The 57,671-nt window shown below is 73.2% G+C and carries 41 protein-coding genes and 1 tRNA gene (1 of these 42 only partly in view); 19 read left to right on the top strand and 23 right to left on the bottom strand.

All coding sequences use genetic code 11. The annotated features are described in order from the left end of the window. Window positions 1-30: 30 nt before the first annotated feature. The 4 genes from AB0917_RS00430 to AB0917_RS00415 form a co-directional block, all read right to left on the bottom strand. The gene (locus AB0917_RS00430; RefSeq protein ID WP_366817196.1) at window positions 31-942 is read right to left on the bottom strand and encodes a LysR family transcriptional regulator; all 912 of its coding nucleotides are present in this window, start codon (window positions 940-942) and stop codon (window positions 31-33) included. A gap of 134 nt (window positions 943-1,076) precedes the next feature. Further along, on the bottom strand, window positions 1,077-1,307 hold the full coding sequence (locus AB0917_RS00425) for a hypothetical protein (protein ID WP_366817195.1): 231 nt from the start codon (window positions 1,305-1,307) through the stop codon (window positions 1,077-1,079). Between the two features lie 20 nt (window positions 1,308-1,327). Further along, complete coding sequence (gene malQ / locus AB0917_RS00420) at window positions 1,328-3,466, bottom strand: 4-alpha-glucanotransferase (RefSeq protein ID WP_366817194.1); 2,139 nt, start codon at window positions 3,464-3,466, stop codon at window positions 1,328-1,330. Continuing rightward, window positions 3,467-3,778 (bottom strand): hypothetical protein, encoded by a 312-nt coding sequence (locus AB0917_RS00415; RefSeq protein WP_366817193.1) that lies wholly within the window; start codon window positions 3,776-3,778, stop codon window positions 3,467-3,469. Window positions 3,779-4,104: 326 nt separating this feature from the next. Between AB0917_RS00415 and AB0917_RS00410 the strand changes: the two genes are divergently transcribed. Continuing rightward, window positions 4,105-7,086, top strand: coding sequence for a beta-N-acetylglucosaminidase domain-containing protein (locus tag AB0917_RS00410; RefSeq protein WP_366817192.1), 2,982 nt, complete (start codon window positions 4,105-4,107; stop codon window positions 7,084-7,086). Window positions 7,087-7,246: 160 nt separating this feature from the next. On the opposite strand, the gene AB0917_RS00405 is transcribed toward AB0917_RS00410, so the two are convergent. Then, complete coding sequence (locus AB0917_RS00405) at window positions 7,247-7,783, bottom strand: HNH endonuclease (RefSeq protein WP_366817191.1); 537 nt, start codon at window positions 7,781-7,783, stop codon at window positions 7,247-7,249. Between the two features lie 318 nt (window positions 7,784-8,101). On the opposite strand from AB0917_RS00405, the gene AB0917_RS00400 reads away from it, so the two are divergent. From AB0917_RS00400 to AB0917_RS00335, 14 genes are all read left to right on the top strand, one after another. Continuing rightward, entirely contained in the window at window positions 8,102-9,166 is a 1,065-nt protein-coding gene (locus tag AB0917_RS00400; RefSeq protein WP_366817190.1) for a mechanosensitive ion channel family protein, read from the top strand. 211 nt (window positions 9,167-9,377) lie between these two features. Then, window positions 9,378-10,601 carry an ROK family transcriptional regulator gene (locus AB0917_RS00395; protein WP_366817189.1) on the top strand — a complete coding sequence of 408 codons (1,224 nt, stop codon included), beginning with the start codon at window positions 9,378-9,380 and terminating at the stop codon, window positions 10,599-10,601. A 78-nt stretch (window positions 10,602-10,679) separates the two neighbouring features. Further along, entirely contained in the window at window positions 10,680-12,011 is a 1,332-nt protein-coding gene (locus tag AB0917_RS00390) for an ABC transporter substrate-binding protein (protein WP_366817188.1), read from the top strand. A 7-nt stretch (window positions 12,012-12,018) separates the two neighbouring features. Beyond that, window positions 12,019-12,960 carry a sugar ABC transporter permease gene (locus AB0917_RS00385; RefSeq protein WP_366817187.1) on the top strand — a complete coding sequence of 314 codons (942 nt, stop codon included), beginning with the start codon at window positions 12,019-12,021 and terminating at the stop codon, window positions 12,958-12,960. A gap of 3 nt (window positions 12,961-12,963) precedes the next feature. Next, window positions 12,964-13,857: a carbohydrate ABC transporter permease gene (locus tag AB0917_RS00380; protein ID WP_366817186.1), complete on the top strand. Its 894-nt coding sequence runs from the start codon at window positions 12,964-12,966 to the stop codon at window positions 13,855-13,857. A gap of 2 nt (window positions 13,858-13,859) precedes the next feature. Further along, the gene (locus AB0917_RS00375; protein WP_366817185.1) at window positions 13,860-15,125 is read left to right on the top strand and encodes a 6-phospho-beta-glucosidase; all 1,266 of its coding nucleotides are present in this window, start codon (window positions 13,860-13,862) and stop codon (window positions 15,123-15,125) included. After that, window positions 15,116-16,090, top strand: coding sequence for a BadF/BadG/BcrA/BcrD ATPase family protein (locus tag AB0917_RS00370; protein WP_366817184.1), 975 nt, complete (start codon window positions 15,116-15,118; stop codon window positions 16,088-16,090). The genes AB0917_RS00375 and AB0917_RS00370 overlap by 10 nt, the downstream gene beginning before the upstream one ends. 399 nt (window positions 16,091-16,489) lie before the next feature. Next, a complete protein-coding gene (locus AB0917_RS00365) occupies window positions 16,490-17,878 on the top strand; it encodes a hypothetical protein (protein WP_366817183.1) in 1,389 nt (462 codons plus the stop codon). An 11-nt stretch (window positions 17,879-17,889) separates the two neighbouring features. Continuing rightward, the gene (locus AB0917_RS00360) at window positions 17,890-18,939 is read left to right on the top strand and encodes a glutamate ABC transporter substrate-binding protein (protein WP_366817182.1); all 1,050 of its coding nucleotides are present in this window, start codon (window positions 17,890-17,892) and stop codon (window positions 18,937-18,939) included. Between the two features lie 127 nt (window positions 18,940-19,066). Further along, window positions 19,067-20,446: a hypothetical protein gene (locus tag AB0917_RS00355; protein WP_366817181.1), complete on the top strand. Its 1,380-nt coding sequence runs from the start codon at window positions 19,067-19,069 to the stop codon at window positions 20,444-20,446. After that, entirely contained in the window at window positions 20,443-23,475 is a 3,033-nt protein-coding gene (locus tag AB0917_RS00350; protein WP_366817180.1) for a tetratricopeptide repeat protein, read from the top strand. The genes AB0917_RS00355 and AB0917_RS00350 overlap by 4 nt, the downstream gene beginning before the upstream one ends. Before the next feature lie 2 nt (window positions 23,476-23,477). Continuing rightward, window positions 23,478-25,031, top strand: a complete 1,554-nt coding sequence (locus AB0917_RS00345; protein WP_366817179.1) for a PP2C family serine/threonine-protein phosphatase — start codon at window positions 23,478-23,480, stop codon at window positions 25,029-25,031. 85 nt (window positions 25,032-25,116) lie between these two features. Continuing rightward, the gene (locus AB0917_RS00340) at window positions 25,117-26,478 is read left to right on the top strand and encodes a VWA domain-containing protein (RefSeq protein ID WP_366817178.1); all 1,362 of its coding nucleotides are present in this window, start codon (window positions 25,117-25,119) and stop codon (window positions 26,476-26,478) included. Window positions 26,479-26,557: 79 nt separating this feature from the next. Next, window positions 26,558-28,051: an FHA domain-containing protein gene (locus tag AB0917_RS00335; RefSeq protein WP_366817177.1), complete on the top strand. Its 1,494-nt coding sequence runs from the start codon at window positions 26,558-26,560 to the stop codon at window positions 28,049-28,051. A gap of 93 nt (window positions 28,052-28,144) precedes the next feature. Here AB0917_RS00335 and AB0917_RS00330 read toward each other — a convergent pair whose 3' ends face one another. Further along, window positions 28,145-29,137: a methyltransferase domain-containing protein gene (locus tag AB0917_RS00330; RefSeq protein ID WP_366817176.1), complete on the bottom strand. Its 993-nt coding sequence runs from the start codon at window positions 29,135-29,137 to the stop codon at window positions 28,145-28,147. Window positions 29,138-29,318: 181 nt separating this feature from the next. Here AB0917_RS00330 and AB0917_RS00325 point away from each other — a divergent pair, with 181 nt between their 5' ends. Next, window positions 29,319-29,723 carry a globin gene (locus tag AB0917_RS00325; protein WP_366387874.1) on the top strand — a complete coding sequence of 135 codons (405 nt, stop codon included), beginning with the start codon at window positions 29,319-29,321 and terminating at the stop codon, window positions 29,721-29,723. 48 nt (window positions 29,724-29,771) lie between these two features. Here the strand turns inward: AB0917_RS00325 and AB0917_RS00320 are convergent, their stop codons facing one another. The 7 genes from AB0917_RS00320 to AB0917_RS00290 all read right to left on the bottom strand — a co-directional run bounded on the left by AB0917_RS00320 (window position 29,772) and on the right by AB0917_RS00290 (window position 38,859). After that, complete coding sequence (locus AB0917_RS00320) at window positions 29,772-30,473, bottom strand: hypothetical protein (RefSeq protein ID WP_366817175.1); 702 nt, start codon at window positions 30,471-30,473, stop codon at window positions 29,772-29,774. Next, entirely contained in the window at window positions 30,470-30,892 is a 423-nt protein-coding gene (locus AB0917_RS00315; protein WP_366817174.1) for a thioesterase family protein, read from the bottom strand. The genes AB0917_RS00320 and AB0917_RS00315 overlap by 4 nt, the downstream gene beginning before the upstream one ends. A 5-nt stretch (window positions 30,893-30,897) precedes the next feature. Continuing rightward, window positions 30,898-32,562 (bottom strand): energy-dependent translational throttle protein EttA, encoded by a 1,665-nt coding sequence (gene ettA, locus AB0917_RS00310; RefSeq protein ID WP_366817173.1) that lies wholly within the window; start codon window positions 32,560-32,562, stop codon window positions 30,898-30,900. Between the two features lie 113 nt (window positions 32,563-32,675). Further along, entirely contained in the window at window positions 32,676-34,091 is a 1,416-nt protein-coding gene (locus tag AB0917_RS00305; protein WP_366817172.1) for a Cys-Gln thioester bond-forming surface protein, read from the bottom strand. Window positions 34,092-34,450: 359 nt separating this feature from the next. Beyond that, complete coding sequence (locus tag AB0917_RS00300; protein WP_366817170.1) at window positions 34,451-34,960, bottom strand: single-stranded DNA-binding protein; 510 nt, start codon at window positions 34,958-34,960, stop codon at window positions 34,451-34,453. A gap of 102 nt (window positions 34,961-35,062) precedes the next feature. Beyond that, entirely contained in the window at window positions 35,063-37,222 is a 2,160-nt protein-coding gene (locus AB0917_RS00295; protein WP_366817169.1) for a GTPase, read from the bottom strand. Further along, window positions 37,219-38,859: an ATP-binding protein gene (locus AB0917_RS00290; protein WP_366817168.1), complete on the bottom strand. Its 1,641-nt coding sequence runs from the start codon at window positions 38,857-38,859 to the stop codon at window positions 37,219-37,221. Before AB0917_RS00290 ends, AB0917_RS00295 begins: the two co-directional genes overlap by 4 nt. 307 nt (window positions 38,860-39,166) lie before the next feature. On the opposite strand from AB0917_RS00290, the gene AB0917_RS00285 reads away from it, so the two are divergent. The 3 genes from AB0917_RS00285 (at window position 39,167) to AB0917_RS00275 (ending at window position 42,961) form a co-directional block, all read left to right on the top strand. Further along, a tRNA-Arg gene (locus tag AB0917_RS00285) sits at window positions 39,167-39,239 on the top strand. A 204-nt stretch (window positions 39,240-39,443) separates the two neighbouring features. Continuing rightward, complete coding sequence (locus AB0917_RS00280) at window positions 39,444-41,525, top strand: TerD family protein (protein ID WP_366817167.1); 2,082 nt, start codon at window positions 39,444-39,446, stop codon at window positions 41,523-41,525. Between the two features lie 563 nt (window positions 41,526-42,088). Continuing rightward, complete coding sequence (locus AB0917_RS00275) at window positions 42,089-42,961, top strand: peptidoglycan-binding protein (RefSeq protein ID WP_366817165.1); 873 nt, start codon at window positions 42,089-42,091, stop codon at window positions 42,959-42,961. A gap of 18 nt (window positions 42,962-42,979) precedes the next feature. On the opposite strand, the gene AB0917_RS00270 is transcribed toward AB0917_RS00275, so the two are convergent. The 10 genes from AB0917_RS00270 to AB0917_RS00225 form a co-directional block, all read right to left on the bottom strand. Beyond that, on the bottom strand, window positions 42,980-43,447 hold the full coding sequence (locus AB0917_RS00270; RefSeq protein ID WP_366817164.1) for an anthrone oxygenase family protein: 468 nt from the start codon (window positions 43,445-43,447) through the stop codon (window positions 42,980-42,982). 282 nt (window positions 43,448-43,729) lie between these two features. Continuing rightward, window positions 43,730-45,400 (bottom strand): von Willebrand factor type A domain-containing protein, encoded by a 1,671-nt coding sequence (locus tag AB0917_RS00265; protein WP_366817270.1) that lies wholly within the window; start codon window positions 45,398-45,400, stop codon window positions 43,730-43,732. Window positions 45,401-45,679: 279 nt separating this feature from the next. Beyond that, window positions 45,680-46,606: an ABC transporter permease gene (locus AB0917_RS00260; protein WP_366817163.1), complete on the bottom strand. Its 927-nt coding sequence runs from the start codon at window positions 46,604-46,606 to the stop codon at window positions 45,680-45,682. Then, window positions 46,603-49,380: an alpha/beta fold hydrolase gene (locus AB0917_RS00255; RefSeq protein ID WP_366817162.1), complete on the bottom strand. Its 2,778-nt coding sequence runs from the start codon at window positions 49,378-49,380 to the stop codon at window positions 46,603-46,605. The genes AB0917_RS00260 and AB0917_RS00255 overlap by 4 nt, the downstream gene beginning before the upstream one ends. A 362-nt stretch (window positions 49,381-49,742) precedes the next feature. Beyond that, a complete protein-coding gene (locus AB0917_RS00250) occupies window positions 49,743-50,354 on the bottom strand; it encodes a DUF4291 domain-containing protein (RefSeq protein ID WP_366817161.1) in 612 nt (203 codons plus the stop codon). A 130-nt stretch (window positions 50,355-50,484) separates the two neighbouring features. After that, window positions 50,485-51,987, bottom strand: a complete 1,503-nt coding sequence (locus tag AB0917_RS00245) for a CoA-acylating methylmalonate-semialdehyde dehydrogenase (protein WP_366817160.1) — start codon at window positions 51,985-51,987, stop codon at window positions 50,485-50,487. A gap of 53 nt (window positions 51,988-52,040) precedes the next feature. Further along, window positions 52,041-54,083, bottom strand: coding sequence for a thiamine pyrophosphate-dependent enzyme (locus AB0917_RS00240; RefSeq protein WP_366817269.1), 2,043 nt, complete (start codon window positions 54,081-54,083; stop codon window positions 52,041-52,043). 287 nt (window positions 54,084-54,370) lie between these two features. Then, window positions 54,371-55,471, bottom strand: a complete 1,101-nt coding sequence (gene iolB, locus AB0917_RS00235) for a 5-deoxy-glucuronate isomerase (protein WP_366817159.1) — start codon at window positions 55,469-55,471, stop codon at window positions 54,371-54,373. A 116-nt stretch (window positions 55,472-55,587) separates the two neighbouring features. After that, complete coding sequence (locus AB0917_RS00230) at window positions 55,588-56,406, bottom strand: deoxyribose-phosphate aldolase (protein WP_366817267.1); 819 nt, start codon at window positions 56,404-56,406, stop codon at window positions 55,588-55,590. 167 nt (window positions 56,407-56,573) lie between these two features. Next, window positions 56,574-57,671, bottom strand: the 3' portion of a protein-coding gene (locus tag AB0917_RS00225) for a 5-dehydro-2-deoxygluconokinase (protein WP_366817158.1). 84 nt of this gene lie beyond the right edge of the window; the window shows 1,098 of its 1,182 coding nt (coding positions 85-1,182); the start codon falls outside the window, past its right edge — the gene reads right to left on this strand; it ends in the stop codon at window positions 56,574-56,576.

The raw sequence follows: 57,671 nt of genomic DNA, 5'->3' as shown, positions 1-57,671 counted from the left end.
CAGCTGAAGAGTGCCGCACCGACCCACTCTTCAGCCGGATGACTCCGCGACCCGGGTGAGCGCCGACAGCACCCGGGCCACCGCCGGGCCCCTCTCCGCCCCGTGCCGGACCGCCGCCACCACATGGCGGCGCGGCTGGTCCACGTCCAGGACCCGCATCGCCACGCCCTTTGGCCGCTGCTCCCTGGAGGCCATCCGGGGGACGAGGGCGACGCCCATGCCCGCCTCCACCAGGGCGAGGATCGCGGTCCAGCCGGCGGCGCTGTGGGCCTGCTCGGGGACGAAGCCCGCCGCCTCGCAGGCGGCCGTGGTGATCTCGGACCAGGGGCCCGAGCCGCCGAAGATCCAGCGGTCGGCGGCCAGGTCGGCGAGGCGCAGCGCGGGTGCGTCGGCCAGCGGGTGGCCGGCCGGGAGCGCCACGTCCAGCGGGTCGGCGAGCAGCGGGAAGAGGGTGAAGCGGGGATCGCGGGCGGTCGGGGCGTGGGCGGCCAGCGACAGGGCCAGGTCCACCTCGCCCGCGGTGAGCAGCTCGTACGCCTGGGCCGCCTCGGCCTCCCGTACGCGTACGTCGGGCCCCGGGCGCTCCTCGGCGCGCAGCAGCCGCACGGCGGGGACGACGAGGGCGGGCACGGCGGTGGAGAAGGCGCCGACCCGCACCTCACCGGCCTCGCCGCGCAGATAGCCGGTCAGTTCGGCGTCCGCCCGCTCCAGCTGGGCGAAGACCGCCTCGGCGTGGCGCAGGACGAGGTGGGCGGCGTCGGTGAGGCGGACCCGGCGGCCCTGCGGCTCCAGGAGCTCCACGCCGAGCTGCCTGGCCAGGTTGGTGAGCTGCTGGGAGACGGCCGAGGGGGTCATCGAGAGCGCCTCGGCGGTCGCGGTCACCGTGGAACGGTCCCGCAGGGTGCGCAGGATGCGGAGCTTCTTGACGTCCCACTCGGTCATGGCCGCAACCTACCGGCCGCGCGCGGCCGGACCCACGCGGTGCCCTCCGGCCGGTCCCGTACGTCCGGCGCCGGACGTGCGGATGCGCCGCGCGGTAGCTCCTACCGGCGGCGCACCCCGCGTACGTGTGCGGGTCAGACCTGCTTCTTGGACTTGTCCAGGACCATGACCAGGGCCGTGATCGCCAGGAAGATGGCGATGGGCGCGATGACGTAGAGACCGATGGTCTCCATCGCGCTGAGGCCCGGACCCGGGTCGTCACCGTCGTCGCGCGTGAGCGCGAGTGCCGGGGCCGACATGAGCAGCATCATCAGCGTCGTCCCGGCCGCAACGACGCCGGCGCGCATAGTGTTCTTCTTGTCCACGGTGCCAACGTAGCGAACGCCTAGGCGGGACGCTCGCCCGGGGGTGCCGTACGGGCCCTTCCGGGCCGCAGGACCTCCATCAGGCCGTGCAGCCGGGGCGAGGCGGCGATCTCCTCCAGGGTGACGGGGTGGCCCTCCGGATCGGCGATGGGCAGCCGCCAGTTGGGGTACTGGTCCCAGGTGCCGGGGAGGTTCTGCGGGCGGCGGTCGCCCACCGTGTCGGGGAGCCAGACGCCGACCATCCGGGCGGGGGTGGCCCCGAGGAAGCGGTGGACGGCGCGGACGGCCGCCTCCTCGTTGCCGTCGCCCTCGGGGAGCATCCGCAGCCGGGCGAGGAGGGCCAGCCACTCCGCCGTGCCGGTGACGTCCTCGGTGAGCTCCTCCTCCAGGGGGCGGGTGAGCAGGCCGAGGCGGTGGCGGAGCGTCACATGGTCGCCGGTCAGCCGGGCGGCGGTGGAGGGCAGATCGTGGGTGGTGGCGGTGGCGAGGCAGTCGCGGCGCCACTTCCCGGGGGCCAGCGGGCGGCCGTCGCCGTCCCAGTCGCGCTCGAACCAGAGCACGGAGGTACCGAGCACCCCGCGCCGGGCGAGCGCCTCGCGGACTCCGGGTTCGACCGTGCCGAGATCCTCGCCGACGACGACGGAACCGGCCCGGTGGGCCTCCAGGACGAGGACGGCGAGCATCGCCTCGGCGTCGTACGAGACGTAGGTGCCGTCGGTGGGCGGGCGGCCCTGGGGCACCCACCAGAGCCGGAAGAGGCCCATGACGTGGTCGATGCGCAGGGCGCCCGCGTGGGCCAGCAGGCCACGCAGCAGGCCCCGGAAGGCGGCGTGACCGGTGGCGGCCAGCACGTCGGGACGCCAGGGCGGCAGGCCCCAGTCCTGGCCGCGCGCGTTGAAGGCGTCCGGGGGCGCGCCGACGGACATGCCGTGGGCGAAGGCGTCCTGCTGGGCCCAGGTGTCGGCCCCCGCGGGGTGCACGCCGACGGCCAGGTCGTGGACGATCCCGATCTCCATCCCGGCGTCCTCGGCGGCCCGCTGGGCGTCGGCGAGCTGGGTGGCGGTGAGCCAGGCGAGACGGCAGTGCAGGTCCACCCGGCCCAGCAGCTCGGAGCGGGCGCGGGCGGTCGCCGGGGAGCGGGGGTCGCGCAGGGGCTCGGGCCAGCCATGCCAGTCCGGCCCGTGCACCTCGGCGAGCGCGCACCACAGGGCGTGGTCCTCCAGGGCCGCCCCCTGTTCGGCGAGGTAGTCGCAGTAGGCGGCGCGGCGGCCGGGGGTGAGCTCCACCTCGGCGATGAGCTCCAGCGCCTGCCGCTTGAGCTCCCAGACGGCGTCCCGGTCGATCAGGGCGCCCTTGTTGAGCACGGTGTCGCTGAGGGCGGCGGCGTCCTGGCGGAGGTCGTCCAGGACGGCCCGGTCGCGGACCTGCCCGTACTCCGGGATCGACTCGACGTGCAGGTGCACGGGGTCGGGGAAGCGGCGCGAGGAGGGGCGGTAGGGGGAGGGGTCGGTGGGGTGGCCGGGGACCGCCGCGTGCAACGGGTTGACCTGGACGAACCCGGAGCCGAGGGTGCGCCCGGCCCAGGCGGCGAGGTCGGCCAGGTCCCCGAGGTCCCCCATGCCCCAGGAGCGGGCGGAGAGCAGGGAGTAGAGCTGGACCAGGAAGCCGTGGGTGCGCTCGGGCGGCTGCGGGACCCGGGGCGGGGCGACGACCAGGGTGGCGGTGGCCTCGTGGTGGTCGGGCGTACGGACGTGGAGGCGGTGGACGCCGAAGGGAGGCTCGGTCCACCCGGCGGGGGCGGGCCGCGGCGTCCCGGGCGGCCCGCCAAAGGCGCGCTCCGGCACCGTCCAGGAGGTGGCGGGGGCCGGTGGTCCGCCGGCCGGCTCCGGCCCGACCGTGACGGTCGAGCCGGGCGGCAGCCCGGTCAGCGCGGGCGGCAGCGGCTCACCGGACCAGACCACCACGGTCGGCGGCAGCAGGCGCGAGCGGGACTCCGCGGCGGCGAGTGACCTCCGTACGTCCTGCGGCGTGCCGGCGTCCACGCCCAGCGCGGCGAGCACGGCGATGACCGTGTCGTCGGGGACGGACACCGTGACATCCGGGGACGGGGAGTAGGAGGTGGCGACACCGTGCAGTGCGGCGAGCCGGGACAAGCCCATTCAGACTCCAGGGAACTCCATGCCCCCTGCGGTGCCGGGTGCGGTCGGCTCGCTGGTCAGAGGGGCGACGGCGGCGAGCGGCGGCTCGCTCGTGAGGGGTGTGGCGTCGGCGAGCGGCGGCTCGCTGGTCAGCGGTGCGGCGTCGGGATACGGGGATTCCCCGAGCAGGAGGGAGATGTCGGCCAGCGGCGGCCCGCTGATCAGGTGGGCGATCTCGGCGAGGGGAAGTCCGCTGGTGAGGGGTGCGGGGTCGGCTTGGGCGGGTACCTGTTTGGAGAGGGCGGAGAGCAGGAGCTGCGCGGAAGCGGGCATGGTTGGCCTCCTGGCCATGGAGAACAGGACACAGCAGGCCTACCCAGGCCTCGCGTGCGCAGACCTGGACGTGACATACGCGTTATGTCCAGGCCGTCCGCACACCTGCGTCATGACAACGAGTCGAACGTGCCGTGGGTCACATTCCGTTCCCCCGTACGGCAGGTATGAACCGTTTTCAGCCACTCCCTCCAGCCACACCGACCCCACCAGGCGCGAAGGTGTCACTATTCCCGGCAAATCCGACAGAACAGCCATGCGCATTGACACCCTTGCGCCCGGGTGGTGGGCTCGGATCCCACCAGGTCCTTTCTAGGGAGCGCGACGTGCGGTTCGGGCGCAGAAAGCAGGCCACGGCCGTGGCCGTCGCAGTGATCGGCGGTCTGCTGGGCTCCACCGCGCCGGCCGTCGCCGCCCCGCTCGACCCCGGCAAACCCCCCGCCACCGCGCCCGACCGCGCCGACAGCGCGCAGCCGCCCTCCGTATGGCCCCGGCCCCAGAGCATCAAGGCCACCGGACCGGCCCTGCCGCTCGGTGCCGAGGCCACCGTCGTCGCCGCGCCGGACGCCGATCCGTACGCCGTGGAGGAGCTCCGCTCCCTGCTGCACGCGGCCGGTGTCACGACCGTGCACGCGAGCCTGCCGGGGCGCGGGCCCCTGATCCGGATCGGCGGGCCGGGCGCCGGAGAGGCGCTGCGGGCGCTGCGCGCACCCGAGCGCGCCGATCTGCCCACCGGCGGCTACCGGATCGCGTCGGGCCGGCTCGCCGGACGCGCCACCGTCGCCCTGGACGGGCTCGGCGAGGACGGCCTGTTCCATGCGGTGCAGACCCTGCGGCAGTTGGTGAGCGGCGGTGCGGTGGCCGGTGTCATGGTGCGGGACTGGCCGGGAACAGCCGTACGCGGCATGGCGGAAGGGTTCTACGGACAGCCCTGGACCCAGGAGGAGCGGCTCGCGCAGCTCGCCTTCATGGGCCGCACCAAGCAGAACCGGTACCTCTACGCGGCGGGCGACGACCCGTTCCGGCTGGCCCGCTGGCGCGAGCCGTACCCGGCCGAGCGGCGGGCCGACTTCCGGGCGCTGGCGCAGAAGGCGCGCGCCGAGCATGTGACGCTCGGCTGGGCCGTCTCCCCGGGCCAGGCGATGTGCATGGCCTCCGACCAGGACGTCCGGGCGCTGACGAAGAAGGTCGACGCGATGTGGGCGCTGGGGGTGCGGGTCTTCCAGCTCCAGTTCCAGGACGTCAGCTACAGCGAGTGGCACTGCGACCTGGACGCCGAGACGTTCGGCAGCGGCCCCAAGGCGGCGGCCCGCGCGCAGGCCCGGGTGGCCGGGGCCCTCGCCCGGCATCTGGAGGAGCGTCACCCGGGCGCCGCCCCGCTGTCGGTGCTGCCGACGGAGTTCTACCAGGACGGGGCGACCGACTACCGCACGGCGCTCGCCGCCGAGCTGGACGACCGGGTGCAGGTGGCCTGGACCGGCGTCGGGGTCGTACCCAAGAAGATCACCGGCGGCCAACTGGCCGGGGCGCGTACCGCGTTCCGCCACCCGCTGGTGACGATGGACAACTACCCGGTCAACGACTACGCCCAGGACCGGATCTTCCTGGGGCCCTACACCGGCCGGGACCCGGCGGTGGCGAGCGGTTCGGCGGCGCTGCTGGCCAACGCGATGGAACAGGCCTCCGCCTCGCGCATCCCGCTGTTCACCGCCGCCGACTTCGCCTGGAACCCGAAGCAGTACCGAGCGGACGAGTCCTGGCAGGCGGCGATCGACGACCTTGCGGGCGGCGACGCGCAGGCCCGGGAGGCGCTGCGGGCGCTGGCGGGCAACAGCGCGGACTCGGTGCTCGGCGCGGAGGAGTCCGCCTATCTGCGGCCCCTGTTCACCGCGTTCTGGCAGTCCCGGGCGGCGGCCGCCCCGGCCCGCGACCGGGCGGCGCGCGAACTGCGGGCCGCCTTCACCGTGATGCGGCAGACCCCCGACCGGCTGGCCACGCCCGCCGACGGGCGGCTGGCCGAAGAGGTGCGGCCGTGGACCGAGCAGCTGGCCCGCTACGGTCACGCCGGTGAGCTGGCCGTGGACCTGCTCCAGGCCCAGGCGGCCGGCGACGGGGCGGGCGCCTGGCGGACGCTGCTGGCGCTGGAGTCGCTGCGCCAGGAGATCGCGGCGGGCCGGGCCACGGTCGGCAAGGGGGTGCTCGACCCCTTCCTGGACCGGGCCGAGAAGGCCGCCGACGGCTGGAACGGTGTGGACCGCAGCAGCGGCCGGGTCACCAAGGACGCGCACAGCTACACGGTCCGGCTGGACCGGGCCCGCCCGGTGGAGGCCGTGACGGCGCTCGCCGAGCCCGGACCCGGCCTGACCGGCGCGGTCGTCGAGGCCCATGTGCCGGGCGACGGCTGGCGGGCGCTGGGGGAGCTGTCCCCGACCGGCTGGACCCAGACCGCGGCGAAGGGGCTGCGCGCCGACGCCGTACGGGTCACGGTGCCCGAGGCCGCACGGACCGCGCCCCCGTCCTACCTGAGCCCCGGTCTGCCGCCGTCCCCGGCGGTCCCGGTGGGCACGCCGCGGCTGCGCGCCCTGGTGCCGTGGTTCGGGGACGAGCCCGCCGCCATGCTCGACCTGGCGCACGGCGAGACGGACGCGGAGATCGGCGGCGAGCCGCAGCGGGTGGCGGCGCGGCTGGCCGGGCGGCGTCCGGCCGAGGTGAAGGGCGCGCTGACCGCGAAGGCCCCCAAGGGCATCGAGGTGCGGGTCCCGAAGCAGACGACCGTGCCGCGCGGGTCGCGTACCGAGGTGCCGGTGGACATCACCGTTCCGGCGGACACCCCGGCGGGTGAGTACGAGGTGCCGCTGACCTTCGGCGGCCAGGAGTCCACCCTGACCGTGCGGGCCTTCCCGCGTACCGGCGGCCCGGACCTGGTGCGTACGGCCACGGCCTCCTCCTCCGCCGACGAGACGCCCGACTTCCCCGCGTCCGCCGCGTCCGACGGCGACCCGGAGACCCGGTGGTCCTCCCCCGCCGAGGACGGCGCGTGGTGGCAGGCCGAGCTCCCGGAGCCGGTGCGGCTGGGGCAGCTGGTGCTGTCCTGGCAGGACGCGTACGCCTCCGGCTACCGCGTCCAGGTCTCCGCCGACGGCCGCACCTGGCGCACCGCGGCGACCGTCCGGGAGGGAAGGGGCGGGCGCGAGTCGGTGCGGATGGACGCGAAGGAGACCCGGTTCATCCGGGTGCAGGGCGACGCGAGGGCGACCGAGTACGGCTACTCGCTCTGGTCGGTGGAGGCGTACGCGGTCGTGGAGTGACCTGCGGCGTACGCCCGCGTGCCGTCGGCGTGCGCGGTCGCGCCGTCGGCGTACGCGGTCGCGGTCGTCGGCGTACGCGGTCGCGGTCGTGGAGTGACCCGTACAGCAGGCCGGGGTCAGCGTCCGTACAGCAGGCCCCGGGGACGACGAAGGCCCGGTCTCAGGCGGAGACGCCGTCGATCCGGGCCATCACGTCGTCCGCGCCGAACGGTTGCAGGTACGGCAGCCAGCGCGGGTCGCGGTGTCCCGTCCCGATGATCCGCCAGGCCAGCCCGGTCGGCGGGGCGGGCGGGTGGCTCAGCCGCCAGCCCAGCTCGGGCAGATGGCGGTCGGCCTTGACGTGGTTGCAGCGGCGGCAGGCCGCCACCACGTTGTCCCACGCGTGCTGTCCACCGCGGCTGCGCGGAATGACGTGGTCGACGCTGGTCGCGGCGGCCCCGCAGTACATGCAGCGCCCCCCGTCCCGGGCGAACAGCGCCCGGCGCGTCAGGGGAACGGGCCCCCGGTAGGGGACCCGGACGAAACGCTTGAGCCGGACCACGCTGGGCGCGGGCACGGCACGGGTGGCACTGTGCAGGAAGGCGCCGGTCTCCTCGAGGCAGATCGCCTTGTTCTCCAGGACGAGGACGAGCGCGCGGCGGAGCGGTACGACGCCGAGCGGCTCGTACGACGCGTTGAGAACCAGGACGTGCGGCACGGTGGATGCCTCCTTGTACGCCGGCGGCGCGTGGCTCGCGCCGGGACGATCCGATCTCAGTCTCTCCTCATGCCTGGTCGAAGCGCCACCACGTAGGGGTAACGGGCCGGGAGGATTTTTCTCACCCTCCGGCGCGACGGGCGCCGGTCCGGCCCCGGAGAGGGCGCCCCACCAGGACGGCCGTGCGCACTGTGCGATCGGCCACAGCACACGTATCCCCCGGTGAGACCTGTCTCTCCCCCGATGACGGCAACGATCCACTCCCCCGGCTTCGTTAGTGTTATCGGTCAGCCCGTCGTCCCTCTGAAGGTCCCCACCGTGTCCCTGTCCGCCCTGTTGGCCGCAGCCCCGTCACCCGAGCCGGTCGGCTCGCTGGAGGAAGCCGCCCAGCAGGCCGGGAACGCCGCGGGGTGGGTCGAGGAGAACTGGTCCACCTGGCTGAGCACCGGTCTGCGGATCATGCTGATCGTGGCGGTGGCGATCACGCTGCGCTATCTGATCCGGCGCGCCCTGACCAACCTGATCGACCGGATGAACCGCAGCGCCCAGGCGGTGGAGGGCACGGCGCTGGGCGGTCTGCTGGTGAACGCGGAGCGCAGACGCCAGCGCTCGGAGGCGATCGGCTCGGTCCTGCGGTCGGTGGCCTCCTTCATGATCCTGGGCACGGCCGCGCTGATGGTCCTGGGCGCCTTCAAGATCAACCTGGCACCCCTCCTCGCCTCCGCCGGTGTCGCCGGTGTGGCGCTCGGCTTCGGCGCCCGCAACCTGGTCACGGACTTCCTCTCCGGCGTCTTCATGATCCTGGAGGACCAGTACGGGGTCGGGGACACGATCGACGCGGGGGTGGCCGCCGGTGAGGTCATCGAGGTGGGCCTGCGGGTCACCAAGCTGCGCGGCGACAACGGCGAGATCTGGTACGTCCGCAACGGCGAGGTGAAGCGGATCGGCAACCTCAGCCAGGGCTGGTCCACCGCCGGGGTCGACGTCACGGTGCGCCCGACGGAGAACCTGGAGCACGTCCGCGCGGCGATCACCACGGCCGCCGAGACGCTGACGAAGGAAGAGCCCTGGTCGGAGCGGCTGTGGGGCCCGGTGGAGGTGCTCGGCCTGGACGCGGTCCTGCTGGACTCGATGACGGTCCGGGTCACCGCGAAGACGATGCCCGGCAAGTCGGCGGGGGTGGAGCGCGAGCTGCGCTGGCGCATCAAGCAGGCGCTGGACGACGCGGGCATCTCGATGATCGGCGCGGTGCCGCAGCAGACGGGCGAGTCCACGGCGGACCCGACGGCGGCGATGGCGGCCCCCTCGGCGTACGCCTCGGCGACCTCCCCGCAGTCGCTGGCCGCGACGCCGATACCGCCGCCGGCGAACCTGAACAAGTAAGCCCGCACCGCGACGCCCCCGGCCGCCCCTGGACCCCAGGGAGACGGCCGGGGGCGTCCGCGTGCGAGGTAACGCTTTGATTGCCGCACGGGCGGTCCCCATTGACGCCCCGGTGACCTGCGTCTTACGGTCCTCCCTGAATAGGAAACTTTCCTAACAGAGTCCGGGCGCGGGTCCGGCGGAGCTCCTCACAGAGGCGGGTGCATCCACGATGGCGGGAATCACTCCGGGCAACCCCGGCACACCGGGCACTCCCCGGGTGTTGCGGGCCATGAACGACCGGGCCGCCCTCGATCTGCTGCTGGAGCACGGGCCCCTCTCCCGGACCCGGATCGGCAAGCTGACCGGCCTGTCCAAGCCGACCGCCTCGCAGCTCCTGGCCCGGCTGGAGGCGGCCGGTCTGGTCGTCGCCACCGGGACCAGCGAGGGGCGGCCGGGCCCCAACGCGCAGCTCTACACGGTGAACGCGCGCGCCGCCCATGTGGCCGGGCTCGACGTGAACAGCCGGCGGATCGTCGCCGCCGTCGCGGACGTGACCGGGGCGAGCGTCGGGCAGTTCGAGCTGGCGACGCCCGGCCGCCGCGCCGACAGCGTGGTGCGCCAGGTCGCCGACGCGCTGGACGGGGCGGTGAAGGAGGCCGGACTCACCCGCGCCGACATCCACCGGATCGTCATCGGCACTCCGGGCGCCTTCGACCCGGGCACCGGGCGGCTGCGGTACGCCTCGCACCTGCCCGGCTGGCACTCCCCCACCCTCCTGGACGAGCTGGCCGCGTTCCTGCCGATGCCGGTGGAGTACGAGAACGACGTCAACCTGGTCGCCGTGGCCGAGCAGCGCCTGGGCGCGGCCCGCGGCCACGAGGACTTCGTGCTGCTGTGGAACGAGGAGGGCCTCGGCGCGGCCCTCGTCATCAACGGGCGCCTGCACCGCGGCTTCACCGGCGGCGCGGGCGAGGTCGGCTTCCTGCCGGTGCCCGGCACCCCCCTCGTACGCCAGGTCGTCAAGGCCAACAGCGGCGGCTTCCAGGAGCTGGCGGGCGCCCAGGCGGTGCCGCGGCTCGCCAAGGCGCTCGGCATCGACGTCCCGCAGCAGCCGCACGCGAAGGCGGCCGCCGCGCTGCTGGAGCGGGCGGCCGCCGCGTACGGGCGGGACGAGGCGCTGACCGAGCTGCTCGGCCAGTACGCCCACCGGCTCGCCACCGGCCTCGCCTCCGTCACCGCCGTCCTGGACCCCGGGCTGATCGTGCTCTCCGGCGGTGCGGTCGCGGCGGGCGGCGAGATCCTGCGCTCCCTCATCCAGTCCGAGCTGGCCGAACTCGCCGCCTCCCGGCCCCGCCTGGTCCTCGGCGAGATCGACCGCACCCCCGTGCTGCGCGGCGCCCTGGAGAGGGCGCTGGCCGACACCCGCGACGAGGTGTTCGACACCTCGCGCTGAACCACCGGTTCCCGTACCGCCCCGTCCTTGCCCTGTCCCTGTCGTCTGCTTCTCTTCCCCGTCCCTGGGAGCTTCGTCATGCGCACAAGCCGTCTCACCACCACCGCTGTCGCCGTCGCCGCGATCTCGGTCCTCGCCACCGCGTGCACCGGCCAGTCCGAGGCCGGAGCCACCGACGACCCGAAGGCGAAGACCACGATCAACTTCTGGCACGGCTGGAGCTCGCCCGCCGAGGTCAAGGCGGTCAAGGACAACATCGCCCGGTTCGAGAAGGCCCACCCGAACATCACGGTGAACATCTCCGGCAACATCAACGACGACAAGCTCAACCAGGCGCTGCGCGCGGGCGGTTCGAACGGCCCCGACGTGGTCTCCTCGTTCACCACCGCCAACGTCGGCAAGTTCTGCTCGTCGGGCGCCTTCGCCGACCTCAAGCCGTTCATCGAGAAGTCGAAGCTCGACCTGGAGAAGACGTTCCCGAAGGTCCTTCTCGACTACACCCAGTTCGAGGGCGTGCGCTGCGCCCTGCCGCTGCTCACGGACGCCTACGGCCTCTACTACAACAAGGACGCCTTCAAGAAGGCCGGGATCACCGCGCCGCCGAAGACCATGTCCGAACTGGCGAGCATCGCGAAGAAGCTGACGGTCGAGAAGGGCGACAGCTACCAGCAGCTCGGCTTCATGCCGAACTTCCACGGTTACGAGACCGTCGCCGACCACTACCTGTCCTCGTGGGACCACACGTACTTCGACGAGGACGGCAAGTCCAACATCGCCAAGGACCCGGCGTTCGCGGAGATGTTCACCTACCAGAAGAAGCTGGTGGACGACCTCGGCGGCTACGCGAAGCTGGAGAAGTACCGGGGCACCTTCGGTGACGAGTGGGGCTCCAAGCACCCCTTCCACACCGGCCAGGTGGCGATGCAGCTGGACGGCGAGTGGCGGCTCGGGATGGCCGAGGACGCCGGGGTCGACTTCGAGATCGGGGTCGCGCCGATGCCCGTCGCCGACGACGAGGCCGACAGCTACGGCAAGGGCTTCCTCTCCGGCACCATCGTGGGCATCGCCCCGGCCAGCAAGAAGCAGAACGCCGCGTGGGAGCTGATCAAGTACATGACCAGCGACACACAGGCGGTGGTCGAGTTCGCCAACGGCATCCGTAACGTGCCCTCCACCTTCGAGGCGCTCAAGTCGCCCGACCTGAAGTTCGACCCGCGCTTCAAGACGTTCCTGGACATCGCCCAGCACCCGAAGTCCAGCACCCCCGACGGGGCCGTCAACGGCTCCACGTACCAGCAGACCCTCCAGGACTTCGGCTACCAGTACGAGAAGGGCGCGGTGAAGGACCTCCAGGCCGGCCTGGAGAAGACCGCGAAGCAGATCGACACCGACATCGCCAAGGCCAAGTAGCCCGACGATGACGACGCACACACTCCGCTCCAAGCGCCGCAGGTCGGTACTGCGGAACGCGGCCTTCATGTCGCCGTGGCTGATCGGGTTCTCGGTCTTCTTCGCGTACCCGATGGTCTCGACGGTCTACTTCTCCTTCACGGAGTACGACGGGTTCGGGGCGCCGGTCTTCAACGGGCTGACGAACTGGACGTACGTCTTCCAGGACTACCCGATGTTCTGGCCGTCGCTGTGGAACACGCTCTGGCTGGTGGTCGTCATGGTCACCTGCCGGGTCGTCTTCGGGCTCGGCGTCGGCCTGCTGATCACCAAGATCAAGACGGGGACGGGCGTCTTCCGGACGCTGTTCTACCTGCCCTACCTGGCCCCGCCCGTCGCCGCGACGCTCGCCTTCGTCTTCCTGCTGAACCCCGGCACCGGGCCGGTCAACGCGATCCTGGGGGACCTGGGGCTGCCGACGCCCGGCTGGTTCAACGACGCCACCTGGTCCAAGCCGGCCCTCACCATGCTCGCGGTCTGGGGCATCGGGGACCTGATGGTCATCTTCATGGCCTCGCTGCTGGACGTGCCGACCGAGCAGTACGAGGCGGCCGAGCTGGACGGCGCCTCCGCCTGGCAGCGGTTCCGCTTCGTGACGCTGCCGAACATCTCGCCGATCGTGCTGTTCGCCGTGGTGACGGGCGTCATCCAGGCGATGCAGTACTACACCCAGCCCCTGGTCGCCGGGAAGGTCGCCTCCGGGGTCATCGGCGGCTCCGGCCAGTCCTTCGAACCCGGCTATCCCGACAAGTCGACACTCACGCTCCCCCAGCTCGTCTACAACCTCGGCTTCCAGCGCTTCGACTACGGCGCCGCCTGTGTCGTCGCCCTCATCCTGTTCGCCCTGGCCATGGCCTTCACCGCGCTGCTCATGCGGGGCCGCAACAATCTGATCCAGGCCGGTGACTGAGCCATGACCCAGCTCCTCGACAAGCCCGCCCCGGCCACCGGCCGGCCGACACCCGCCGCGCGCACCGCACGCCGCAAGGCGCTGCTGCACTGGATAGCCGTCCACTCGCTGGGGATCGCCGCCGCGCTCTTCTTCGTGCTGCCGTTCGTCTTCGTGGTCCTGACCTCGCTGATGAACGACCAGCAGGCGCTGACCCGCGACCTCACCCCCAACACCTGGGAGTGGGGCAACTACAAACAGGTCTTCGAGACGCCGGGCTTCCTCATCTGGTGGCGCAACACCCTTCTGTACGCGGGTGTCGGCACCGTACTCACCGTCGTGTCGTCGATCCCCGTGGCGTACGCGCTGGCGAAGTTCCGCTTCCGGGGCCGCAAGCTGTCCCTGATGCTCGTCATCTCGATGATGATGCTGCCGCCGCAGGTCGTCATCATCCCCATGTACCTGTTCTGGGCGAAGCAGATGGACCTCTCCGGCACCCTGTGGCCGCTGATCATCCCGATGGCCTTCGGAGACGCGTTCTCCATCTTCCTTCTGCGGCAGTTTCTTCTGACCATCCCGAACGAGTACCTGGACGCGGCCAAGGTGGACGGCTGCGGTGAGTTCCGTACGCTGATGAAGGTCGTCCTGCCGATGGCCAAGCCCGGCATCGCGGCCATCGCCCTCTTCCAGTTCTTCGCCGCCTGGAACGACTACTTCGGACCGCAGATCTACGCCTCGGAGAACCCGGCCGCCTGGACGCTCAGTTACGGCCTGGAATCCTTCAAGGGCGCACACCACACCGACTGGAACCTGACCATGGCCGCGACCGTTCTGGTCATGGCCCCTGTGATCGCCGTCTTCTTCTTCGCTCAGAAGGCATTCGTCGAGGGCGTCACACTCACCGGAGTAAAGGGCTGACAATGAAGCTCGCAGTAGTTGGTGGCGGGTCCACCTACACCCCTGAACTGATCGACGGCTTCGCCCGGTTGCGGGACACGCTGCCGGTCGAGGAGCTGGTGCTCGTCGACCCGGCGGCCGACCGGCTCGAACTGGTCGGCGGCCTGGCCCGGCGGATCTTCGCCAAGCAGGACCACGCCGGGAAGATCACCACGACCACCGACCTGGACGCGGGCGTGGCCGGCGCCGACGCGGTCCTCCTCCAGCTGCGCGTCGGCGGACAGGCCGCGCGGAACAAGGACGAGACGTGGCCGCTGGAGTGCGGCTGCATCGGCCAGGAGACCACCGGCGCCGGCGGCCTCGCCAAGGCGCTGCGGACCGTCCCGGTCGTCCTGGACATCGCCGAGCGGGTGCGCCGCACCAACCCGGACGCCTGGATCATCGACTTCACCAACCCGGTCGGCATCGTCACCCGGGCCCTGCTCCGGGCCGGGCACAAGGCGGTCGGCCTGTGCAACGTGGCGATCGGCTTCCAGCGCAAGTTCGCCCGGCTGCTGGACGTGAACCCCTCCGAGGTCCACCTGGACCACGTGGGGCTCAACCACCTCACCTGGGAGCTGGGCGTGCGCCTGGGCGGCCCGGACGGCGAGAACGTGCTGCCGAAGCTGCTGGCCGAGCACGGCGCCGCCATCGCCGACGACCTCCACATGGACCGGAAGCTCGTCGACCGGCTCGGCGTCGTCCCCTCGTACTACCTGCGCTACTTCTACGCCCACGACGAGGTCGTACGGGAGCTCGGCACCAAGCCGTCCCGGGCCGCCGAGGTCGCGGCGATGGAGAAGGAGCTGCTGGAGATGTACGGCGACCCCGCGCTGGACACGAAGCCCGAGCTGCTCGCCAAGCGGGGCGGCGCGTTCTACTCGGAGGCGGCCGTGGACCTGGCGGCCTCCCTGCTGGGCGGCGGCGGTTCGCCGGTCCAGGTGGTCAACACGTACAACGACGGGACGCTGCCGTTCCTCCCGGACGACGCGGTCATCGAGGTGCAGGCCCGGGTCGGCCACGACGGGGCGACCCCGCTCGCGGTCCCCGCGCTGGACCCGCTGTACGCCGGTCTGATCGCCAACGTGACGGCGTACGAGGACCTCGCCCTGGAAGCCGCGCTGCGCGGCGGCCGGGACCGGGTCTTCAAGGCGCTGCTCGCCCACCCGCTGATCGGCCAGTACGACCAGGCCGAGCAGCTCACCGACCGGCTGATCGCGCACAACCGGGAGCACCTGGCGTGGGCGTGAACGTCTCGGTCGTCGCCGTCGACGCGGGCAACAGCAAGACCGATGTGGCGTTGATCGGTGAGGACGGAACGGTTCTCGCCACGGGCCGGGGCGGGGGGTTCCAGCCGCCCTACGTCGGGGTGGAGGCGGCGCTCGACGTGCTGGCCGCCGCACTGGAGGAGGCCGTCGCGGCGCTGCCCGGACCCGTCGGCTCCGTCGGCCACGTCTCCGCGTGCCTGGCCAACGCCGACCTGCCGGTCGAGGAGGCCGAGCTGGCCGAGGCCCTCGAGGCCCGTGGCTGGGGCGCGTCGGTCGAGGTGCGCAACGACACCTTCGCGATCCTGCGGGCGGGGGTGGACGAGCCCCGGGGCGTCGCGGTGGTCTGCGGGGCCGGGATCAACTGCGTGGGCATGGTGCCGGACGGGCGGACCGCCCGCTTCCCCGCGATCGGCCGGATATCCGGCGACTGGGGCGGCGGCGGCGGACTCTCGGAGGAGGCGCTGTGGTTCGCCGCGCGCGCCGAGGACGGGCGCGGCGAGCCGACCGAGCTGGTCCGTACGCTGCCGGGGCACTTCGGGCTCGACTCGATGTACGCGCTGATCGAGGCGTTGCACCGGGGCACCATCCCGCCGGCCCGGCGGCACGAGCTGACGCCGGTGCTGTTCGCCACGGGTGCCGCCGGGGACCCGGTGGCGGCCGCGCTGGTGGAGCGGCTGGCCGAGGAGGTGGTGGCGATGGCGTCGGTGGCGCTCACCCGCCTGGGGCTGCTGGAGGAGGAGGCGCCGGTGCTGCTGGGCGGCAGCGTGCTGGCCGCGCGCCATCCGCAGCTGAACGACCGGATCTCCGAACTGCTGGCGGTACGCGCCCCGAAGGCGGTGGTGCGGGTGGTCTCCGAGCCGCCGGTGCTGGGGGCGGCGCTGCTGGGCCTGGACCGTACGGGGGCGGCGCCGGAGGTCCACCGGCGGCTGCGGGAACAGTACGCCTGACCTCCCGGGAGGGCCGGAACGAGGGGCGTCCCGTCGCGTTCGACGCGGTGGGGCGCCCCTCGTTCGGGGGAACGCGGGCGGAGGGGGGAACCGATCGGGCGCCCCGCACGTGTACCTGATGGGGAGTCCGGAACGCGGGGGACGGCTGGACGGTCAGGGAGGCGGCGGAGCAGGCCGGGAGGGGCCCGGCACGGTGCCGGTTCGCTTATCCGGATGTTTCGGGGCACGTTGCGCCGATCGCCTTGATCGGCCGCGCCCGCCCTGGTCGAATGCGTTGACCGGTGCTGGATCCAGGCGTTCGTGATGTGCGTGTCCGTCCCCGCGGCCATACTTCTGGCCGGGTGCCGGCCCCCGATGGGCCGGGGACCGGGCACCGTCAGTGACCGAGGGGGAGGTCGAGTGACACAGCTGCCGCAGGGCGGTCCGCAGACGCGACGCGCGCCCGAGCAGGCGCCCGCGCCCGCCGGCCTGCCCGCTCAGCGACCGAGCACCTGGGCCGTGCAGAGCCGCCGGCTGCGTGCCGCGGCGACGACCGAGCCCGGCCGCCTCCAGATCATCGGGGCCGTGCTGGCGCTGCTGGTCGTGGCGTTCGGGGCGGTGACCGCCCTGGAGATCTCGCACCGGGCCGCCGCCGCCGACGACGTGGTGGGGCGCAGCCAGCCGCTCAGCGCGGACGCGGCGAACATCTACCGCTCCCTCGCCGACGCGGACACGATGGCGGCCAGCGGCTTCCTCGCGGGGGCGCGGGAGCCCAAGGCCGTGCAGGACCAGTACCGCGAGGACATCGCGGAAGCCGCCCGGCTGCTGGTGCGGGCGTCGGCGAACACCGACTCCTCGACCAGCTCCGGTCAGGAGATCACCACCCTCAACGAGCTGCTGCCCGTCTACACCGGCCTGATCGAGCGGGCCCGCGCCAACAACCGGCAGGGGCTGCCGCTGGGCGGCGCCTATCTCCGGTACGCCAACCAGAAGATGAGCAACGAGCTGCTGCCCGCCGCCGAGCGGCTGTACGCGGCGGAGACGGGCCGGCTCGACCGGGACGCCGACGACGCCCGGCAGTGGCCCTTCCTCTCGCTCGCCACGGGGATCGTGGTGCTGGGCGCGCTGGTATGGACGCAGCGCCGCAACTACCGCCGCACCAACCGGGTGTTCAACCACGGCCTGCTGGTGGCCACGGCCGCCGCCTCGGTGGTGCTGCTCTGGCTGGCGGTGGGGCACACGGTGGCCCGCACGGAGCTGCGGTCCGCGATGGTGCACGGCCAGGAGTCGCTCGACGTGCTCAACAACGCGCGGATCAACTCCTTGAAGGCGCGCGCCAACGAGAACCTCACGCTGGTGGCGCGCGGCGCCGTGCTGACCGCCGACGGTTCGGCCGACCAGTACGAGACGGACTACACCACGGGCATGAAGGCCCTCGAAGCACAGCTGAAGAAGGCCGAGCGGCTCGCGGACGACGAGAGTGGGAGCGCTCCGGTCGTCGCGGCCGCCGAGAGCGTCGCGCAGTGGCAGACACGCCACCGCAAGGCACGGGCCACGGACGACCAGGGCGACTACGACGGCGCCCTGAAGCAGATCATCGGGGAGAAGGACTCCACGGGGCAGTCCTTCCAGCAGGTGGACACCGCGTTGCGGAAGGCGCTCGCCCATGAGCAGGGCGAGTTCACCGCGGCCGCGGAGGACGGGCGCGGGGCTCTGCGGGGCCTGCCGACAGGAGCCGCCGCACTGGCGGTGCTGGGAGCGGTCGCCGCGATCCTCGGGGTCAACCGCAGGCTCTCGGAGTACCGGTGAGAGGGGCATCGATGGCCAGGGCGAGAACGTGGGCGCGGCGCCGCGCCCCGCGGGGCGGGCTGCGCGGCTGGGGAGGCGTGACGACGATGGCGGTGGCGTGTGTGGTCACCGCGTCGCTGACCCTGCTGCCGCTCTCCCAGCAGAGCGACAGGAGCGCCGACGCGGAGACGGCGGGCGGCGGGACGGCGACGATCGTGCCGGTGCGGGCCGAGGCGTGCACCGATCCGGAGGCGAGCCTGCCGCCCTCGTCGGCGGACGGGCCGGGCATCGCGAAGATCAAGGCGCGCGGGAAGCTGGTCGCGGGCGTCGACCAGAACAGCTACCGCTGGGGGTACCGCAACCCGCACACGGGTGAGCTCGAAGGGTTCGACATCGACCTCGTGCGGGCGCTGGCCAAGGACATCCTCGGCGACCCGGACGCGGTGATCTTCCGGGCCATCCCCACCAACCAGCGCATCGCCGCCCTGGAGAGGGACCGGGTCGACGTCGTCGTGCGGACGATGACCATCAACTGCAAGCGGCTGGAGCAGGTCTCCTTCTCCACCGCCTACTTCCGGACCGGGCAGCAGATCCTGGCCCCCAAGGTCTCCCCCATCACGGGGTACGACGAGTCGCTGAAGGGCAAGCGGGTCTGCTCCGGCGAGGGCACCACCGCGTACGAGGCGCTGGAGAAGAAGTCGTACGGGGCGATATTCAAGGACGAGTTCGACGGCACCGAGCGGGACCGGGACCAGCTGACCGTCCCCAACCAGCTGGACTGCCTGGTGCGGCTCCAGCTCGGCGAGGTCGACGCCGTCCTCACGGACAACGCCCTCGGCGCGGGGCAGGCCGCGCAGGACCCGGAGGTGGCCCTCAAGGGCGCCGGGCCGTTCACCACCGAGTTCTACGGCGTGGCGGCGAAGAAGGGCGCCGACGATCTGGTGGCCCGGATCAACAAGGTCCTGGTCGACTACCGCGCGGGCGGGAAGGACAGCGCCTGGATGGTGTCGTACCAGAAGTGGCTGGCGGCCGGGCTGCCCGGCATCACGGCGCCACCGGCCCCCAAGTACCGCAGCGGGTGACCCCGGCGCGCCGGGTCGCGCACGCACCGAAGGGGGCGCGTACCGGATCCGGAGTGGACGCGTACGTACCGGAGCAACTGATCCCGTCCGGCCCACCGGCCCGGCGGCGAGAGCGGAGAGGTGATCGATGAGCGTCACGGGATCCTTCCCCAGCTTCGCGGGGAGGCCCGCCGGCCCGGTCATGGACCGGGACGAGGCGGACCGTGCGCTGGCCCGGCTCGGCGCGGAGCACGAGGCCATCGAGACCTCGCTCCTCGCCCTCCAGGACCATGCGGGCCGCCGGCTCCTGGAGGGCGCCGAACTGACCGGTGTCACCCAGGAGCGCTGGGCCACGACCGAGCAGTCGATCACCCTGCTGTGGGGGTATTTCGACGCCTACGCGGGGGCGCTGGAGGAGGCCAGGGACATCCGGGCCCGCCGCCGCCACCCCAGCCGGGAGGACCTGGCCGCCCTGACCGAGCTGCTGCGCGGCGAGTCGGTCACCGTGGCCAACCCCGGTGCGCTGCCGCCCTCTTCGGTGACGGGCCCGGCCCGGCTCTCGGAGCGGTTCTCGCTCCAGGAGCTGGTCGCCCGGATGAACGAGCTGTACGCCAGGTCGCTGGACATGGTCGTCGCCTCGGACTCCGTCTGGTCGGCGCTGCCCGCCCGGATCGACCTGCTCGCCGCCGAGCTGCACCGCACCCGTTCGCTGGCCCACTCGGTCGGCGTGCGGCCCGGTGAGCACCCGGCGGGGGACGACCTGGAGGAGATCACCGAGGAGCTCACCACGCTGCGCGTGCAGGTGATCTCCGACCCGCTGGCGTTCTGGCTGCCGGGCCCCGGCAGCGCCGCGCCCGGCGGCGGCCGCCCGGACACCTCCCGCTACGACCGGGCCGCCCGCGCCCTGGAGGACGTACGGCGCGAGATCGAGGCGGTGCTCGCGGTGCGGCAGGACGCCGAGGCGCGGCTGATGCGGCTGCGGGACGTGCTCTCGCGGGCCGACCGCACGCTGGCCGAGGCGCGGTCGGCGCGCGGCGAGGTGCTGGCGAAGATCGCCGCCTCCGAGGTGCCCGCCGTCAGCGGACCGGCGACCGCCCTCCAGGAGCGGCTGGACATCGCCGCCGAGTACCGCAGGCGTGCCCAGTGGAACCGGCTCTCCCCGCTCCTGGAGTCGCTGGAGCAGGAGGCGGAGGAGGAGCTGCTGCGCGCCCGGGAGTCGCTGACCTCGGTGACGGCGCCGCTGGCGGTCCGCGCCGAGCTGCGCGGCCGGCTCGACGCGTACAAGGCGAAGGTGGCCCGGCACGGTCTCGCGGAGGACCCGCTGCTGATCGAGCGCTATGACGCGGCGCGCCGGATGCTGTGGAGCGCCCCGTGCGATCTGCGGGTGGCCGAGCAGAGCGTCCTGCGCTACCAGCAGGCGGCGGCCGAGCTGCTGACACCGCGCCGGCCCGAGGGGGCCGAGGGCTCCGGCGGGGCGGAGGACCGGCGGGGCCCGGGAGGGCCGGGCGATCAGGGGGAGACACGATGAGTACGCAGTGCCAGCGCCCGGCGTGCGAGGGCGCCTACGAGGACATGGGCGGCGGTGAGCTGTACTGCGACACCTGCGGCCTGGCCCCGGTCGTCTCACCGACGGGCCTGCTCGGTTCGCCGCCCACCGGGATCGCGGGCGGCGGCCGGGCGAGCAGCCGCGACAGCTCCTCGCAGCGCTCCTCCTCCCGCGCCTCCGCGCGCTCCTCGTCGCGTTCGTCGACCTCGCGGCGCTCGGTGTCGGGGCGGCTGTCGCGCTCGCTCTCCGGCTCCTCCAACTCCCGTTCGGTCTCGGTGCGCTCCTCGGGTTCGTCGGCCGCCTCCTCCACCCGGGGCCGGCTGGGCGTCGGCCTGGTGGAGGTCCCGGACGTGCCCCGGCCCGACCCGCGTACGGCGGTGATGGAGAACCCGGAGGTGCCCGAGCGCAAGCGGTTCTGCTCGCGCTCGGACTGCGGGGCCCCGGTGGGGCGTTCGCGCGGGGAGCGGCCGGGCCGCACCGAGGGGTTCTGCACCAAATGCGGCCACCCCTACTCCTTCGTGCCGAAGCTGACCGGCGGCGACATCGTGCACGGCCAGTACGAGGTGGTGGGCTGCCTGGCGCACGGCGGGCTCGGCTGGGTCTACCTCGCGGTGGACCGGGCCGTCTCGGACCGCTGGGTGGTCCTCAAAGGCCTGCTCGACAGCGGCGACCAGGACGCGATGGCGGCGGCCATCTCCGAGCGCCGCTTCCTCGCCGAGATCGAGCACGCCAACATCGTGCGGATCTACAACTTCGTGGAGCACCTGGACCAGCGGACCGGTTCGCTCGACGGGTACATCGTCATGGAGTACGTCGGCGGCAAGGCGCTCAAGGAGATCGCCAACCAGCGCCGCACCCCGGCGGGCAAGCGCGACCCGCTCCCGGTCGAGCAGGCCTGCGCGTACGGGATCGAGGCGCTGGAGGCGCTCGGCCATCTGCACAGCCGCAACCTGCTCTACTGCGACTTCAAGGTCGACAACGCGATCCAGACCGAGGACCAGCTCAAGCTGATCGACATGGGCGCGGTGCGCCGGATGGACGACGACGAGTCCGCCATCTACGGCACCGTCGGCTACCAGGCCCCCGAGGTCGCGGAGGTCGGCCCGTCGGTCGCCTCCGACCTGTACACGGTGGCGCGGACGCTGGCGGTCCTCACCTTCGACTTCCAGGGGTACACGAACACCTTCGTGGACTCGCTGCCGGACCCCGACACCATCGAGGTGTTCCGCACCTACGAGTCCTTCTACCGGCTGCTGGTCCGGGCCACCGACCCGGACCCGGGCCGGCGGTTCGCCTCCGCCCCCGAGATGGCCGAGCAGTTGACCGGGGTGCTGCGCGAGGTGGTGGCGCTCCAGACGGGACGGCCCCGACCGGCGCTGTCGACGCTGTTCGGTACGGAACTGCGCGTGACGGACACGGAGTTGTTCGCCGAGCAGGTGGACGACGTGTCGCGGCTGGGCGCCCGGGAGACCGCTGCCGGACGCGGGGGCCGCTTCGGGCGCCGCAAGGGCGCCGCGGGTCCGCTGCCGGCCGTTCCGTCGCAGGGCGGCGGCGTACCGGTCCAGGGCGGTGCGGTGCCGGGTGGCGGTGGCGGCGTGCCGGTCGCTCCGGGGGCGGTGACGTCGGCGGTGGCCGGGGCGCTGCCGGTGGGCGGGCAGCCGTCCGGCCCGGGGGCGGGCGCGTGGCCCGCCACGGGGGCGGCTCCGCTGACGGCGGCCTCGACCCATGTACGGGGCGGCCCGCCGGGCGGTACGGGCTCCGGTCCGTATCCCGGTCCGCACGGTGGCGACCCGTCGAGTGGTACGGGCTCCGGTCCGTACGCCGGTCCGCAAGGTGGCGACCCGTCGAGTGGTACGGGCTCCGGTCCGTATCCCGGCCCGCAAGGTGGCGGCCCGGCGGCGGGGCACTCGCCGCTCGCGTCCGCTCCCGCGCCCGCGCCCGCGCACACCCAGGCGCACACCCCTGTCCCGGCGCCCCGGGGTGCCTCGCCCGCTCCTGTCGGGCCGGGCTCCCCGACAGGCCCGTACGGCCCCTTCGGGGGGAGCGCGGGAGGCGTCCGGCTCGCCCTGTTCGACGCGCGGGCCACCTCCCTGGCGCTGCCGGTGCCCCGGGTCGACGCGAACGACCCGAACGCCGGTTTCCTCGCCGGGCTGATGGCCTCCGCCCCCGCCGAGCTGATCGCGGCCCTTGGGGCGGTCCCCGCGGCCTCGCTGGAGACCCGGCTGCGGGAGCTGCGGGCCCGGCTGGAGATGCGTGAGCTGGACTCCGCCGCCGCCGCGCTGACCGCCCTGGAGGCCCGGCACCCGGACGACTGGCGGGTCGTCTGGTACCGGGGCATCACCTCGCTGGTGACCGGCGACCACGAGGTGGCGGCGCTCTCCTTCGACGCGGTGTACGACGCGTTCCCCGGGGAGCCCGCGCCCAAGCTGGCGCTGGGGATCTGCGCGGAGGTGCTGGGCCAGCTGGACAACGCCGCCGAGTACTACCGCCTGGTGTGGGCGACCGATCCGAGCTTCGTGAGCGCCGCGTTCGGCCTGGCCCGGGTGCAGATCGCCGCCGGGGACCGGGCGGGGGCGGCGCTCACCCTGGAGTCGGTGCCGGAGGCGTCGATCCACTACACCGCGGCCCGGGTCGCCGCCGTGCGCGCCCGGCTGCGCGAGCGCGACCCCGCCGAGCCCCTGCTCTCCGATCTGACGGCCGCCGCCGTCCAGGTGGCGGCGCTGACCGGGTTCGGTCTGGACCCGGTGCGGCGCGAGCAGTTGACGACGGAGGTACTGGGCAAGGCGCTGGACTGGGTACTCTCCGGTAGTCCCGGTGGACCGCCGCCGGGCGGACCGGCGGCCGGGCCTGCGGGCACCCGGAAGCTGCTCGACGCGGAACTGGACGAGCGGGGCCTGCGGTTGGGCCTGGAACGCTCGTACCGCATGCTCGCCCGGCTCGCGCAGCGGGGCGACGAGAGGATCGAACTGGTGGAGCGGGCCAACCGTTTCCGCCCCCGGACGTGGGTGTGAAGATGTCAGAGAGCCACCAACAGCCCGCCCTGGCGAGGTGCCCCGGCTGCGAGGAGCCGCCGGCGTCCGGCGACCTGTTCTGCGGTGTGTGCGGCTACGACCTCTCGGCCGTGCCGGCCCGCCCCGACGACCGGCCGACGATGGCCATCACCACGCCCCCGCCGGCCTCGCCCGCCTCTGCGGCGCCCCCGGCGGCTCCGCCCGCACCCGCCGCAGCGCCGGTGGACCCGGCCGCGCCCGACGCCCCCGCGCCGCCCGCGGCCGCCGTGCGGTGGCCGGCCGCCTCCGGGGCGGACAGCTCCGGCCTGCCCGCCCCGGAGCACCGGGCGACGGACCTGCCCGGCACGGACTCGGGCGGCACACCGCTGCCGACGACGCCCCCGGCGCACGACGACGAGCAGGTGGCGGCACGCCCCGTACGCCACGACGACCGAGCGGCGACAGCGGACCCGGCCGCTGCTGAGCCCATCGCGCCCGCCCAGCCCGCCACCGAGCACAACGCCGCCGAGCACGCCACCGAGCACAACGCCGAGTCCGCCCAAACCCCCGACAGCTCCGGCGACTTCCCGCTGGCCGCGCCCGACCCCCGTACGGCGGAGCGCACGCCGACTCCGGCCGCCGGCACGAAGGTCTGCGTGGCCTGCCGGTCCGGCCGGGTCGACCTCGACGGGTACTGCGAGAACTGCGGGCACGCCCAGCCCCGCGAGCGCGACCACATGGAGCAGGAGCTCGGCTCGGTGGCCGCCGTCAGCGACCGGGGCCTGCGCCACCACCGTAACGAGGACTTCTTCGCGGTCTCCTCGACCGCGCTGCCGGACGGTTCGCCCGCCGTCGTCGCGATCGTCTGCGACGGCGTCTCCTCGGCGAGCCGGCCCGACGAGGCGTCGGCGGCCGCCTCGGCCGCCGCCAACGAGGCGCTGCTGGAGTCCCTGCCGCGCGGCACGCACCCGCAGCAGGCGATGCACGAGGCGATCGTCGCCGCGTCCGAGGCGGTCAACGCGCTGGTCCTCGATCCGCCCGGCGCCGCCGAGCAGGAGGCCCACCGCCATCAGAACGCCCCGGCCTGCACCCTGGTCGGCGCGATCATGGCGGGCGGTCTGCTGGTCGTCGGCTGGGTCGGCGACAGCCGGGTCTACTGGGTGCCGGACGACCGGACGGGCCCGCCCGCCCGGCTCACCGAGGACGACTCGTGGGCCGCGCAGATGGTGGCGGCCGGCCTGATGAACGAGGCCGAGGCATACGCGGACGAGCGCGCCCACGCCATCACCGGCTGGCTCGGCGCCGACTCCTACGAACTGGAGCCGCACACCGCCTCGTTCAAACCCGACCGCCCCGGTCTGGTGGTGGTCTGCACGGACGGCCTGTGGAACTACGCGGAATCCGCCGAGGAGATGGCCGCCGCCGTGCCTCCGGAGGCCCACCTGCGCCCGCTCCACGGCGCCCAGGTGCTCGTCGGTCACGCACTCGACGGCGGGGGCCACGACAACGTAACAGTGGCTCTGCTGCCGTTCGCCGTGGAGCCGCAAGGGGCAGGATCGGCGAGCGCGACGGAGTGAGCCGTCCAGGCCCTCCCCTCTCCGGGCACCTGCCCCCTTCCGTACGGAGCTTCAAGGAGCCAGTCCGTCTCAAGGAGCCGATCAGATGGCCATTTTCTCCAAGTCGAACGTGCCGCAGTTCTCCGTCGAGGTGTACCAGAACGCCTTCCTGCCGGAGGGCGGCCGCGAGGTGAACGCGATCGTCACCGTCACCTCGACCGGCGGCGGCACCACCGGGGGCGTCCCCCTGCCCGGAACGGCGGCCTCGCCCGGGTACGGGCCGGGGCAGGCGCCGAGCGCGGCGGTGGTGCTGATGGTCGACTGTTCCGGTTCGATGGACTACCCGCCCACGAAGATGCGCAACGCGCGCGACGCGACGGCTGCGGCCATCGACACGTTGCGCGAGGGCACGCGGTTCTCGGTGGTCGCGGGGACGCATGTGGCCAAGGACGTCTACCCCGGCAACGGACAGCTCGCGGTCGCCGACGCGCGGACGAAGGCCCAGGCCAAGGAGGCCCTGCGGAAGCTGAGCGCGGGCGGCGGGACCGCGATCGGCACCTGGCTGCGGCTGGCCGACCGGCTGCTCGGCGCCGCCGACGTCGGCATCCGGCACGGCATCCTGCTGACCGACGGCCGCAACGAGCACGAGGCGCCCGAGGACCTGCGGGCCGCGCTGGACTCCTGCGCGGGACGGTTCACCTGTGACGCCCGGGGCGTCGGCACCGACTGGGAGGTGAAGGAGGTCACCTCCATCGCCTCCTCGCTGCTCGGCACCGCCGACATCGTCGCCGATCCGGCGGGGCTCGCCGCCGACTTCACGCAGATGATGGAGAACGCGATGGGCAAGGAGGTCGCGGACGTGGCGCTGCGGCTCTGGACGCCCGTCGGGGTGGAGATCCGGTTCGTGAAGCAGGTGGCGCCCACGGTCGAGGACCTGACCGGCCGGCGCACCGAGGCGGGCCCGCGCGCCGGGGACTACCCGACCGGCTCCTGGGGCGACGAGTCCCGCGACTACCACGTCTGCGTCGTGGTCCCCGAGGCCGGGATCGGCCAGGAGATGCTGGCGGCCCGGGTCTCGCTGATCCTGCCCGACCCCTCGGGCGCGGGGGCCCCGCAGGTCCTCTCCCAGGGGCTCGTACGGGCGGTGTGGACGGACGACATGGTGGCGTCGACCTCGATCAATCCGCAGGTCGCGCACTACACGGGCCAGGCGGAACTGGCACAAGTCATCCAGCAGGGGCTGGATGCCCGCAAGTCGGGCGACTTCGACGGGGCGACGGCGAAACTGGGCCGCGCGGTGCAGCTGGCGTCGGCGTCCGGGAACCAGGACACTGCGAAACTGCTTTCGAAGGTGGTCGACGTCGTCGACGCGGCGACGGGTACTGTGCGACTGAAAGCGAAGGTCGCGGAGGCGGACGAGATGACCCTCGAAACGCGCTCCACGAAGACTGTTCGCGTCAAGAAGTAACACCACTTGGTGGCCGTACGGTCACGATCGACAGCATGACGGCCCCCGGGGCCGGACGAGGAGAGGGGGAAGCGCCGACATGCCGACCTGCCCGAACGGACACCAGTCGGGTTCCGAGGACTGGTGCGAGGTCTGCGGACACCGCATGACCGGAACGGGCGCCTCCGCCAGCGCCGTACCCCCGCCCCCTCCGCCGCCCCCCGCGCCCGGTTACGGCTACCCGCCGCCCGCCGGCAACGACGGCGGTCCGCCGACGATGCAGGCGGAGCTCTGCCCGCAGTGCCGCACGCCGCGTGAGGCGATGGCGCCGTACTGCGAGGAGTGCCGCTGGAACTTCCTCACCAACACGGCGACCTCGTACACGCCGCTGGCCCCGCAGCACGGGACGCCCGGCGATCCGGGCGGGCCTGGCGGTTCCGGTGGGCCCGGTTCCGGTGGCGCTGGTGGGCCCGGTTCCGGTGGGCCCGGCGGTCCGGGTGGGCCGGGTGGTTCCCCGCCCGGTCTCAACCTGCCGCCCGGCTTCCTGGCCCAGCAGGGTCCCGGCGGAGGCCGACAGGGCCCCGGCGGTCCTGGCGGTCCTGGTGGCCAGGGCGGTCCCGGTGGCCCTGGCGGTCCTGGCGGTCCGTCCCAGCAGCGGGACCCGTTCGAGTTCCAGGGCTCGCGGCCGTCCCAGATGAACCGTCCCGCCGAGCCGCTCGCTCACGAGCCGACCGGTCCCGGCGGCCAGGACGAGCACGGCGGCCCCGGTGGTCAACGCGGCCCCGGTGGTCAGGGCGGTCCTCCGCCGCACGCGTTCCAGCAGGGCCCGCCGCCTCCGCCGGCCTTCCAGCAGCAGGGGCCGCCCGCGCACCAGCAGCAGTCGGCGCCCTCTCCGTTCGAACCGCAGCAGGCCTCGCCCTTCGCCCCGCAGCAGCAGCAGTCGGCGCCGCACGGCGGGGGCGACGACTGGGTCCTCCCGCCGCCCTCCCAGGCGCAGGCACCGCAGCCGCCGCAGGCGTTCCAGCAGCAGGCCCCGTACCAGGGCGGTCAGCAGGGTGGCCGCCCCGACCAGAACCAGGGAAACCCGGGGAACCAGGGGTACGGCCAGGACCAGGGGTACGACCAGGGCGGCCCGCAGCACGGCCAGGTTCCAGGTCAGGGCCCCGGTCAGGGACAGCCTCAGCAGGCCACGTCCTGGACCGCCGTCATCGCGCCGGACCGTGAGTATTTCCTGGCGATGATGCAGCGCAGCGGCCCCGAGGCGACCGGGCTGAACCTGCCCGCGTACTCCCCCGAGCAGCGCCTGCCGCTCACCGGGAGCCAGGTCACCATCGGCCGCCGCCGGCACAGCACGGGCGAGTCCCCGGACATCGACCTGTCGGTGCCGCCGGAGGACCCGGGCGTCTCCCACCAGCACGCGGTGCTGGTGCAGCAGCCCGACGGCGGCTGGTCCGTGGTCGACCAGAAGTCCACGAACGGCACCACGCTCAACGGCGCCGAGGACCCGATCCAGCCGTACGTCCCCGTCCCCCTCCAGGACGGCGACCAGGTGCACGTCGGGGCGTGGACGACGATCACGATCCGCCGGGACTGAGGACCGGGGCGCCGAGGCCGGAGCGGCACCGAGACCGGGGCGGCACCGAGGACAGCGGCCCGGAGCGACGGGCGGTGACGGGCTCTCCGGTTCTCAGCCGCCCAGCGGCCAGGTGTACGGCCCCTCCGGGTCGTCCAGCCAGGCCCACTGCCGGCCCCGCGCGACCGTGACGCCGTACCGCTCCCGCCTCGGGCGCCCCTCCCGCTCCCAGAGGGAGAAGGCCTCGTGCGGATCGAGGCTGCCCGCCGTCAGGGTCAGCAGGAACCGGAAGAGCTCGTCCCCGGTCGCGCGCCGTGGCACTCCGCCGGGGCGCGCGACCGGCTCGGGCCGTGGCGAGGCCCCGCGCAGGGGCACGAAGTACGCCGGGGTGGCCAGGAAACGCCCCTCGGCGCGGGGGCCGTGCGCCGTCGTGCGCACCTCCAGCAGGACGAGCCCGGTGGCGACCGGAGCCAGGACGCACGCCCCCGGACGGCACTGTTCCGGCCAGGCGGGCGGTACGGAGGGCAGCGTGCAGGTCGCGATGATCCGGTCGTACGGGGCTCGCTGCGGGCAGCCTCTGGCCCCGTCGCCGGTGATGACCGTCGGGCGGTATCCGGCGGCGGCGAGATGGCTGCGGGCCGGGTCCGTGATCTCCGGGTCCAGATCGACGCTCGTCACCGCCGGGGCGCCGAGCCGGTGGGAGAGCAGCGCCGCGTTGTAGCCGGGGCCGGTGCCGATCTCCAGGACGGTGTGCCCGTCGTGCACGTCCAGGGCGTCGAGCATCAGGGCCATCAACGAGGGCTGGCTGGAGGACGAGATCAGCTCGCCGTCCCGCATCCGGGTGGCCAGCGCCTCGTCCCCGTACGCTCCGCGCAGCCAGCGCCGGCGCCGTACGGGATCGGGGTCCTCGCCCCAGAGCCGCTCGTAGCCCCGGGGGCCGTGCACGTAGTAGCAGGGCACGAACAGGTGGCGCGGCACCTGTTCGAAGGCGGCCCGCCAGGCGGGGTCGGTGAGCCCGCCCCGCGCGACGATGGTCCGCACCAGCTCCTGGCGCGCCTCGTCGGCCTCGGTGCCGGAAGCGAAGGGGTCCTCCCGCTGTACGCCCATGCCTCCACTGTCCTGCGGCGGGACGGCCGGGGCGAGTCCGCGAAGCGGGCCGGCCCTCGGAGCAGGCGAGTCGGAGCAGGCGAGTCGGGGCGGGGCGGGGCGGACGGGTCGGGCAGGGGCTCTCCCGGTCATTGGTCCTAGGACCCCTGACCTCGGCCGCCGCGTCTGCGACCATGGACGGGTGACAGAGATTCCGCGCGACACGCTTCAGGAGCAGACCTTTTACGAGCAGGTCGGCGGCGAGGAGACCTTCCGACGCCTGGTCCACCGCTTCTACGAGGGGGTCGCCGGCGACGAGCTGCTGCGGCCGATGTACCCGGAGGAGGATCTGGGCCCGGCCGAGGAGCGGTTCGCCCTGTTCCTGATGCAGTACTGGGGCGGCCCGCGCACCTACAGCGACCACCGCGGCCACCCGAGGCTGCGGATGCGGCACGCCCCGTTCCGGGTGGACCGGGCGGCCCATGACGCCTGGCTGGCCCATATGCGGGTCGCGCTGGACGAGCTGGGGCTGGCGCCCGAGCACGAGCGGCAGCTGTGGGACTACCTGACGTACGCGGCGGCGTCCATGGTCAACACCGCCGACTGACCGGCCCCGGCCGCCCCCGAGGGGGTTCGGGGAACCGTCGGGCAGGGCTCAGCGGTGCCCGACGGTCAGGGCCAGTGAGCCCAGCCCGCCGACCGGGTCGCGGCGCAGGGCGACCGAGCCGAACGGGGTCCGCAGCCGCAGCCAGCCGCCCGAGGCGAACAGCGAGACGGGGAAGGCCGGGTCGGCGCGCAGGAAGCCGAGGGACTGGGCGGCGTGGACCGCGCGCAGCGGCAGTTCGGTGGCGCCGACCGGGCGGGACCAGATCTCCCGGCCGATACGGTCGCGTTCGGCGCGGGTGCGCAGCTCCTCGGGCAGCGCCTCGTCCCGCGTACGGAACTCGGCGACGGCCGCGTCCAGATCGGTGCGCAGGGCGTCCGGCCGGGGCAGGCCCGCCTGCTCCTGCCAGGGCCCCCGGGGCGGCAGGACGCCGGTCCAGGGCGGCCCGGTGACGGGGGCGGGCAGCGCACCGCCCCGCTCGCCGGGCCCCTCCCCGGCGATGTCGAGGGACTCCAGCAGCTCGCCGGCCGACACCGTGACGTCGAGCGTCCGGGCGTGGGCCAGGCGGGCCGTACGGATCGCGAGGACCTCGAAGGAGGGCGGGCGGCCGAACACGGCCAGTGCGTCGCCGCCGCCCGCCTGCAACCGGACCGCGGCGGCCCGGTCGTAGTGGAGCAGCCGGCCGAGGAAGGCGGCGAGATCCGCCACCTCCCTCGCGTCGGCGAACCGCAGCGACTGCACAGGCACGGTCATGCCGCGGCGGGCTCCTCTGCCAGGTACTTCTGGAGGAAGAGCTTCTCCTCGGCGGAGATCCGCCGGGGCCGCTCCTCGGCCAGGTCGTACGGGACAACGACGGTCGAGGCCCGTACGTACACCTGCTCGGGGTCCTTGATCTCGTAGGCGATCGTCAGCGACGCGGCGCCTATCTTCGTGACCCACGACTCGACGGTGACCGGCGCGTGCCGGTGCACCAGCGGCCGTACGTAGTCGATCTCGTGCCGGGCCACGACGGACCCGCCCGCGAACGACGGCGAGCCGTCCCCCGGCGCCAGCCGGAACATGAAGTCGATGCGCGCCTCCTCCAGGTAGCGGAGGAAGACCACGTTGTTGACGTGGCCGAAGGCATCCATGTCCGACCAGCGCAGGGGGCAGCTGTAGATGTGACGAGCCAAGACGATCAGCCTCGCGTGAGCTTCTTGTACGTGGCGCGGTGCGGGCGGGCCGCGTCCGCGCCGAGACGCTCGACCTTGTTCTTCTCGTACGACTCGAAGTTGCCCTCGAACCAGTACCACTTGGAGTCACCCTCGTAGGCGAGGATGTGCGTCGCGACGCGGTCCAGGAACCAGCGGTCGTGGGAGATGACCACTGCGGCGCCCGGGAACTCCAGGAGGGCGTTCTCCAGCGAGGAGAGCGTCTCGACGTCGAGGTCGTTGGTGGGCTCGTCGAGGAGCAGCAGGTTGCCGCCCTCCTTGAGCGTCAGCGCCAGGTTGAGGCGGTTGCGCTCACCACCGGAGAGGACACCGGCCGGCTTCTGCTGGTCGGGGCCCTTGAAGCCGAACGCGGAGACGTAGGCGCGCGAGGGCATCTCGACCTGGCCGACGTTGATGTAGTCCAGCTCGTCCGAGACGACGGCCCAGAGGGTCTTCTTCGGGTCGATGTTGGCGCGGGACTGGTCGACGTAGGAGATCTTGACCGTGTCGCCGACCTTGATGGAGCCGCTGTCCGGCTCCTCCAGGCCCTGGATCATCTTGAACAGCGTGGTCTTGCCCGCGCCGTTGGGACCGATGACGCCGACGATGCCGTTACGGGGCAGCGTGAACGACAGGTCGTCGATGAGGACCTTGTCGCCGAAGGCCTTCGAGAGGTTCTCGACCTCGACGACGATGGAACCGAGGCGCGGGCCCGGCGGGATCTGGATCTCCTCGAAGTCCAGCTTCCGCATCTTGTCGGCCTCGGCGGCCATCTCCTCGTACCGCGCGAGGCGGGCCTTGGACTTGGTCTGGCGCCCCTTGGCGTTGGAGCGCACCCACTCCAGCTCTTCCTTGAGCCGCTTCTGGCGCTTCTCGTCCTTGCGGCCCTCGACCTTGAGGCGGGTGGCCTTGCGCTCCAGGTACGTGGAGTAGTTGCCCTCGTAGGGGATCGCGCGGCCTCGGTCGAGCTCGAGGATCCACTCGGCGACGTTGTTCAGGAAGTACCGGTCGTGGGTGACGGCGACGACGGCACCCGGGTACTTCGAGAGGTGCTGCTCCAGCCAGTTCACCGACTCGGCGTCGAGGTGGTTGGTGGGCTCGTCGAGGAGGAGCAGGTCCGGGGCCTCGATGAGGAGCTTGCAGAGCGCCACGCGGCGCTTCTCGCCACCGGAGAGGTTGGTGACCGGCCAGTCGCCGGGCGGGCAGCCCAGGGCGTCCATGGCCTGCTCCAGCTGGGCGTCCAGGTCCCACGCGTTGGCGTGGTCCAGGTCCTCCTGGAGCTTGCCCATCTCGTCCATGAGCGCGTCGGAGTAGTCGGTCGCCATGAGCTCGGCGACCTCGTTGAAGCGCTTGAGCTTGCCCATGGTCTCGGCGGCGCCGTCCTGGACGTTCTCCAGGACGGTCTTGCTCTCGTCGAGCTTCGGCTCCTGCATGAGGATGCCGACGCTGAACCCGGGCGAGAGGAAGGCGTCGCCGTTGGACGGCTGCTCCAGGCCCGCCATGATCTTCAGCACCGTGGACTTGCCGGCGCCGTTGGGGCCCACGACACCGATCTTCGCGCCGGGCAGGAAGTTCAGGTTGACGTCATCGAGAATCACCTTGTCGCCGTGCGCTTTGCGCGTCTTGCGCATGGTGTAGATGTACTCAGCCAAGAGAAACCGTCCGGCAGCAATAGAGGTGTGGGCAGATACACCCCATCTTGCCTGACGTCCACCCCCGGAAGGAAACCACGTCCAGGGGCGGACGGCCGGACGCGGGCTCGTCATCACCCAGCGTGCTGCTGTGCTTCCTTGCGGCGCAGGACGAACAGGGCGCCGCCGCCGATGACGAGGAAGCCGACGGCGAGGGCCGCGATCATCGGGGTGGTGCTGGAGCCGCCGGTCGCGGCGAGGTCGCCCTCCAGGCCCGAGGTGGTGGACCCGGTCGAGGCGGGGACGGACTGCACGGCGCTCCGGGTGCCGATTCCGGTGTCGTCGTCACCCGGCTGGTCCTTCCCGGCCTCGATGACGCTGCCGCTGGTGGCGCAGTCCAGCACGCCGGTGAAGTTCTTCCGGAGACCGCCGGGGCCGGTGATGGTGAAGTCGTACGCCTGGTCCTCGGCGACCGGGATCGTCACCGTCTCGGTGGCTCCGGCGGCGACGGTGTGCTCGTAGCCGCCGAGCTCGAAGGTGAAGGGCTCGTCGCCCTGGTTGGCCGCGGTGATGTCCACGCCGCCCGCCGCGCAGTTCTTCCTGGCGGTGATCGCGGGGGCGGCGCCCGTCTCGGCCCAGGTGGCGGTGGCCCGTGCGGAGACCGTGGACTCGCTGGAACCGGCCAGGATCTGGGTCTGGGTGCGGGTGGTCCCGGCGAAGGCCCTGCCGACCGGCACGGAGGTGGTGGTCTGGACGGACAGCGAGGCGGAGCCGTCGGCGCTGCCCTCCGGCACGTCGAAGTAGAGGCGGGCGCCGTCGACGGCGGAGGTGACGGGCACGCCCTCCTCGTCGGTCACCGTGATGCCGCTCGCCGCCGCGTCCACCGGAGGCGACACGGAGACCTGGCCCGCGTCGGTGCGGACGGTGACCGGGCCCAGCCGGTCCCCCGCGCGGCCGGAGACCGCCGCGGGCTCCAGCGTCAAGGACGCCCGGGGCTCGGCGACGTTGCGCGCGCGCTTGTGCAGCCAGTCGGCGAGCTTCTCGGCCTGCTTGTCCGAGGCGGTGACATCGGCGTCGTCCGAGTACCGCCAGATGGCGACCTGGGTGCCCGCGGCGGCGGTCCGCTCGGTGAGCGGCCCGGTGCCCGCCGCCTCGGCCAGCGCGGCGAGGTCGTCGATCTGCGGGTAGGAGTGCTGGAGGATCCACCGGATCTTCCCGGCGTTCCTGTTGGCGCCGAGGGAGGTCTCGGCCCAGGGGGTCTCCAGGTACTTCGCCTGGTCCTGGGTGGGGTTGTGGAGGTCGATGCAGTACGTCTTGAGCTTGCCGCCGCCGTCCACGGTCATCTCGAAGAGCCCGGCGGGCAGCTCCTGCGTCCGGTCGGGGGCGCCGTTCTCGCCCGGCAGGCGGAGCACGGCGCTGTCGAAGATCTTCAGCCCGTCGAGCACCGCCGCCGCACCGCCCTGGTGCCGGCCCGGGTCGTCGGCGGCCGCCGTGCCCGTCCCGGCGAGGGTGGCCGCCGTGACGAGACCGGAGAGCAGCAGCGCGGTCATCGGCCGGAGGAGGCTTCTGCCGCGCCCGCGCCACCCTCTTCGCCCGGTCCCGCCGGTCGCCCCGGCCCGCGCCGCTGCGCCGGTCTCCCCGGTGCGCGCCGCTCCGCCGGGGGCGGCGTGCACCGCCTTCGCGTCGGACGGCGAAGCGGACACTGAAGACGCAGAAAACACAGAATTCCCCTCCGGGCGAGACCCTCGCGCGTGGTGCGCGTGTGGGGAATGCCTCGCCAGCAGACTCAAGTGACCCATGAGCTCTGGGAATCCTAAGGACCGGGCGAACCACAGTCCCCCGTACCGCCGTCGGCCAACCATTCCGAATCGGAATCGTTATCGGCGGGCCACCCCTCCGACCAGCCCTTTCAGGACACCGCCACCCTTTCCGCGACTCTTTCGCGCACGGTCGTGGACGTGTCCGTACCACCTGTCGGACTGTCGTCCGCACCGCCGAAGGGCGGTCCGGACGACCCTCCGTCACCTCCGTGCCGCGCCAGTGGTGTCAGCGCCGGTTCGGTCCTGACGACCCGGCGGAAGGCGGCGGTCCCCCGGCTCAGGTCGTGGCCCACCGCGACCGCCTCGACGTCCACGAACGCCCGGCGCCCGCCGTCCCGTTCCTCCTCGCGGACCTTCAACCGGCCGTGGACCACGAGGGGTTCGCCGATCGCCACCGAGCCGGCCAGGTTGGCGGCGAGCGTCCGCCAGGCCCAGACCGTGTAGAAGCTGGTGGGCCCGTCCGTCCAGAGCTGCGTCTCGCGGTCCCGGCGCCTCGGGGTCACGGCCAAGCGAAATCGCGCCATTCCCCCGGTGGCGGTCTCACGGAACTCCACCGCCGTGGCGGCGTTTCCCACCAGCGTCACCATCGTCTCGTTCATGTCCAGCCCCCTGCTGCCTCGTTCTGTCGTTCCGTCGTTCCGTCCACCGCTGTACTGACTTCATGGTGGACGCCGGAAGCGAAGAGCGCGGGGGCCTGTGGACTACTGGCCGGTTGTGGAAAACTCCGTCACCGCCACGTACCTCTCGCGTACCTCCCGGTAGCGCACCAGCTCCGCCGCGACCGGGTCCAGGACCCTGGCCCGGCCGCACCCGGCCGCCGCCTCGCGCAGCCGTCGTTCGGCGTCCTGCCCGTAGCGCCGGGCGGGGCCCCTGATCGCCGCCGCGCAGGACCACTCCACCAGCGGCCCGCCGACGACTCCGGCCAGCATGATCAGGGCGGGGGTGACGAGCCCCGGCTCCAGGACGCCGACGATCTGGCCGAGCAGCCACAGGCCGCCGAAGACCTGGAGCAGCGTCATGGACACCTGGGCCAGTACCGCGACGGGCCACCACTTGGGCCGGGGCGGCTTGGCCGGCCGCCCGCCCGGCACCACGCCGAAGGCCGGGCCCCGGCTCCCCGAGCCGCCGACCCGCCCGGCGCTGTCCGAAGCGCCCGAAGCGCCCGAAGCGCCCGAAGCACTCAAGGCACCCGAGGCATGCCCCATGGCTTCACTCGACGCCGCCTCATCTGCGGCCCCATCTGCGGCCCTATCTGCGGCCTTGCCCGAGGCCTTGCCCGAGGCTTTGGGAGAACCGACCCCCGCCGCCGCCTTCGTCGCCAGCTCGTCCAGCGCCTCCGACAGCCCCTTGGCCCCGTTGAACGCCGCCTCGCGCACCGCCTGGGCCCAGGGTGCGGGCAGCCCGTCGGCGGCGGCGTCGGCGACGATCCGGACGGCCTGCTCGACCCGCTGCCGGGCGGTCAGCTCCTCCTCGGGCGGGGCGAGCGCCTGGCCCATCCGGTCCAGGCTCCCCGGCAGCCCCCGGGACTCGTACCAGCGCCACAGCCGCAGCCACGGCGTCCCGCAGGCCCGGCCCGCGTTCCTGCGCCACTCCCGCTCGGCGGCCTGACCGGCGGCGGCCGCCCCGACCGCTTCGGCCAGCCGGTCGGTGAACTCCTCCCGGGCCCGCTCGCCGAGACCGGGCCGCCCCTCCGCCACGTACACGGGGCGCAGCCGCGCCGCAGCCGCGTCCACGTCGGCGGAGAGGCGGCGGGTGGCGGCCGTGCGGTCCTGGACGAACCGGCCGACCATCTCGCGCAGTTCGGGCACCCCGTCGCCGGTCAGCGCGGACAGGGGCATGACGGTGGCGCCGGGTTCGCCGTGCTCGCCCACCGCCATGCCGTCCTCGTCCAGGAGCCGGCGCAGATCGTCGAGCACGAGGTCGGCGGCCTCGCCGGGCAGCCGGTCGATCTGGTTGAGGACGACGAAGGTGACCTCGGCGTGCCCGGCGAGGGGGCGCAGGTAGCGCTCGTGCAGGGCGGCATCGGCGTACTTCTCCGGGTCGACGACCCAGATCACCGCGTCGACCAGCGCCAGCACCCGGTCCACCTGGTGCCGGTGGTCCGTCGCGGCGGAGTCGTGGTCGGGCAGGTCGACCAGGACGAGCCCCTGGAGCGCCTCGTCGAAGGCGGCGGGACCGGGGTGCGGCCTGCGGCGCAGCCGGCCGGGGATCGCGAGGCGGTCGAGCAGGCCAGCGGCCCCGTCGGTCCAGCTGCACGCGATGGGCTGGGAGGTGGTGGGGCGGCGCAGCCCGGTGTCGGAGATCTGCGCCCCGGCCAGGGCGTTGAACAGGGTCGACTTGCCGCTCCCGGTGGCCCCCGCGATGGCGACGACCGTGTGCCGGGAGGAGAGCCGCTGCCGGGCCGCCGCCTCGTCCAGCACGCGTCCCGCCTCGGCCAGGACGTCCCGGTCGAGCCGGGCGCGGGAGAGTCCGACGAGTTCACGCAGGGCGTCCAGCCGGGTCGGCAGGGGGCCGCCGGAGGGCCCGTACGCCTCGACCTGCGGCCGGACGTCGTCCTCGCCGGAAGCGAAGGCGCCGGAGGCCCCGCCCGTACGGAAGCCTGCGGCACGGGAGCCGGGCGCGCCGCAATCGCCACCACCGGCACCACCCGCACCACTCACACCACCCGTACCAGCCGCACCAGCGCCGGCATCGACCGCCACCGCCCGGCGCGCGATGAGCCCGTCGTCCCAGCGCCCGCCCTCACGCTCGTACTCCCCCTCCTTCTCCCGCTCCCTTTCCCTCTCCCTCTCGTCCCCCTTCCGCTCTCCGCCCGTCTCCGTCGTGCCGTTGCCCTGGTCCTCGTCCGTGACGGCAGTCATCGCTGCCACCTCTCCTTCTGCAGTACGGAAAGCGCGGCGATCAGTTCGGCCTGCGGCTCGGGGACGACGTCGAGCGCGTCGAGCGGGGCGAGCCTGCGGTCGCGTTCGCCGCCGAGCACCTGATCCAGATAGGTCGTCAGCAGTTCGCCGCCCTTGTCGCGGAGGCGCAGCGCGCCCTGGGCGCCGATGCGTTCGGCGAGCTGCTCCCCCGCCGTACGGGTCCGCCGCCCGCCGAGCAGCGCCGCCGCGAGCAGGGCCGCGACGGTCTCGGGGTCGGGCGCCACGCTGCGTTCGAGCTGGCGCACCTCCTCCTCCGCCAGCTCCTCCAGGACCCGCCGCCACCGCCGTACGGCGACGGCGATCCGGCCCTCGATGTCCTCCACGGGCCCCCATCTCCCGCCCTCCCGCCCGGCGCCCTCGAACCGGAACGCCCCGGCGGCGGGCTCGCGGCTCCACTGCGTACGGATCTGCTCGTCGGCGGCGGAGACGGCGCACTGGAGCAGCGCGATCAGGCTGTCGACGAGCGCTTCGAGGAGTTCGCCGGGTGCGCTGTAGAGGGGGTAGCCGCGCCACCGGGTCCGCGCGTCCCCGGCGAGGACCGCCCCGCTCTGGAGCCTGCGCCGGATCCGGGCGGCCTCCTTGCCGTACGCGTCCTCGACCACGCCGGTGAGCCGTACGGACGCCGCGTACTGCGCGGCGACGGCCGACGCGAGCTCGGGCATCCGTACGTTCAGCGATTCGATGAGCCCGGAGGCCGTACGCCCCACCGCCTGCTGCCGGGCGGCGGGGTCCTGGGCCCGGTGGGTGAGCCAGGCCCGCAACGGGGCGACGGCGGTCGTGGGGAGCAGCCCGCTGCCGCCGCCCGCGGACTCGGGGAGTTCGGGGATGGTGAAACGGGGTACCTCCCCGAGCCCGGCGCGAGTCAGGAGCGCCGCGTACTGCCGGGAGACCTCGGTGATGACCTGGTGGGGCACCCGGTCCAGGACGGTGACGAGGGCGGCGTCGTACTCCTTCGCGGTACGCAGCAGATACCAGGGCACCGCGTCGGCGTACCGGGAGGCCGTGGTGACCATCACCCAGATGTCGGCGGCGCAGATGAGTTCGGCGGCCAGGACCCGGTTGCGTACGACGAGGGAGTCGATGTCGGGGGCGTCGAGGATGGCGAGCCCGCGGGGCAGGCTGACCGCGGTCTCCACCCGCAGCACGTTCGCGTCGTCCGCGCCGGGCCCGAGGTCGTCGAGCCCGTCGGGGTCCCGGGCCTGACCCGGCGGCAGCCAGACGCGGGTCAGCTGGGGCAGCACCCGTACGCCGGCGAACCAGTGGTGGTCGTCGGGGTGACAGACCAGCACCGGTGTGCGCGTGGTGGGCCGCAGGACCCCTGCCTCGCTGACCCGGCACCCCACGAGCGAGTTGACCAGCGTGGACTTCCCGGCCCCGGTGGACCCGCCGATCACGGCGAGCAGTGGAGCCTCGGGATCCTTGAGCCGCGGCAGGAGGTAGTCGTCGAGCTGTGCGAGGAGTTCGACCCTCGTCTGCCAGGCGCGTTCGGTCCCCGGCAGCGGGAGTGGAAGACGCACGGCGGCGACACGGTCGCGCAGGGCGGAAAGTGCGTCGATGAGCTGAGGCCGTACGTCCATGGTCACCACATGCGAAGAATGCCCAATTTTAGCGCCTTTTTGAAGCGTATAGCCCCCTCTGCGCGGCGGTTCCACCCTCTGAGCAGAGTCCGGACAGAGGGGACGAGTGGGGCGCAGGCATAACGAGTGCACAACACCCGGGCCACAGGGCGTGAAAAGCGGTGCGGGATCCGTACTCACCTGCGATTATCGGTTCGCTTCACCGAACCTCCACATCGTGCCACGCAGGTGAAGCAACCGGGTCCAGGCGATCGGAGCCCTATCCTTGTCCCGGCACGGCCACGGAACCACCCGATCAGGGCTCCCGGCCCCCGTAGCTCAGTGGATAGAGCAGGCGCCTTCTAAGCGCTTGGCCGCAGGTTCGAGTCCTGCCGGGGGCGCACCGACCGCACGACCGTGAGGCCCTCCGCACCGGAGGGCCTTTTCGCTGGTCGGCGCAGGTTAGCGGGGCGGGGGTAGTGGCGGCGTAAGACGGCGCGGGAGAGGGTTCCGCACACCGCCCGGCGCCCTGGATCTCCTCGCATATCCAGGAAAATGGCCATTCCGGTTGAGGAGTGGGCACATGCCGGATCATCCTTGCGGGCATGAACCTGCGCTCCTCCCTCGACGTGTCCGGCCTGCGCGACTACGCCTTCGACTGGGCGCTGGTGGACGTGGAGACGTCCGGGCTCGTCGCTCGGCGGGACCGCGTGCTGTCGGTGGCGGTGGTGACCATCGGTCCGGACGGGGAGCAGACCGGGGAGTTCTCGACCCTGCTGAATCCGGGGTGCGATCCGGGGCCGGTGCACGTGCACGGCCTGACCGCCGAGCGGCTGCTGGGCGCGCCGACCTTCGAGCAGGTGGCGGGGCAAATAGGGGCGCTGTTGCAGGACCGGGTTCTGGTGGCCCACAACGCCCAGTTCGACTACGACTTCCTGGCGCACGAGTTCGCGCGGGCCCGCCTGTACCTGCCGGTCTCCCAGCGGCTGTGCACCCTCGCCCTGAACCGGCAGGTGGACCCGCCCGCTCCGGACATGAAGCTGGGGACGCTCGCCGCCCACTACGGCGTACCGCAGCTGCGGGCACACGACGCCCTGGACGACACCCGTGTGCTGGCCGGCATCCTCCGTGCGACGCTGCGGGAAGCCGCGCGGCTCGACCTGCAACTTCCCCTGGTCGAGTGCCCGCCGCGCCAGGACGTGCGGTTCGCGCCTCAGCCGCCCAAGGCACCCTGCGCGTACCGCAATCCCGGGCGGGCGGAGCCGGGCGGTCCGCTCGTGCAAGGCATGAAGATCGCCATCACCGGGGAGACGGCGACCGCACGCGCCGAGCTGGTGGCGCGGTCGGTCGCGGCGGGGCTGAACGTCATGTCCTCGGTCAGCCGCCACACCAGCGTGCTGGTCACCGACGAGGCGGCTTCGGGCTCCGCGAAGGCCCGCCGGGCGGCCGCCGAGGGCGTGCCCGTGATCGACGAGCACACGTTCCTGCGGCTGCTGGGTGACGTACGCCCTGGGACACCGCACCGGACTGCGGCGGGGTCGAAGGCCGCGGCACCTGGGGTTGCGGCAGCGGTCCCGGGGAGCGGCAGCAGCGTCCCAGCTCTCGGGAGCGGCATGGCCGCTGCCGGGACAACCACTCCGGCTCCTGCTTCCGCTTCCGTTCCTACTGCTCCTGCGCCTGCTTCCGCTCCTGCTCCTGCTTCCGTTGCTGCCGCAGCCGCCCCCGCGCCCCAGGCCGTCTCTCCCACGCCTCCCGGAGCCGGCGCTCCCGCGTCTGCCCGGTCCACGCCGGGTGCGGCCGTCCCTGCTCCACGCCGGCCGGCCACGGCTGCGGCGACGGGCCGCCCTCTGGCCGGGCGGCGCGTCCTCATACTCGGCGGCACCCATCCCGCCGCGGCCGCCGCGCGCACCAGGGTCGTCGAGCTGGGCGGTTCCGCCGCCATCAACCTTTCCAGCAGTGTCACCGACGCCGTCCTCCTGCCGGGAGGGGAGGCCGATCGCCGGATGCGGCGGCTGCCCGAACTGGGAGTCCCTGTGCATGACGAACACTGGCTGACCGCGACGCGGGCCGCTCCCGCCGAGACCGGCACGGCCTCACCGGCGGCAACCGGCTCTTCCTCACCGGAGCCGAAAGCGGACCGTCCGCCGTCCCCTCTCATCCTGCCGCGCGGCGGTGTCGTGGACCTGCCCCCTCAGCAGCAGGCCACGGCCCCGCTGTGGCACATCACCGCGGCCTGGGTTCCGCAGGACGCGTGCGAGATCGATGTGGTCGCCTTCGTACTCGACGAGGACGAGCAGGTGACGTTCGACGAGGACTTCGTCTTCTACGGTGCCCCCGAGAACCCCGCAGGCACCGTACGTCTCCTCACCGACGGCCCGGCCGAGCAGACGATCGCCGTCGACCTCGCATCCCTCCCGCCCGCCTCCCGTAAGGTCGCCGTCGCCGCTGCCATCGACGGGAAGACGACCTTCGGCGACGTCGGCGCGGTCCAGATCACCGCGGTACCCGGCACCGGAGCCGCACCGCTGGCCAGGGCCACCCTGGACGCCGCCACCACGGAACGCACCTTGCTCCTGGCCGAGTTCTACCGCCGCGGGCCGGTCTGGCGCTTCCGCGCGGTCGGACAGGGTTACGACCACGGGCTCGCGGACCTGGCACGGGGCTACGGCGTCGACATCGCCGACTGAGCAGACGGCGAGGCAGGCGACAAGGCCGACGACAAGGCCGACGGCGAGGCAGACGGCGAGGCAGACGGCGACGCGGGCAAGGGCTCGGCCCCACTGCCCGCACACGGCCCTCATCGCACCAGCAGCAACCCGCAGCCGTAAGCCCGGCCATGTCCGAGCCCCCTCGCCGCGTCGGCCGGGCGCGTACGGCAGCGGGAGCGGGACGGGGGCGGGGGCGGGCCGTCGTTGTCGTACGGCGGTGGGGCCCCCGGCCGGAACTCCGTCGCGGCCCGCGCACGGCACTCCGGCCCCGCCCGTCCCCCACGCCCCTCGAGGCGGGATGTGCAGCGCAAGAGTGGACGACCGACGAAACGTTCGGTACGGAGCGACGTTCAAGGCGCCGCAAGAACGGGCAAATCGATTCTGTACGACCGTAGGCGGAATCCCGTCGCGGGGCACCTCCCACCTCTCCGCGGACCCGTTCGGGCGAGCGCGACTTCGTTGTGCCGTCCGGCCCTCGGTCGTGCTCGCCATCCGCCGAACACCCCTGCGAACCGACGTACCACCTGGAAAGGAGCGCCACGATGGCAACGCCGCTGTCCGCCGACAAGCTGCTCAAAGCCCTCCGCGACGAAGGCCTCCGCGTCGTCGAACACCGGAGCTGGCGTACGAACAACCGGAATCACAAAGGGTCCTGGGGTCCGACGCACGGCGTCATGATCCATCACACCGTCACATCGGGCACCGCCGCCTCCGTCGATCTCTGCTACAACGGCCACTCCGCCCTCCCCGGCCCCCTCTGCCACGGCGTCATCGCCAAGGACGGGACCGTCCATCTCGTGGGGAACGGGCGGGCCAACCACGCCGGGCTCGGCGACGACGACGTGCTGCGTGCCGTCATCGCGGAGAAGGCCCTGCCGCCGGACAACGAGGCCAACACCGACGGCAACCGGTACTTCTACGGCTTCGAGTGCATCAACCTCGGCGACGGCAAGGACCCGTGGCCGGCGGCCCAGCTGCTGGCCATCGAGCGCGCGGCCGCCGCCGTGTGCCGGGCGCACGGCTGGGGCGAGCGGTCGGTGATCGGGCACCTGGAGTGGCAGCCGGGCAAGATCGACCCGCGCGGCTTCACCATGAACTCGATGCGCACCCGGATCGGCAAGCGGCTGGGCGGCTCACCGGACGGGCCCTCCCAGCCGCCGAGACCGACGTACGAGCCGTTCCCCGGGGCGTCGTTCTTCAAGGTCGGCCGCAACAGCCCGGTCATCACGGCGATGGGCAAGCGCCTGGTCGCCGAGGGGTGCAGCCGGTACACGGTGGGCCCCGGCCCGGCCTGGTCCACGGCGGACCGGAACTCGTACGCGGCCTGGCAGCGCAAGCTGGGCTACACCGGCACCGACGCGGACGGCATCCCGGGGAAGACCAGCTGGGACCGGCTGAAGGTGCCCAACGTGTGAGTCTCGCGGCCGGCGGTCCTACAGCGCGATGGCCAGCAGGACGCACGCCGCCAGCACGAAGGCGGTGCGGACCTGGTGGAAGGTGTTCCAGCGGGGTTCGAAGGCCTTGCGGGCGGCGCTGTCGTCGCCGCCCTCCGACTTCGCGAGCGCGTTGTTGAGCGGGATGTTGCCGGCCACCGTGACCACATGACCGGCGACCACGCAGACGAGCGCCCCCACGAGCGCCGGGCCCTCCACGGCGTCGTGCTCGCCGAGTCCGGTGAAGAGCGCGGCGGCGGGCAGGGCGACCACGCCGAGGAAGAGGACGAGGAAGGCCGGCCCGGGGACCTTCTCGTTGAAGCGGCGCATCGCCGCGGTGAACTGATCGTCCGTCAGCTCGGCGAGGCCGGGCATGATCGCGATCAGGAACGACAGCATGAAGCCCGCGTAGAGGCCGGTGACGATCACGGAGAGCACCAGGAGCAGGGAGGTCATGGCGGACATCATGACCGGCGACAGCCGTTCGCACAGCCATATTTCGCATGGCCGTGCGAACGTCGCCCGCGGTGAGGAGCCGGTCGGGTATCGGTCGGCTGCCGGGAAGCCGGTCAGGTCGGTCGGCTGCCGGGAAGGGCCGGGCGGGTCGGTCGGCTGCCGGGAAGGGCCGGGCGGGTCGGTGGCTGCCGAGGGGTCAGTCGGGTCGGTCGGGCCCCTCGGCTGCGCAAGGGCCCCCGTTGGCTCGGTCGGCCGTCACGGGCCCGTCGGCTGCCTAGGCAGGGGCCCGGCCGCTCAGCCGATCTCTCCCTCGCGCGTGTCTTCCCCGTCCTCCGGCTCGGTCCCGTTCCTGAGCGCCTCCGCCTGTCCGATCGCCGTCGCCAGCTTCCGTACCGAGCTGTCCTCGGTCTCGTCCGCCAGCTTCGATGCCCGGGAGGCCAGCTCACGGAGTGAGGGTGTGCCGGGCAAGTCGCCGCCGCGCAGGGTGTCGGCGAAGTAGGCGGCCACGGCCGCGACCTGGAGCCGCTGCGGCGCGCCGCCCCACAGATCGCCGTCGAGCGCCCCGGTCCCCACCGTGCCGCTCTCCTCGTACGCCTTGCGGGTCTTGGGGTCGAGCCACCGCACGGTCGCCTTGGCCACCGGGCCGGAGGCGCCCTCGCGCAGCCGTACGGCATAGAGCGCGGTCACCGTGTGGCCGGGGCCGACCTCGCCGCCGTCGACGCTGTCATCGCGGAAGTCCTCGTCGGCGACCTTGCGGTTCTCGTAGCCGATCAGCCGGAACTGCTTCACGGTCCCCCGGTCGAACGCCACCTGGGCCTTGGCGTCGCGCGCCCGCAGTTCGATGTGGGCGGGCAGCTGGTCGACGAAGACCTTGCGGGCCTGCTCCTCGTCGCCGACGTACGTGGTGTGGCCGTCGCCCCGGTTGGTGAGCCGCTCCATGAACGCGTCGCCGTAGTCGCTGCCGACGCCGACGCCGAAGAGCGTGATGCCGTACTCACGGCGGGCGGAGTCGATCCGTTCCAGGATGTTGTCGGCGCTGGTGTCGCCGGTGTTGGCGAGAGCGTCGGAGAGGAGCACCACCCGGTTGTTCACGCCCTTGCGGTGGCCCTCGACGGACTCCTCGTAGCCGCGCTTGATCCCCGCCTCCACGTTGGTGGACCGGGCGGCCTCCATCTCGTCCACCGCGTCCCGGATCTTGTTCCGGTTGCCCTTGAGGCGGGTCATCGGCAGCCGGGTCTCGGCCTCGTCGCTGAAGGTGACCAGGGCGACGGAGTCGTCGTCGCGCAGCTCGTCGGTCAGGATGTGCAGGGACTTCTTGACCAGCCCCAGGCGGCCGGGGCCGGCCATGGAGCCGGAGACGTCGACGACGAACGTGAGGGAGGCGGGCGGGCGTTCGTCGGTCGGCGGGGCGGTCTTGGTGGCCAGGCCGACGCGGAGCAACGACCAGTCGGAGGGCCCGGAGCCCGTGCCGTTGCTGGTGCCCGCGCCCTTGCTGGTGTCCGTTCCCGTTCCCTTGCTGGTGCCCGTTCCCTTGCTGGTGCCCGCGCCGATCCTCGCCCCGTCGACCGTCACGGAGAAGCCGTTGCCCTCGGGCCGTTCGTACCCCTGCCGGAAGCTGTTGACGAACTCCTCCGGCCGTACGTCCGCCGCGTCGGGCAGCCTGCCGTCACCGAGGGTGCGGCGCGCGTAGCCGTAGCTCGCGGTGTCCACGTCCAGGGCGAAGGTGGAGAGGTAGTCCGGGGCGGCGGTGTCCGGCTCGGCCGCGTCGCCGTTCTGCCCGCTCTCCCCGCTGTCTCCTCTCTCCCCGCTCTCCTCGCTCTCCCCGGAGTGCCTGCCCTTCTCCGGCGCCACCGCCTCCGGTGCGGGCTGCGCGCCGGCCGTCCCCTGCGGCGGGCGTGCGCCGGAGCCCTTGTCAGCGGTGGCGTTGTCCGACGACTCGGTGCCGCTGCACGCGGTGAGCAGCATCCCGGCGGCGAGCAGGAGCGCCACCGCCGGGGCCCGGCCCCCCACCCGGCCCCCTGCCCGTGCCCCTGATCGCTTGCCGTTTCGCTGGTGCATCCGTAACCCCCCACGTCATCACGGTGTCCCTGTGTCCGACACCTGTGAATGTGACGTACGAGGCCGCCGGCCGGAGCCGACGAAAGCGTTGCGGAACCGTCTCGATGCGGCAACAGAGGCCGGGCAGAAGACGCTTGTGGCCGGGCAGGAGCCCTGTGTGGCCGGGCGAACCGCGGAACATCAGGTTCAGGACACGATGTCCTTACGACTGAACCCTCGGAACGCCAGAGCGAACAGGATCAGGGCGTACGTCACCGAGATCGCCGCCCCCTTGATCATGCCGCCCCACTCCAGCTCGGGCTGGAGCGCGTCGGCCCACGCGAACTGCCAGTGCGCGGGCAGGAAGTCGCGCCAGGAGCCGAGCGCCGTGACGGCGTCGAGCACATTGCCGACGATGGTGAGGCCGACCGCGCCGCCGACCGCGCCGAGCGGGGCGTCCGTCTTCGTCGAGAGCCAGAACGCCAGCCCCGCCGTGACGAGTTGGGAGACGAAGATGAACGCGACGACGAGCGCGAGGCGCGGCACGGTGTCCCCGGCGGCCAGCGCTCCCCCGGTGGGCAGTTTCAGCGGGCCCCACCCGTAGGCCGCCGTGCCCGCCGCCAGGGCGACGAGCGGCAGCAGCACCATCGCGGCCAGGCTGAAGCCGAGGGCGACGACGAGCTTGGACCACAGCAGCCGGGTCCGGGGCACGGGTGCGGCGAGCAGATAGCGCAGCGAGGACCAGCTCGCCTCGGAGGCGACGGTGTCCCCGCAGAACAGGGCCACCGGGATCACCAGCAGGAAGCCGGCGGAGACGAACAGGGAGGTGGCGGCGAAGTTCGCGGCGGACTCGGTCGCCACGTCCATGAGGTTGATCCGGTTGCCGCCCCGGCCTCCGCCACCGCCGCCCTCCCCGTCCGGCGAGCCGCCGATCGCGAAGGCGATGATCAGGATGAACGGGAGGGCCGTGAGGATGCCGCCCATGAGCAGGGTGCGGCGGCGGCGCAGTTGCCGCATGGCCTCGACGCGGAGGGGGAGCGTGCGCCCGGCGCGGTAGCCGGGGGCCTCCGGGTGTTCGGTCCCGGGGTGCTCGGCCTTCCCACGGGCCTCGGGGGGCTGGGTGGGGGCGCTCATGCTGCTCCTCCGGAGATCAGGGTGAGGAAGGCGTCCTCCAGGCGGCGGTGCGGGCCGACGCCGGTGACCGGGACGTCGAGCCGGACCAGGTCGGCGACGAGCCGCGAGGTGGTGGCCCCGTCGAGGCGGACGAGGAGTCCGAGGCCGTCGTCGGTGCGGACGGCGGAGCCGATGCCGGGCAGGGCGGCGACCTTCTCCGCGAGCGGCTCGGACACCGTCTCGGCCGAGGTCACCAGGATCATGTCGCCGGAACCGGTGATCTCGGCGACCGGCCCGGCCTGCACCAGCCGGCCCCGGTCCATGACGACCAGGTGGGTGCAGGACTGCTCGACCTCGGAGAGGAGGTGGCTGGAGACGATGACGGTCCGGCCCCCGGCCGCGTAACGGATCATCACGTCACGCATCTCGCGGATCTGCGGCGGGTCGAGCCCGTTGGTCGGCTCGTCGAGGATGAGCAGGTCCGGCATGCCGAGCATGGCCTGGGCGATGGCGAGCCGCTGCCGCATGCCCTGGGAGTACGTCCGTACGGCACGGGCCAGCGCGTCGCCGAGCCCGGCGATCTCCAGGGCCTCGTCGATGTGGGCGTCCTCGGCGGGGCGGCCGGTGGCCTGCCAGTACAGGTCCAGGTTGGCGCGCCCGGACAGGTGCGGCAGGAAGCCCGCGCCCTCGACGAAGGCGCCCACGCGGGAGAGGACCGGGGCGCCGGGGCGGATGGCCTGGCCGAAGACGCGGATCTCGCCCTCGTCGGGGGTGATGAGCCCCATGAGCATGCGCAGGGTGGTCGTCTTGCCCGCGCCGTTGGGGCCGAGCAGCCCGAGCACCTGCCCCTTCTCGACGCGGAAGGACAGCTCGCGCACGGCGTACCGGTCGACGGACTTCGCGTACTTCTTCGAGAGCCCGGTGATCTGGAGCGGTACGTCGGTGAGCGCGGGGTCCGGCGCGGGCGTCGCGGTGCGGCGGCGGGCGGTGAGCAGGAGGGCGGCCGCGATGACGAGGGCGGCGGCCGGGAGGCCCCAGGTCCACCAGGGGAGGGTGGCCGCGGCCGTCTTGACGGCGGGTGCGGTGGGGACGGTCAGGGGTCCGTCGGTGGTCACGGTGTAGGTGGCGGGCTCGGCGGGGGACGCGTATCCGAGGTCGGTCGCGGAGAAGACCAGCCGCATCCGGTGCCCGGCGTCGAACTCGTGGTCCACGGCGGGCAGCGCCAGCTCGATGGACCTGCCCTGCTGTTCGGGGGTGATCCGGTAGGGGGCGACGAGCTGGGAGGGCAGCCGCTGCTGCCTGCCGTCCGGCGACACGTCGTACACCTTGCCGAAGAGCACCGCGTCACGGCCCTCGGTCGCCTTGACGGTCACGCGGACGGTGGGCGTTCCGGTGACGCGTACGGAGGTGGCGAGCGGGGCCGACTCGAAGCGGCCGAACTGGCCGGGGAAGTCGAGCGAGAGCCCGACGCCGAGCGAGGAGAGCTGGGAGAGTCCGCCGCCGATGCCCGGTACGGCGGAGATGGCGGGCGGCGCGGAGCCGGCCGGGTTGCGGAACGTTTCCGTGGCGCCGGGGGGTGTCGCCGTTGTGGTGGACGTGCTGGTTGTGGTGGACGTGCCGGTTCCGGTGGACGTGCTGGTTGTGGTGGACGTGCTCGTTCCACTGGACGTGCCGGGCTCGCCGGTTCCTGCGGCGCGCAGCGGGATCTCCCGGCCGCCGCTGCGCAGCCCCGGGTAGGTGTCGCTGCTCGCGCCGCGCTTGAGGGTGGCGCCGTCGGTGGAGTCGATGCCTCCGGTACGGGTGACGCGGAAGCCGGGCCCGGTGTCGGTGCCGGTCTCCTCCTTCAGGTACCGGTCGAACCAGGAGCCGACCCGCCCTTCGACACGTACGGCCTCGTTGTCTCCGCCGTCGTGGCCACCGGAGATCCAGTCGACGGAGACGGGTGCGCCGTTGGCGCTGATCGCCTTCTGCATGGCGTCGGCGTGGCCGAGCGGGAAGAGGGAGTCGGACTGGCCCTGGAGGATGAGCGAGGGCACCTTGATGCGGTCGGCGACGGCGGAGGGCGAGCGCTCGGCGAGCAAGGCGCGGGCCTCGGCGTCGGGCTTGCCGCTGACGGCGACCCGCTCGTACATCTCGCAGAGCCGCTTCTCGAACTTCTCGCAGCCGCCGCCGGAGGTCACGAAGATCCCGGCCCAGAGCTTCTTGAAAACCCCGTCGGGGAAGAGGGCGTCGGCCAGGTTCCAGTACGTGATCACGGGCGCGATGGCGTCGACGCGCTGGTCGTGCCCGGCGGCGAGCAGGGAGACGGCCCCGCCGTAGGAGGCGCCGGTGAGGCCGACCCGGGGGTCGCCCTCGGCGTCCAGCTCGACCTCGGGCCGCTCGGCCAGCCAGTCGATGAGCCCGGAGACGTCCTTCACCTCGCGCTCGGGGTCGTTGAGGGAGATCTCTCCGCCGGACCTGCCGAACCCGCGCGCCGACCAGGTCAGCACCGCGTACCCGTTCGCGGCCAGCTTCTCGGCCTGGGCCCGCACGTCGTTCTTGCTGCCGCCGAAGCCGTGGCCGATGAGCACGGCGGGCCGCTTGCCGGAGCCTCCGGCGGTGAAGTACGAGGTGTCGATCGGCACTCCGCCGGGCCGTAGTATCCGGTCCTCGCGCTGCACGGCGGGCGGGCCGTCGTCGGCCACGGCGGTCCAGGTGCCGCCGCCCACGAGCACGGCGAGCGCGGCGACGGCCGCGGCCCACCGGCCAGGTGTTTGGGGCAGCAGGCGCCGCCATCGAACAGTAGGGGTCTCCATCCCTCGACCCTAAGCGGACGACGCCACCGGCCGAAGTGCCGCCAGGGGGAGGTGGTCGGCCTCCCTGAGAGGTACGGTGCGCCCTCCCCGTACTCCGGACGCGGTACCGGCCTTATCTCTCCCGAACGCCATTGCGGACATTGGCCGCGCAACGGCCTCCGCGCGGCTCGCGGGCCGGGCTTCTGGGCGGGGGTCGTGGGCAGGGGTCGTGGGCAGGGCTTCCGCGCGGGGGTCGTGCGCGGGGCTCCCGGGCGGGACTCAGGCGCGGGACTCAGACCCGGGGGTCGTACGCGGGCTTCTGCGCGAGGCTCGTGCGCGCGGGGCGCCTGGGCCGCGCTCCTCAACCGGACGGCCCTTGACGTTCATCGGGGGCCGCGGACGGGAACCGGCCTCGGAGCCCGGAGATCGAGCGGTGTCTCCACCGGCAGCAGCGCCGCGGCCCTCTCCCGCTCCCCCGCCCGTACGGCCGCGTGCACCTCGCGGGCGAGCGGGGTGACATCGCGTACGGAGACAGTCCACTCGTCCGCGTACCGCCGGGCCGCCTCCCCGCTCAGTCCCACCTGCAGGGAGCGGTACGGGAGCGGGTTCAGGTCCAGGTCGCGCTCGGGGTCCCACTGCACCCGGGCGGGGGCGGTGCGCAGGGCGCGCTTCCAGGTGGCCTGGTCCGGGTGCACATCGCGTACGTAGTGGGAGAGTTCGGCGTGCGCGAGGGCCCACTCCAGGCCGCTCCGGGCGATCTCGACGGCGAGAACGACCTCCTGGCCCTCCTTGGCGCCCCACCCGCAGCGGTACATCATCCAGAGGAAGCTGGGCTTGATCCACGTCATCCGGTCCCGCTTCCAGGCGGCGGGAAACCGCCCGTCGCGCGCGGCGGGGAGGCCGATGGCGGGCCGGTACGCCTGGTAGACGGTGACCGTCGTGGCGGTCTGGAGCGCGCGGATCTCGTAACGGGGTGGCAGGCCCGGGGCGTTCATGGGCCCAGGATGCGGGACGCGTTCACGCCCCGGCACCTGGTTTTCCTCTTCCGGGCTGTCAGTGGATTCAGTGGTCTCAGTGGTTTCGGGGGTTTCGGCGGTCTCAGTGGTTTCGGCGGTTTCGGCGGTCTCAGTGGTTGCGCGGGAAGCCCAGGTCGACGCCCGCCGGTGCGTCCGCCGGGTCCGGCCAGCGGGTGGTGACGACCTTGCCCCGGGTGTAGAAGTGCACGCCGTCGTTGCCGTAGATGTGGTGGTCGCCGAAGAGGGAGTCCTTCCAGCCGCCGAAGGAGTGGTAGCCGACCGGGACCGGGATCGGGACGTTGACGCCGACCATGCCCGCCTGGACCTCCAGCTGGAAGCGGCGGGCCGCGCCGCCGTCGCGGGTGAAGATCGCGGTGCCGTTGCCGTACGGCGAGGCGTTCATGAGGGCGACGCCCTCGTCGTACGTCTCCACGCGGAGCACGCACAGCACCGGGCCGAAGATCTCGTCCCTGTACGCGTCGGAGTCGGTGGAGACCTTGTCCAGGAGGGAGAGGCCGATCCAGTGGCCGTCCTCGAACCCCTCCACCGTGTGGCCCGTGCCGTCGAGGACGACCTCCGCGCCCTGGGCCGCGGCGCCCGTCACGTAGGAGGCGACCTTGTCGCGGTGGGCGGCGGTGATGAGGGGGCCCATCTCTGAGGCGGGGTCGTTGCCGGGGCCGATCCTGATCTTCTCGGCGCGCTCGCGGATCCTGGCGACCAGCTCGTCACCGATCGCGCCGACCGCCACGACCGCCGAGATCGCCATGCAGCGCTCACCGGCGGAGCCGTACGCCGCCGAGACCGCCGCGTCGGCCGCCGCGTCCAGGTCTGCGTCCGGGAGGACCAGCATGTGGTTCTTCGCGCCGCCGAGGGCCTGGACCCGCTTGCCGTTGGCGGAGGCCGTGGCGTGGATGTGGCGGGCGATGGGGGTGGAGCCGACGAAGGAGACGGCCGCCACGTCGGGGTGGTCGAGCAGGGCGTCGACCGCGACCTTGTCCCCGTGGACGACGTTGAGGACGCCGTCCGGGAGGCCCGCCTCGGCCGCCAGCTCGGCCAGCAGGTTGGCGGACGACGGGTCCTTCTCGCTCGGCTTCAGCACGAACGTGTTGCCGCACGCGACCGCCAGCGGGAACATCCACATCGGCACCATGGCCGGGAAGTTGAACGGGGTGATGCCCGCGACCACGCCGAGGGACTGGCGGATCGAGGAGACGTCGACGCGGCTGGAGACCTGGGTGGAGAGCTCGCCCTTGAGCTGGGTGGTGATCCCGCACGCCAGCTCGACGATCTCCAGACCGCGGGCGACTTCCCCCAGCGCGTCCGAGTGCACCTTGCCGTGCTCGGCGGTGATCAGCGCGGCGAGGTCGTCGCGGTGGGCGTCCAGCAGCGCGCGGTAGCGGAAGAGGACCGCGGTGCGCTGGGCGAGGGAGGACGTGCCCCAGGTGGCGTACGCGGCCTTCGCCGCCGCGACGGCCGCGTCGACCTCCTCGGCCGAGGCCAGCGCCACCCGCGTGGTGACCGCGCCGGTGGCCGGGTCCGTGACGGGGCCGTACCGGCCCGACGTGCCTTCCGCGGTCTTGCCGCCGATCCAGTGGTTGACGGTCTTCGTCATGACGTACTCCTTCGGGCTTCGGGCCTCGGGCAGGCGCGGGCGCGGGCGTGGATTCACAGGTGGCGGCGCCGGGCGGCGACCTGCCGGTCGTACTCCTCCCGGGCCTCGACCGCCGCCGGCCGGCTCGCGGTCTCGGCCACCGGAACATCCCACCACGCCTGTGCCGGAGGGGGGCCCGACACTGTGTCGGGCGTTTCGGTCTCGACGTAGACACAAGTGGGGCCCTCCGCGTCGCGGGCCTCGGCGAGGGCCTTGCGCAGGTCGTCGACGGTGGTGGCGCGCAGGACGCGCAGGCCGAGGGAGGCCGCGTTGGCGGCCAGGTCGACGGGGAGCGGCGGGCCGGTGAAGCCCCCTTCGGCGTCACGGTGGCGGTAGGCCGTACCGAAGCGCTCGCCGCCGACCGCTTCGGAGAGGCCGCCGATGGAGGCGTACCCGTGGTTCTGGAGGATCAGCAGTTTCAGCGGCAGGTTCTCCTGGACGGCGGTGACGATCTCGGTGGGGTTCATCAGGTACGTGCCGTCGCCCACGAGCGCCCAGACGGGGCGGGGCGGCTTCTGAAGTCCGTTGGTGGGCCGGTGGGTTCCGGTCGCGGGTCTGTGGGCTTCGGTGGCGGGTCTGTGGGTTCCGGTGGCGGGCCTGAGGGTTCCGGTCGCGGGCCCGTGGGCTTCGGTGGCGGGTCTGAGGGTTCCGGTCGCGGGCCCGTGGGCTTCGGTGGCGAGCAGGACGCCGATCGCGGCCGGGATCTCGTAGCCCATGCAGGAGTAGCCGTACTCCACGTGGTACTGGTCGCGGGAGCGGGTGCGCCAGAGCTTGTGGAGATCGCCGGGGAGAGAACCGGCGGCGTTGATGAGGATGTCCTCCTCGGTGACCAGGGCGTCGAGCAGGCCGAGGACCTGGGTCTGGGTGGGGCGCGCGGTGGGGTCGGGGGTGGTGAAGGACGCTTCGACCTGTTCCTCCCACGCCTCCTTCGCGCCGGTGTACTCCGTCTCGTACGCCGGGTCGACCCGGTAGCCCCGTCCGGCGAGCGCGCTCGTGAGCGCCTCCAGGGCGGTGCGGGCGTCGGCGACCAGGGGGAGGGCGGCGAGCTTGTGGGCGTCGAAGCCGGTGATGTTGAGGTTGAGGAAGCGGACGGCCGGGTTCTCGAAGAGCGTGCCGGACGCCGTGGTGAAGTCCGTGTACCGGGTGCCGACGCCGATCACCAGGTCGGCGGTGCGGGCCAGCTCGTCGGCGGTGGCGGTACCGGTGTGGCCGATGCCGCCCACGTCCGCCGGGTGGTCGTGGCGCAGGGCCCCCTTGCCCGCCTGGGTGGAGGCGACCGGGATCCGGGTGGCGGCGGTGAACGCGGCGAGGGTCTCCTCGGCGGCGCTGTGGCGGACTCCGCCGCCCGCGACGATCAGGGGGCGGCGGGCGGAGCGAACCGCCCGTACCGCCGCTTCCAGTTCGGCCGCGTCGGGCGCCGGCCTGCGGACCTGCCAGACGCGCTCGGCGAAGAACTCCTCCGGCCAGTCGTACGCCTCCGCCTGCACGTCCTGCGGCAGCGCGAGCGTGACCGCGCCCGTCTGGGTGGGGTCGGCGAGGACCCGCATCGCCTGAAGGGCCGCCGGGATCAGCGCTTCGGGGCGGGTGACGCGGTCGAAGTAGCGCGAGACGGGCCGCAGGCAGTCGTTGACCGACACGTCACCGGCGTACGGGACTTCGAGCTGCTGGAGTACGGGGTCGGCGGGCCGGGTCGCGAAGGTGTCGCCGGGGAGGAGGAGGACGGGCAGGTGGTTGATGGTGGCGAGGGCGGCGCCGGTGACGAGGTTGGTGGCGCCGGGGCCGATGGAGGTGGTCACCGCGTGCGCGGAGAGCCGGCCGGACTGGCGGGCGTACCCCACGGCCGCGTGCACCATGGCCTGCTCGTTGCGGCCCTGGAGGTACGGCATGCGGTGCGTGGTCCGGTTTCCGTTGCCCGCCTCCACCAACGCCTGGCCGATCCCGGCGACGTTGCCGTGGCCGAAGATGCCCCAGGTGGCGTTGATCAGGCGGTGGCGGCGGCCGTCGCGCTCGGTGTACTGGCGGGCGAGGAAGGCGACCAGGGCCTGAGCGGTGGTCAGGCGGCGGGTGGGAGCGCGCCGCGCGCTCGCGGGGCTCTCGCGGTCGACGGGGGCGGGGGCGCTCGGCCGATCGGTGCGGCCTGGGGCGCTTTCGCGGTCGGAACGGCCTGGGGTGTTCGCCGGGTCGGTGCGGCCCGGGGGCCTTTCGCAGTCGCTACGGCCCGGGGTGCTCGCCGGGTCGGTACGGTCCAGGGTGCTCGCCGCGTCGGTACGGCCCGGGGTGCTCGCCCGGTCGACGGGGCTCGGGGGGCTCTCGCGGTCGGTGCGGCTCGCGGGACTCGTCGGGCTCAAGGCGTTACCTCCGGGCCGGGCGACGGCCGGTCCGCTTCCGGGCGGGCCGTCTGCGGATGCGCGGTCTGCGGGCGAACCGTCTGGGGACGCGCGGTCTGCGGATGGGCCGCCTGCGAGTGCGGGGTCTGCGGGCGGGCCGCCTGCGAGTGCGCGGTCTGCGGATGCGCGGTCCGTGGTTGCACCGTCTGCGGACGCGCCGTGTACAGCGGCAGTCTCGCGTCGACCGGCTCGTCCGGCCAGGTGTCGCGGATCCATCCGTGGTCCGGATGGTCGCGGATCAGCCAGGCCCGCTCCTCCCCCGGCCCCGCCATGACGTTCAGGTAGTACAGCGTCCGGCCGGGCGGGGCGATCGACGGGCCGTGCCAGCCGTCGGGGATGAGGACCGCGTCGCCGCTGCCGACCTCGGCGAGAACATCCGTACCGCCCTCGCGCGACGGCGAGACCCGGTGGTAGCCGAGGCCGCCGCCCTCCACCTCGAAGTAGTAGATCTCCTCCAGCTCGCACTCCTCACCCGGGACGTGCTCGTCGTGCTTGTGGGGCGGGTAGGAGGACCAGTTGCCCCCGGGCGTGAGGACTTCGACGGCGATCAGGCGGTCGCATACGAAGGTGTCGGCGGCGGCGAAGTTGTTGACCTGGCGCGAACAACTGCCGGTGCCGCGCAGTTCGACGGGTACCTCCGGCGCGGGGCCGTAGCGAGCGGGGAGTCGTCGCTCGCACTTCGCTCCTGCCAGGGCGAAGCGGCCTCCTGCGCCGGAGGCGATCTGTGCTCGGTCGTCGCGTGGCACGTAGGCGAAATCACTCACCCCGCTGAACACGCTTTCCCGGCCCAGCAGTTCAAAGGTGTCACCTGCCGTACGCACCGTACAGCCACCGGTCAACGGCAGGACGATCCACTCGCACTCCCCGGTGACGAGCGTATGAACTCCGCCCGGCTCCAGCTCCAGAACGCGGAGACTGGACCGGTCCCATCCGGCCATTTTCGGATCGATATCCAAGACATAGGGCCCTCGGCCCGCGCTGCCGGAGGGCAGGTGGTGGCGCGCGGCGGGACGGATGCCCTCGGCTCCCCCGGTGTGTTGCTCGTGGTGCGTGTCCATGCCCACTCCTTACCCGTCCTTCCCGGTCTCCCCGCCCCTCCCGGTCTTCCCGGTCTCCCCGTCCCTCCCGGTCTCCCCGTCCTTCCCGGTCTTCCCGGTCTTCCCGTCCTTCCCGGCTAGAGCAGCGATACGGCGGTGTCGACGGCCCCCGCCACGTCCCCGTCGACCGGGTAGAGCAACGAACGCCCCACGACCAGCCCCCGCACGGTCGGCAGCCGCAGCGCCTCGCGCCACTTCCCGTAGGCCCCGTCCAGGTCGTCGCCCACCTCCCCGCCGAGCAGGACGGCGGGCAGCGTGGAGGTCTCCATGACCCGGGCCATGTCGTCCGGGTCCTCGGTGACGGGGACCTTGAGCCAGGTGTACGCGGAGGTCCCGGCCAGGCCCGACGCGATGGCGATGGACGTGGCGACGGCGGTGGCGCCCAGGTCGGTGCGGAGGCGGCCGTCGACGCGGCGGCAGAGGAACGGTTCGACGAAGACGGGCAGCCGGTGCGCGGCCATCGCGTCGATGGTGCGGGCGGCGGTGTGCAGGGTGTCCAGGGAGCCGTGGTCGTCGTGGTCGATGCGGAGCAGCAGCTTCCCCGCGTCGAAGCCGTGGCGGACCAGGTCCTCGGGGCGGTGCCCGGTGAACCGGTCGTCCAGCTCGAAGGCGGCGCCCGCGAGCCCGCCCCGGTTCATGGAGCCCATGACGACCTTGTCCTCCAGGGCGCCGAGGAGGAGCAGGTCGTCCAGGACGTCGGCGGAGGCGAGGACGCCGTCGACCCCGGGGCGGGAGAGGGCGAGGCAGAGCCGCTGGAGCAGCTCGAACCGGTTGGCCATGGCCAGGGCCCGGTCCCCGACGGCGAGGGCACCGCGTGCGGGGTGGTCGGCGGCGATGATCATCAGCCGGCCGGGGTGCGTGGCGCGCGCCCGGCCGGCCGGGCCCTCGCGGTCCATGGCGGTGTCGCGGCCTCCCGTGGCGGTGTCGCGGTCCGTGGCCGTGTCGGCCGTACGGAGCAGGGGGCGCCGCTGCCGTCGCGCGGCGGCTTCGGCGACCGCCTCGGGGTGCTCGGCGCGGAGCCGGACCAGGTCGCGGACGGAGGGGGCGGCCGGGGCGGCGGGGGTCATGACTCCGCTCCGGCAGGGGGCGGGGCGGGGGCGGCGGCGTCCGCCTGAACGCCAGGGCCTCCTCCGTACGCACGAGCCGCGCCGGCAGCACCGGTCGGCTCGGCGGCGACGGCCCCCTCCGCGAGCGCACGTTCGACCTCGGCCGGGAAGGGCATCGCGGAGGAGCAGGCGAGGCGGGAGGCGACGATGGCCCCGGCGGCGTTCGCGTACCGCATGATCCGGGCGACGTCCCATCCGGCGAGCAGCCCGTGGCAGAGTGCGCCCCCGAACGCGTCCCCGGCGCCGAGCCCGTTGACGACCTCCACCGGCAGCGGCTCCACATCGGCGGTGGAGCCGTCGCGGTGGACGGCGAGGACGCCCTTCGGCCCCTGCTTGACGACGGCGAGCTCCACCCCGGCCGCGAGCAGGGCGCGGGCGGCGGCGTGCGGTTCGCGCTCGCCGGTCGCGATCTCGCACTCGTCGATGTTGCCGACGGCGACGGTGGCGTGGGCGAGCGCTTCCCGGTAGCGGGCGGGCGCCACGGAACTGTGGTCTGCGCCGTCCCAGAACATGGGCCGCCAGTCCAGGTCGAACACGGTCGCGGTACGAGGCTGCCCGGCCGATTCCTCGCCGCCCCTCGCGCTCCCACTGCGGACGCTTCCACTGCGGGCGCCTTCGCTGCGGGCGCCTTCGCTGCGGTCTCTCTCGGCACGGGCACTCTCGCTGCGGGCCCGGAGCGCCGTCAGTGTCGCGGCCCGGCTCGGTTCGGCGCTGAGTCCGGTGCCGGTCATCCAGAAGATCCGGGCGTCGCGCACCGCGTCGAGGTCGAGTTCCGGCGGGTGGATCTCCAGGTCGGGCGCCTTGGGCTGCCGGTAGAAGTAGAGGGGGAAGTCGTCCGGCGGGAAGATCTCGCAGAAGGTGACCGGGGTCGGATACTCCTCGACCTCCGTCACCCACCGGTCGTCCACCCCGAACCCCTTGAGCTCCTGGTGGAGGTAGTCCCCGAAGGCGTCCCGGCCGGTCCGGGTGATCACCGCCGTCCGCCGTCCCAGCCGGGCCGCCGCCACCGCGACGTTCGTCGGGGAGCCGCCGAGGAACTTGCCGAACGTCTCGAC

It is taken from the genome of Streptomyces sp. NPDC007346, assembly GCF_040703535.1.
GTDB lineage: Bacteria > Actinomycetota > Actinomycetes > Streptomycetales > Streptomycetaceae > Streptomyces.
This window is presented reverse-complemented; position numbering and strand designations above follow the sequence as displayed.

What these genes read in the sequence shown, in the direction of transcription:
- AB0917_RS00430 (WP_366817196.1), bottom strand. Translation starts at nt 942, where the DNA reads ATGACCGAGTGGGACGTCAAGAAGCTCCGCATCCTGCGCACCCTGCGG.
- malQ (WP_366817194.1), bottom strand. Translation starts at nt 3,466, where the DNA reads ATGGGCTTGTCCCGGCTCGCCGCACTGCACGGTGTCGCCACCTCCTAC.
- AB0917_RS00415 (WP_366817193.1), bottom strand. Translation starts at nt 3,778, where the DNA reads ATGCCCGCTTCCGCGCAGCTCCTGCTCTCCGCCCTCTCCAAACAGGTA.
- AB0917_RS00395 (WP_366817189.1), top strand. Translation starts at nt 9,378, where the DNA reads ATGGCGGGAATCACTCCGGGCAACCCCGGCACACCGGGCACTCCCCGG.
- AB0917_RS00390 (WP_366817188.1), top strand. Translation starts at nt 10,680, where the DNA reads ATGCGCACAAGCCGTCTCACCACCACCGCTGTCGCCGTCGCCGCGATC.
- AB0917_RS00385 (WP_366817187.1), top strand. Translation starts at nt 12,019, where the DNA reads ATGACGACGCACACACTCCGCTCCAAGCGCCGCAGGTCGGTACTGCGG.
- AB0917_RS00380 (WP_366817186.1), top strand. Translation starts at nt 12,964, where the DNA reads ATGACCCAGCTCCTCGACAAGCCCGCCCCGGCCACCGGCCGGCCGACA.
- AB0917_RS00375 (WP_366817185.1), top strand. Translation starts at nt 13,860, where the DNA reads ATGAAGCTCGCAGTAGTTGGTGGCGGGTCCACCTACACCCCTGAACTG.
- AB0917_RS00360 (WP_366817182.1), top strand. Translation starts at nt 17,890, where the DNA reads ATGGCCAGGGCGAGAACGTGGGCGCGGCGCCGCGCCCCGCGGGGCGGG.
- AB0917_RS00355 (WP_366817181.1), top strand. Translation starts at nt 19,067, where the DNA reads ATGAGCGTCACGGGATCCTTCCCCAGCTTCGCGGGGAGGCCCGCCGGC.
- AB0917_RS00350 (WP_366817180.1), top strand. Translation starts at nt 20,443, where the DNA reads ATGAGTACGCAGTGCCAGCGCCCGGCGTGCGAGGGCGCCTACGAGGAC.
- AB0917_RS00345 (WP_366817179.1), top strand. Translation starts at nt 23,478, where the DNA reads ATGTCAGAGAGCCACCAACAGCCCGCCCTGGCGAGGTGCCCCGGCTGC.
- AB0917_RS00340 (WP_366817178.1), top strand. Translation starts at nt 25,117, where the DNA reads ATGGCCATTTTCTCCAAGTCGAACGTGCCGCAGTTCTCCGTCGAGGTG.
- AB0917_RS00335 (WP_366817177.1), top strand. Translation starts at nt 26,558, where the DNA reads ATGCCGACCTGCCCGAACGGACACCAGTCGGGTTCCGAGGACTGGTGC.
- AB0917_RS00330 (WP_366817176.1), bottom strand. Translation starts at nt 29,137, where the DNA reads ATGGGCGTACAGCGGGAGGACCCCTTCGCTTCCGGCACCGAGGCCGAC.
- AB0917_RS00320 (WP_366817175.1), bottom strand. Translation starts at nt 30,473, where the DNA reads ATGACCGTGCCTGTGCAGTCGCTGCGGTTCGCCGACGCGAGGGAGGTG.
- AB0917_RS00305 (WP_366817172.1), bottom strand. Translation starts at nt 34,091, where the DNA reads ATGACCGCGCTGCTGCTCTCCGGTCTCGTCACGGCGGCCACCCTCGCC.
- AB0917_RS00300 (WP_366817170.1), bottom strand. Translation starts at nt 34,960, where the DNA reads ATGAACGAGACGATGGTGACGCTGGTGGGAAACGCCGCCACGGCGGTG.
- AB0917_RS00295 (WP_366817169.1), bottom strand. Translation starts at nt 37,222, where the DNA reads ATGACTGCCGTCACGGACGAGGACCAGGGCAACGGCACGACGGAGACG.
- AB0917_RS00290 (WP_366817168.1), bottom strand. Translation starts at nt 38,859, where the DNA reads ATGGACGTACGGCCTCAGCTCATCGACGCACTTTCCGCCCTGCGCGAC.
- AB0917_RS00280 (WP_366817167.1), top strand. Translation starts at nt 39,444, where the DNA reads ATGAACCTGCGCTCCTCCCTCGACGTGTCCGGCCTGCGCGACTACGCC.
- AB0917_RS00275 (WP_366817165.1), top strand. Translation starts at nt 42,089, where the DNA reads ATGGCAACGCCGCTGTCCGCCGACAAGCTGCTCAAAGCCCTCCGCGAC.
- AB0917_RS00270 (WP_366817164.1), bottom strand. Translation starts at nt 43,447, where the DNA reads ATGATGTCCGCCATGACCTCCCTGCTCCTGGTGCTCTCCGTGATCGTC.
- AB0917_RS00265 (WP_366817270.1), bottom strand. Translation starts at nt 45,400, where the DNA reads ATGCTGCTCACCGCGTGCAGCGGCACCGAGTCGTCGGACAACGCCACC.
- AB0917_RS00260 (WP_366817163.1), bottom strand. Translation starts at nt 46,606, where the DNA reads ATGAGCGCCCCCACCCAGCCCCCCGAGGCCCGTGGGAAGGCCGAGCAC.
- AB0917_RS00255 (WP_366817162.1), bottom strand. Translation starts at nt 49,380, where the DNA reads ATGGAGACCCCTACTGTTCGATGGCGGCGCCTGCTGCCCCAAACACCT.
- AB0917_RS00250 (WP_366817161.1), bottom strand. Translation starts at nt 50,354, where the DNA reads ATGAACGCCCCGGGCCTGCCACCCCGTTACGAGATCCGCGCGCTCCAG.
- AB0917_RS00245 (WP_366817160.1), bottom strand. Translation starts at nt 51,987, where the DNA reads ATGACGAAGACCGTCAACCACTGGATCGGCGGCAAGACCGCGGAAGGC.
- iolB (WP_366817159.1), bottom strand. Translation starts at nt 55,471, where the DNA reads ATGGACACGCACCACGAGCAACACACCGGGGGAGCCGAGGGCATCCGT.
- AB0917_RS00230 (WP_366817267.1), bottom strand. Translation starts at nt 56,406, where the DNA reads ATGGACCGCGAGGGCCCGGCCGGCCGGGCGCGCGCCACGCACCCCGGC.